This window comes from Phytobacter cepae (assembly GCF_054165735.1).
In genome coordinates this window covers 4,985,013-5,042,683 of the sequence record NZ_CM135107.1, presented here as the reverse complement: position 1 = coordinate 5,042,683, position 57,671 = coordinate 4,985,013, and the positions used below count along the sequence as shown (strand labels likewise).

The 57,671-nt window shown below is 54.4% G+C and carries 52 protein-coding genes and 1 riboswitch (2 of these 53 cut by a window edge); of the genes, 23 read left to right on the top strand and 29 right to left on the bottom strand.

Annotation, left to right across the window (positions count from 1 at the left end; genetic code table 11):
* Positions 1-322, top strand: the 3' portion of a protein-coding gene (gene sodA, locus ACUY4Q_RS23625) for a superoxide dismutase [Mn] (RefSeq protein ID WP_458045036.1). Its footprint begins 299 nt before the window's first position; the window shows 322 of its 621 coding nt (coding positions 300-621); the start codon falls outside the window, past its left edge; it ends in the stop codon at positions 320-322.
* A 264-nt stretch (positions 323-586) separates the two neighbouring features.
* Entirely contained in the window at positions 587-1,570 is a 984-nt protein-coding gene (kdgT, locus tag ACUY4Q_RS23620) for a 2-keto-3-deoxygluconate transporter (protein WP_458045035.1), read from the top strand.
* A 45-nt stretch (positions 1,571-1,615) separates the two neighbouring features.
* Here the strand turns inward: kdgT and ACUY4Q_RS23615 are convergent, their stop codons facing one another.
* A complete protein-coding gene (locus ACUY4Q_RS23615) occupies positions 1,616-2,512 on the bottom strand; it encodes a dihydrodipicolinate synthase family protein (protein ID WP_458045034.1) in 897 nt (298 codons plus the stop codon).
* Positions 2,513-2,670: 158 nt separating this feature from the next.
* Between ACUY4Q_RS23615 and yiiM the strand changes: the two genes are divergently transcribed.
* Positions 2,671-3,345, top strand: coding sequence for a 6-hydroxyaminopurine reductase (gene yiiM, locus ACUY4Q_RS23610; RefSeq protein ID WP_458045033.1), 675 nt, complete (start codon positions 2,671-2,673; stop codon positions 3,343-3,345).
* A 40-nt stretch (positions 3,346-3,385) separates the two neighbouring features.
* Here yiiM and cpxA read toward each other — a convergent pair whose 3' ends face one another.
* Together cpxA and cpxR are read right to left on the bottom strand one after the other, a co-directional pair.
* Positions 3,386-4,759, bottom strand: coding sequence for an envelope stress sensor histidine kinase CpxA (gene cpxA / locus ACUY4Q_RS23605; protein WP_458045032.1), 1,374 nt, complete (start codon positions 4,757-4,759; stop codon positions 3,386-3,388).
* Positions 4,756-5,454 carry an envelope stress response regulator transcription factor CpxR gene (gene cpxR / locus ACUY4Q_RS23600; RefSeq protein WP_458045031.1) on the bottom strand — a complete coding sequence of 233 codons (699 nt, stop codon included), beginning with the start codon at positions 5,452-5,454 and terminating at the stop codon, positions 4,756-4,758. Before cpxR ends, cpxA begins: the two co-directional genes overlap by 4 nt.
* Positions 5,455-5,604: 150 nt before the next feature.
* On the opposite strand from cpxR, the gene cpxP reads away from it, so the two are divergent.
* The 6 genes from cpxP (at position 5,605) to ACUY4Q_RS23570 (ending at position 11,683) form a co-directional block, all read left to right on the top strand.
* Entirely contained in the window at positions 5,605-6,108 is a 504-nt protein-coding gene (gene cpxP, locus ACUY4Q_RS23595) for a cell-envelope stress modulator CpxP (RefSeq protein WP_458047431.1), read from the top strand.
* Positions 6,109-6,255: 147 nt separating this feature from the next.
* Positions 6,256-7,140: a CDF family cation-efflux transporter FieF gene (fieF, locus tag ACUY4Q_RS23590; RefSeq protein ID WP_458045030.1), complete on the top strand. Its 885-nt coding sequence runs from the start codon at positions 6,256-6,258 to the stop codon at positions 7,138-7,140.
* Between the two features lie 203 nt (positions 7,141-7,343).
* Positions 7,344-8,306, top strand: a complete 963-nt coding sequence (pfkA, locus tag ACUY4Q_RS23585) for a 6-phosphofructokinase (protein WP_437432245.1) — start codon at positions 7,344-7,346, stop codon at positions 8,304-8,306.
* A 147-nt stretch (positions 8,307-8,453) separates the two neighbouring features.
* A complete protein-coding gene (locus ACUY4Q_RS23580) occupies positions 8,454-9,443 on the top strand; it encodes a sulfate ABC transporter substrate-binding protein (protein ID WP_458045029.1) in 990 nt (329 codons plus the stop codon).
* Positions 9,444-9,549: 106 nt separating this feature from the next.
* A complete protein-coding gene (cdh, locus tag ACUY4Q_RS23575) occupies positions 9,550-10,305 on the top strand; it encodes a CDP-diacylglycerol diphosphatase (protein ID WP_458045028.1) in 756 nt (251 codons plus the stop codon).
* Between the two features lie 73 nt (positions 10,306-10,378).
* The gene (locus ACUY4Q_RS23570) at positions 10,379-11,683 is read left to right on the top strand and encodes an SLC13 family permease (protein ID WP_458045027.1); all 1,305 of its coding nucleotides are present in this window, start codon (positions 10,379-10,381) and stop codon (positions 11,681-11,683) included.
* An 81-nt stretch (positions 11,684-11,764) separates the two neighbouring features.
* Here ACUY4Q_RS23570 and tpiA read toward each other — a convergent pair whose 3' ends face one another.
* Positions 11,765-12,529: a triose-phosphate isomerase gene (tpiA, locus tag ACUY4Q_RS23565; protein ID WP_458045026.1), complete on the bottom strand. Its 765-nt coding sequence runs from the start codon at positions 12,527-12,529 to the stop codon at positions 11,765-11,767.
* 107 nt (positions 12,530-12,636) lie between these two features.
* Complete coding sequence (locus ACUY4Q_RS23560; protein ID WP_458045025.1) at positions 12,637-13,224, bottom strand: DUF1454 family protein; 588 nt, start codon at positions 13,222-13,224, stop codon at positions 12,637-12,639.
* A 113-nt stretch (positions 13,225-13,337) separates the two neighbouring features.
* Here ACUY4Q_RS23560 and ACUY4Q_RS23555 point away from each other — a divergent pair, with 113 nt between their 5' ends.
* A complete protein-coding gene (locus tag ACUY4Q_RS23555) occupies positions 13,338-13,757 on the top strand; it encodes a DUF805 domain-containing protein (RefSeq protein ID WP_458045024.1) in 420 nt (139 codons plus the stop codon).
* Here the strand turns inward: ACUY4Q_RS23555 and fpr are convergent, their stop codons facing one another.
* The 4 genes from fpr to ACUY4Q_RS23535 all read right to left on the bottom strand — a co-directional run bounded on the left by fpr (position 13,758) and on the right by ACUY4Q_RS23535 (position 18,217).
* Entirely contained in the window at positions 13,758-14,504 is a 747-nt protein-coding gene (gene fpr / locus ACUY4Q_RS23550) for a ferredoxin--NADP(+) reductase (RefSeq protein WP_458045023.1), read from the bottom strand.
* A gap of 154 nt (positions 14,505-14,658) precedes the next feature.
* Positions 14,659-15,669, bottom strand: coding sequence for a class II fructose-bisphosphatase (glpX, locus tag ACUY4Q_RS23545; RefSeq protein WP_458045022.1), 1,011 nt, complete (start codon positions 15,667-15,669; stop codon positions 14,659-14,661).
* Between the two features lie 172 nt (positions 15,670-15,841).
* Positions 15,842-17,350 carry a glycerol kinase GlpK gene (glpK, locus tag ACUY4Q_RS23540; protein ID WP_458045021.1) on the bottom strand — a complete coding sequence of 503 codons (1,509 nt, stop codon included), beginning with the start codon at positions 17,348-17,350 and terminating at the stop codon, positions 15,842-15,844.
* A 21-nt stretch (positions 17,351-17,371) separates the two neighbouring features.
* A complete protein-coding gene (locus ACUY4Q_RS23535; protein WP_458045020.1) occupies positions 17,372-18,217 on the bottom strand; it encodes an MIP/aquaporin family protein in 846 nt (281 codons plus the stop codon).
* Positions 18,218-18,666: 449 nt separating this feature from the next.
* Between ACUY4Q_RS23535 and zapB the strand changes: the two genes are divergently transcribed.
* Entirely contained in the window at positions 18,667-18,912 is a 246-nt protein-coding gene (zapB, locus tag ACUY4Q_RS23530; protein WP_121497563.1) for a septal ring assembly protein ZapB, read from the top strand.
* Positions 18,913-19,074: 162 nt separating this feature from the next.
* Here the strand turns inward: zapB and rraA are convergent, their stop codons facing one another.
* The 7 genes from rraA to priA form a co-directional block, all read right to left on the bottom strand.
* Positions 19,075-19,560, bottom strand: coding sequence for a ribonuclease E activity regulator RraA (gene rraA, locus ACUY4Q_RS23525; RefSeq protein WP_043866238.1), 486 nt, complete (start codon positions 19,558-19,560; stop codon positions 19,075-19,077).
* A 92-nt stretch (positions 19,561-19,652) separates the two neighbouring features.
* Complete coding sequence (menA, locus tag ACUY4Q_RS23520; protein ID WP_458045019.1) at positions 19,653-20,582, bottom strand: 1,4-dihydroxy-2-naphthoate polyprenyltransferase; 930 nt, start codon at positions 20,580-20,582, stop codon at positions 19,653-19,655.
* A 69-nt stretch (positions 20,583-20,651) separates the two neighbouring features.
* Positions 20,652-21,986 carry an ATP-dependent protease ATPase subunit HslU gene (gene hslU, locus ACUY4Q_RS23515; protein WP_458045018.1) on the bottom strand — a complete coding sequence of 445 codons (1,335 nt, stop codon included), beginning with the start codon at positions 21,984-21,986 and terminating at the stop codon, positions 20,652-20,654.
* A 9-nt stretch (positions 21,987-21,995) separates the two neighbouring features.
* Positions 21,996-22,526, bottom strand: coding sequence for an ATP-dependent protease subunit HslV (hslV, locus tag ACUY4Q_RS23510; protein ID WP_458045017.1), 531 nt, complete (start codon positions 22,524-22,526; stop codon positions 21,996-21,998).
* 90 nt (positions 22,527-22,616) lie between these two features.
* On the bottom strand, positions 22,617-23,588 hold the full coding sequence (gene ftsN, locus ACUY4Q_RS23505) for a cell division protein FtsN (protein ID WP_458045016.1): 972 nt from the start codon (positions 23,586-23,588) through the stop codon (positions 22,617-22,619).
* A 95-nt stretch (positions 23,589-23,683) separates the two neighbouring features.
* Positions 23,684-24,748, bottom strand: coding sequence for a DNA-binding transcriptional regulator CytR (cytR, locus tag ACUY4Q_RS23500; RefSeq protein ID WP_458045015.1), 1,065 nt, complete (start codon positions 24,746-24,748; stop codon positions 23,684-23,686).
* Positions 24,749-24,833: 85 nt separating this feature from the next.
* Positions 24,834-27,029, bottom strand: coding sequence for a primosomal protein N' (gene priA, locus ACUY4Q_RS23495; protein WP_458045014.1), 2,196 nt, complete (start codon positions 27,027-27,029; stop codon positions 24,834-24,836).
* Between the two features lie 249 nt (positions 27,030-27,278).
* Between priA and rpmE the strand changes: the two genes are divergently transcribed.
* Together rpmE and ACUY4Q_RS23485 are read left to right on the top strand one after the other, a co-directional pair.
* Entirely contained in the window at positions 27,279-27,491 is a 213-nt protein-coding gene (gene rpmE / locus ACUY4Q_RS23490) for a 50S ribosomal protein L31 (protein ID WP_437432262.1), read from the top strand.
* Positions 27,492-27,863: 372 nt separating this feature from the next.
* Positions 27,864-28,544 (top strand): oligogalacturonate-specific porin KdgM family protein, encoded by a 681-nt coding sequence (locus tag ACUY4Q_RS23485; protein WP_458045013.1) that lies wholly within the window; start codon positions 27,864-27,866, stop codon positions 28,542-28,544.
* 492 nt (positions 28,545-29,036) lie between these two features.
* On the opposite strand, the gene metJ is transcribed toward ACUY4Q_RS23485, so the two are convergent.
* Positions 29,037-29,354, bottom strand: a complete 318-nt coding sequence (gene metJ / locus ACUY4Q_RS23480; protein WP_437888660.1) for a met regulon transcriptional regulator MetJ — start codon at positions 29,352-29,354, stop codon at positions 29,037-29,039.
* Between the two features lie 278 nt (positions 29,355-29,632).
* Here metJ and metB point away from each other — a divergent pair, with 278 nt between their 5' ends.
* The 3 genes from metB (at position 29,633) to metF (ending at position 34,751) form a co-directional block, all read left to right on the top strand.
* On the top strand, positions 29,633-30,793 hold the full coding sequence (metB, locus tag ACUY4Q_RS23475; RefSeq protein ID WP_458045012.1) for a cystathionine gamma-synthase: 1,161 nt from the start codon (positions 29,633-29,635) through the stop codon (positions 30,791-30,793).
* Between the two features lie 2 nt (positions 30,794-30,795).
* A complete protein-coding gene (locus ACUY4Q_RS23470; protein WP_458045011.1) occupies positions 30,796-33,228 on the top strand; it encodes a bifunctional aspartate kinase/homoserine dehydrogenase II in 2,433 nt (810 codons plus the stop codon).
* Between the two features lie 632 nt (positions 33,229-33,860).
* The gene (metF, locus tag ACUY4Q_RS23465; RefSeq protein ID WP_458045010.1) at positions 33,861-34,751 is read left to right on the top strand and encodes a methylenetetrahydrofolate reductase; all 891 of its coding nucleotides are present in this window, start codon (positions 33,861-33,863) and stop codon (positions 34,749-34,751) included.
* 27 nt (positions 34,752-34,778) lie between these two features.
* On the opposite strand, the gene nagA is transcribed toward metF, so the two are convergent.
* From nagA to argE, 10 genes are all read right to left on the bottom strand, one after another.
* Complete coding sequence (nagA, locus tag ACUY4Q_RS23460; protein ID WP_458045009.1) at positions 34,779-35,924, bottom strand: N-acetylglucosamine-6-phosphate deacetylase; 1,146 nt, start codon at positions 35,922-35,924, stop codon at positions 34,779-34,781.
* Between the two features lie 3 nt (positions 35,925-35,927).
* Positions 35,928-36,671 (bottom strand): glucosamine-6-phosphate deaminase, encoded by a 744-nt coding sequence (locus tag ACUY4Q_RS23455; RefSeq protein WP_458045008.1) that lies wholly within the window; start codon positions 36,669-36,671, stop codon positions 35,928-35,930.
* A gap of 9 nt (positions 36,672-36,680) precedes the next feature.
* Positions 36,681-37,595: a glycyl-radical enzyme activating protein gene (locus ACUY4Q_RS23450; RefSeq protein WP_458045007.1), complete on the bottom strand. Its 915-nt coding sequence runs from the start codon at positions 37,593-37,595 to the stop codon at positions 36,681-36,683.
* A 26-nt stretch (positions 37,596-37,621) separates the two neighbouring features.
* Complete coding sequence (locus ACUY4Q_RS23445; protein ID WP_458045006.1) at positions 37,622-40,045, bottom strand: glycyl radical protein; 2,424 nt, start codon at positions 40,043-40,045, stop codon at positions 37,622-37,624.
* Positions 40,046-40,205: 160 nt separating this feature from the next.
* On the bottom strand, positions 40,206-40,955 hold the full coding sequence (locus ACUY4Q_RS23440; protein WP_458045005.1) for a DeoR/GlpR family DNA-binding transcription regulator: 750 nt from the start codon (positions 40,953-40,955) through the stop codon (positions 40,206-40,208).
* A 134-nt stretch (positions 40,956-41,089) separates the two neighbouring features.
* Positions 41,090-42,193: a bifunctional L-1,2-propanediol dehydrogenase/glycerol dehydrogenase gene (gene gldA, locus ACUY4Q_RS23435; RefSeq protein ID WP_458045004.1), complete on the bottom strand. Its 1,104-nt coding sequence runs from the start codon at positions 42,191-42,193 to the stop codon at positions 41,090-41,092.
* Positions 42,194-42,246: 53 nt separating this feature from the next.
* Positions 42,247-42,909 carry a fructose-6-phosphate aldolase gene (gene fsa, locus ACUY4Q_RS23430; protein ID WP_458045003.1) on the bottom strand — a complete coding sequence of 221 codons (663 nt, stop codon included), beginning with the start codon at positions 42,907-42,909 and terminating at the stop codon, positions 42,247-42,249.
* A 251-nt stretch (positions 42,910-43,160) separates the two neighbouring features.
* Entirely contained in the window at positions 43,161-44,015 is an 855-nt protein-coding gene (locus ACUY4Q_RS23425) for a helix-turn-helix transcriptional regulator (RefSeq protein WP_458045002.1), read from the bottom strand.
* A 95-nt stretch (positions 44,016-44,110) separates the two neighbouring features.
* Entirely contained in the window at positions 44,111-46,762 is a 2,652-nt protein-coding gene (gene ppc / locus ACUY4Q_RS23420; protein ID WP_458045001.1) for a phosphoenolpyruvate carboxylase, read from the bottom strand.
* A gap of 272 nt (positions 46,763-47,034) precedes the next feature.
* Positions 47,035-48,186, bottom strand: a complete 1,152-nt coding sequence (argE, locus tag ACUY4Q_RS23415; RefSeq protein ID WP_458045000.1) for an acetylornithine deacetylase — start codon at positions 48,184-48,186, stop codon at positions 47,035-47,037.
* A gap of 172 nt (positions 48,187-48,358) precedes the next feature.
* Here argE and argC point away from each other — a divergent pair, with 172 nt between their 5' ends.
* From argC to oxyR, 4 genes are all read left to right on the top strand, one after another.
* Positions 48,359-49,363, top strand: a complete 1,005-nt coding sequence (gene argC, locus ACUY4Q_RS23410; protein WP_458044999.1) for an N-acetyl-gamma-glutamyl-phosphate reductase — start codon at positions 48,359-48,361, stop codon at positions 49,361-49,363.
* Positions 49,364-49,381: 18 nt separating this feature from the next.
* A complete protein-coding gene (gene argB / locus ACUY4Q_RS23405; protein WP_458044998.1) occupies positions 49,382-50,155 on the top strand; it encodes an acetylglutamate kinase in 774 nt (257 codons plus the stop codon).
* A gap of 86 nt (positions 50,156-50,241) precedes the next feature.
* Entirely contained in the window at positions 50,242-51,615 is a 1,374-nt protein-coding gene (gene argH, locus ACUY4Q_RS23400) for an argininosuccinate lyase (protein ID WP_458044997.1), read from the top strand.
* Between the two features lie 287 nt (positions 51,616-51,902).
* Complete coding sequence (oxyR, locus tag ACUY4Q_RS23395; protein ID WP_458044996.1) at positions 51,903-52,820, top strand: DNA-binding transcriptional regulator OxyR; 918 nt, start codon at positions 51,903-51,905, stop codon at positions 52,818-52,820.
* Here oxyR and sthA read toward each other — a convergent pair.
* Complete coding sequence (gene sthA / locus ACUY4Q_RS23390) at positions 52,803-54,203, bottom strand: Si-specific NAD(P)(+) transhydrogenase (RefSeq protein WP_458044995.1); 1,401 nt, start codon at positions 54,201-54,203, stop codon at positions 52,803-52,805. The two genes, oxyR and sthA, sit on opposite strands and share 18 nt — an antisense overlap.
* A gap of 196 nt (positions 54,204-54,399) precedes the next feature.
* Between sthA and fabR the strand changes: the two genes are divergently transcribed.
* Positions 54,400-55,038 (top strand): HTH-type transcriptional repressor FabR, encoded by a 639-nt coding sequence (fabR, locus tag ACUY4Q_RS23385; protein WP_458044994.1) that lies wholly within the window; start codon positions 54,400-54,402, stop codon positions 55,036-55,038.
* A 10-nt stretch (positions 55,039-55,048) separates the two neighbouring features.
* On the top strand, positions 55,049-55,402 hold the full coding sequence (locus ACUY4Q_RS23380; protein ID WP_458044993.1) for a YijD family membrane protein: 354 nt from the start codon (positions 55,049-55,051) through the stop codon (positions 55,400-55,402).
* A gap of 39 nt (positions 55,403-55,441) precedes the next feature.
* Here the strand turns inward: ACUY4Q_RS23380 and trmA are convergent, their stop codons facing one another.
* Positions 55,442-56,542: a tRNA (uridine(54)-C5)-methyltransferase TrmA gene (trmA, locus tag ACUY4Q_RS23375; RefSeq protein WP_458044992.1), complete on the bottom strand. Its 1,101-nt coding sequence runs from the start codon at positions 56,540-56,542 to the stop codon at positions 55,442-55,444.
* 118 nt (positions 56,543-56,660) lie between these two features.
* A riboswitch (cobalamin riboswitch) is annotated at positions 56,661-56,966 on the top strand.
* Positions 56,967-57,032: 66 nt separating this feature from the next.
* On the opposite strand from trmA, the gene btuB reads away from it, so the two are divergent.
* On the top strand, positions 57,033-57,671 hold the 5' end (the start) of the coding sequence (btuB, locus tag ACUY4Q_RS23370) for a TonB-dependent vitamin B12 receptor BtuB (protein ID WP_458044991.1). It continues 1,212 nt past the right edge of the window; 639 of the gene's 1,851 nt are visible here — the first part of the coding sequence; it begins with the start codon at positions 57,033-57,035; its stop codon lies off the right edge, out of view.

Here is a 57,671-nt window from a genome sequence, read left to right as displayed (position 1 = left end):
AGCCGCTATCGAGCGTGACTTCGGTTCCGTTGATAACTTCAAAGCTGAATTTGAAAAAGCAGCAGCAACCCGCTTCGGTTCTGGCTGGGCGTGGCTGGTGCTGAAAGGCGACAAACTGGCTGTGGTTTCTACCGCTAACCAGGATTCCCCGCTGATGGGTGAAGCGATTTCTGGCGCGTCTGGCTTCCCGATCGTGGGCCTGGACGTGTGGGAACACGCTTACTACCTGAAATTCCAGAACCGCCGCCCGGACTACATCAAAGAGTTCTGGAACGTGGTGAACTGGGACGAAGCAGCAGCACGTTTCGCTGCTAAGAAGTAATGTTTCGTTAAATTTCCCGTGGTAACGCGGGAGATTTCAGCCCTCACTGATGCTGTCAGTGGGGGCTTTTTTATGGCTGCAACTCAGCGTCAAGATGTAAAGAAACGCTGATCTGATAAAAATGAAATATAGTTTTGATTTTGCATGTGAGATCACTTTTCTGAGTGTGACGACGTTCTAGCATTTCGCTATCAGCGCTGGAAACGCTCCTGAAAATGGGCGAGATGGCGCACAAAAAATCACTGATGTATTACAGGTGGCGATATGCAAATCAAACGTGCAATTGAAAAAATCCCGGGTGGGATGATGCTGGTTCCTCTGTTTCTGGGGGCGCTGTGCCATACCTTCTCACCGGGTGCCGGGAAGTATTTTGGTTCCTTCACCAATGGCATGATTACCGGTACCGTGCCCATTCTGGCGGTGTGGTTTTTCTGCATGGGCGCCTCCATTAAGCTCAGCGCGACGGGTACGGTATTGCGCAAGTCCGGTACCCTGGTGGTGACGAAAATCGCCGTGGCCTGGGTGGTTGCAGCGGTGACCTCACGTTTGATTCCCGCTCACGGTGTGGAGGCGGGCTTCTTTGCCGGGCTGTCGACGCTGGCGCTGGTGGCCTCGATGGACATGACCAACGGCGGGCTGTATGCCTCCATCATGCAGCAGTACGGCACCAAAGAAGAGGCCGGGGCGTTTGTGCTGATGTCTCTCGAATCGGGTCCGCTGATGACAATGGTTATCCTTGGCACGGCAGGAATTGCTTCGTTTGAACCGCATGTGTTTGTCGGTGCGGTGCTGCCCTTCCTGATTGGCTTTGGGCTGGGTAACCTCGACCCCGAATTACGGGAATTTTTTACCCGCGCGGTGCAGACGCTGATCCCCTTCTTTGCCTTTGCGCTCGGCAACACCATTGATTTAAGCGTTATCGCCCAGACCGGCCTGCTCGGTATTCTGCTTGGGCTGGCGGTGATTGTGATAACCGGTATTCCATTGATTATTGCTGACAAGCTGATCGGTGGCGGGGACGGAACCGCAGGGCTTGCTGCCTCAAGCTCTGCCGGTGCGGCGGTCGCAACGCCGGTGCTGATTGCTGAGATGGTGCCAGAGTTTAAAGCGATGGCACCGGCCGCGACCGCATTGGTGGCCACATCGGTTATTGTGACCTCCATTCTGGTGCCGATCCTGACCTCTGTCTGGTCACGTAAAGTGAAAGGGGATGCGGCAGAAGCCGAGTTGCGCGGTGCGGTGAAATAGCGTGGATCTTTAAAAGAGAAACCGGCCTGGCAGGCCGGTTTTTTGTTAGTGGCGTATACCAAAAATCTCATCAACCTGCGCACACTCGGCTTGCGTTAACTCACCGCCAAAATTACGCGAAGTGGCGCCGCAATAGTTAAATTTCCGCGAAACTACCGTTTTGATGGTGGTGACAAAATCCTCGCCAATCGTGTAAATCGACATGAACTTGCCTATTTCACGTTGGGCGTCATGCAAGGCCGCCAAATCGTTTTGTTTCCACGCCTCACGCGCGTTGACGAACAGCTCTGGCATCACATTATTTAATCCAGAGATGACTCCCGCGCCGCCTGCCAGCAGGTTTGGAATAAAATACTCGTCATAACCCGAAAGCACCGCGAAATCCTCACGGATTTTTTCAGTCGCCAGAATGATATTACGGGTATGCGACTGGCAATCGACCGTGTCTTTGATACCCGCAAAGTTCGGGAATTCTGCTGCCAGCGTTGCCACCAGTTCTGGCGTTAGATCGCAGCCAGTGCGTGCCGGGAAGTTATAGGCGAACCATTTGCCGCTCAACCGTTGCCCCAGGTGACGGAAATAACTTAACAACTGTGCCGGCGATTGTCCGTAGTAATAGGGCGGCAGCACCATCACAGCTTGATAGCCGGTGTGGAAGGCTTCATTTGCCATCCGCTCTACATCATTCATGCAGGTCGAGGAGACGTTCGCGACCAGGGTGCCGGCAGTCATGCCGCGTGCTTCACGAATCAGCATCAGGCGCTCGTCAAGCGTGAAAGAGGCAAACTCCCCGATGCTCCCCATCAGCAAGACCACATCAATTCTGGCATCGGTCAGGCGTGCAATATGCTGCCTCAGTCCGTTCAGATCGACTTTACCGTCGGGCGTCATGGGGGTAATGGACGGGCACCAGACGCCGAAAAATTCATTTTCAGTCTTCACGTCACTGTCTCCTTGAATGTGAAATAGCGTTTCAGTTATTCAATTAAGAGATAGCACGTCCCGGCGGAGGGCACGCGAACCGGTGTCTCATTTCTGCACGATTTTGCAGTAAAAAGTGTGGTGTAATACCCGAACAATTCTAGCGGCTGGGGGAAAAGATGCGGCATCCGGTTAATGTTTATACAGGGAAAATAAAGGATTATGTGGGCGGTAAGCCCAGTGCTATCGCTAAACTCCAGGTCGACGGGGAGTTAACCTTAACGGATCGTGGTCTGGTGGGGGATGAACAGGCGGAAAAGGTGATTCATGGCGGGCCGGACAGAGCGCTTTGCCATTATCCGCGAGAGCATTATGCTTTCTGGCGTCAAACGTTCCCTGACGACGAGGCGCTCTATTACGCCCCCGCCTTCGGTGAAAATCTGTCGACGGAAGGGCTGACGGAACGGAATGTTTTTATCGGTGATATTTTTCGCTGGGGAGAGGCCCTGATTCAGGTGACGCAGCCGCGATCGCCCTGCTATAAACTCAACTTTCACTTTAACGTCAGCGACATGGCGTCGCAAATGCAGGCCAGTGGGCGCGTAGGCTGGCTGTATCGGGTGATTGCGGGTGGAAAGGTGCCAGCTGACTCACCGCTGGAGCTGGTGTCTCGTACCAGCGATGTCAGCGTTCAGGACGCCGCGGCTATTGCCTGGCATATGCCGTTCGATGACGACCAGTACCGTCATTTGCTCTCTGCGGCCGGTCTCTCAGCAAGCTGGGCCAGAACGATGCAGAAGCGTCGTTTAAGTGGGGTTATCGAGGATAATTCGCGAAGATTGTGGGGAAAATAAACCCGACGTCCCTCTCCTTGCAGAGAGGGAAATCGGATCTTTATGCGCGTTTGTACAGCGGCAGCCAAATCGTTAAACGTAATCCCCCCAGCGGGCTGTCGTCGGCTTTCACCCAACCACGGTGCTGCTGAATGGCAGTTTCTACGATAGCCAGCCCCAGTCCCGTGCCCCCTGATTCGCGATCGCGCGCCTCGTCGGTACGGTAGAAAGGACGGAAAATCTGCTCTCTGTCTTCCGGGCTGACGCCAGGGCCATCGTCATCCACGTTGATGGTGATGCCCTCTTTGTCGACCGAGAAGTTCACTTCAATTTTGGTGTGTGAATAGCGCAGGGCGTTACGCACGATATTCTCCAGCGCACTTTCCAGCGCGTTGGGGTTACCGTACAGCGGCCACGGGCCTGGCGGGAAGTTCACCGTCAGCGTTTTGCCCACCTGCTCGGCTTCAAATGCGGCGTTATCCAGTACCTCATTCCACAGATGGTTCGCCTTCACGGTTTCGCTCACCAGCGCGGCTTTCTGCTGATTGCGCGACATCACCAAAAGATCGTTGATCATACTGTCGAGTCGCTGCGCTTCCGTTTCAATACGTTCCAGCTCTTTACTCTCACCACTGCGGCGACGCAGAAGGGCGGTACCCAACTGTAAGCGCGTGAGCGGTGTACGTAGCTCATGAGAGATGTCAGAAAGCAGACGCTGCTGTGACGTCATCATTCGCTCCAGCGCGGTGACCATCTGGTTAAAGCTGGCCCCGGCAGCAATGAACTCCTGTGGCCCGGCTTCCAGCTCCGGCCGCTGTCGTAAATTGCCTTGTGCCACTTCATCCGCCGCATTTTTCAACTTACGCGCTGGCCTTGCGAGGCTCCACGCCAGCCAGAGCAACAGCGGTGAGCTGATGAGCATGGTAACGATAAGCAGCAACAGCGGGCGGTCAAACAACAGGTTAATAAAGTCAGACTGAGAGTTGCTGGCAGGGCGGATAAGATAGAGCTGGTAATTATCTTCCCCGTCCCGGACGGAGAAGGGCCCTACCATCTCCACCCGACCATACTTTTTCTTTTGTGGGTGATCAGAGTTATCCGCCTGACCAATAAAATTGCGGATAATCTGCATTTCATTGCGTTCTGCGCCAATGACGCGGCCTTCGCTGGTGACCAGCAGCAGGCGTTGCCCCGGCGGAGCCCATTTATCGATAGCGCGGAATAATCTGCGCCACCACATCAGGTCATTAGGGGGATCGTTGACCAGTTCCGCCTCGACGTGCTGCTCAATCATCACGCCCTGACGCTGCTCGCTGTCGAGCAATTCCGTCATCTGGCGTGAATCCAGTTTTGGCACCATCAGGACCAGCATTAACACTAACGCCAGCGTCAGCCAGAAAATGGCGAAGATGCGGGCGGTCAAACTTCCTATCATGTAGCGGATACCATCAAATAGCCGCGGCCACGCAAGGTTTTAAACCACGGGTGACCGTCTTTGCGGTCCGGCAGTTTGCGGCGCAGGTTAGAGATATGCATGTCGATGGCGCGGTCAAACGGCGTCAGACGTTTACCCAGCACTTCCTGGCTTAAATGTTCGCGCGAGACAACTTGTCCCAGATGCTGTGCGAGCAGATAAAGCAGGGTGAATTCAGTGCCGGTGAGTTCAAGCGACTGACCATCGAAACTGGCTTCCTGGCGGCCTGGGTTGAGGCTAAGGCCATCCACTTCCAGCGTCGGTGAGCCGTTGTCGGTGTTCTGTTGCTGTTCGCTCCAGTGCGAGCGGCGCAAAATGGCGCGGATACGCGCGACCAGTTCGCGATCGTTAAACGGTTTCGGCAAATAGTCGTCCGCGCCCAGCTCAAGGCCGAGTACGCGATCCAGCTCGCTGCCGCGTGCCGTCAACATAATGACGGGTGTCTGGTGTGTCTGGCGTAGCTCTTTAAGGGTGTCGATACCATTTTTCTTCGGCATCATGACGTCGAGCAAAAGCAAATCGATGCTGTCATCAAGGAGGTTGAGCGCCTGCTCCCCATCATGGGCAACCTGCACATTAAAACCTTCCATGTCGAGCAGCTCTTTTAACAGGGATGTAAGCTCTCGGTCATCATCTACTAAAAGAATCTTATTCATTGTTTAAATACCTCCGAGGCAGAAATTACGTCATCAAGAGTCGCTAATCCATGACTTTACGTTGTTTTACACCCCCTGACGCATGTTTGCAGCCTGAATCGTAGACTGATTCTCGTTGATTCGCGACACATAAGATTTTGGGAGCAAATGATGCGCATTGTTACCGCTGCCGTCATGGCCTCAACACTGGCGCTCAGTACGGTTGGCCAGGCTGCTGAAGTCGTAACAGGCGATAACTGGCACCCGACTGATGGCATCGCGCAGCGTAACGGTCAGAACCATATGTTTGACGGCATAAATTTAACCGAGCATCAGCGTCAACAGTTGCGCGATTTGATGCAGCAGGCACGGCACGACCAGCCCCCTGTTAATGTTAGCGAAGTGGAGGCAATGCACCGCCTTATCACCGCAGAAAATTTTGATGAAACCGCCGTGCGGAATCAGGCAGAAAAAATGGCGCAGGAACAGATAGCGCGTCAGGTTGAGATGGCGAAAGTCCGCAACCAGATGTATCACCTGCTAACGCCTGAGCAGCAAGCGGTTTTGAACCAGAAGCATCAACAACGGATGACCCAACTGCGCGAAGTCGCGCAAATGCAGCAAGGTTCGCCGTTGAAGTTCTTCAGTAGCAGTAGTACCCAGCGTTCCCAGTAATGAACCCTGTTTTCCTTGCCATAGACACCATCCCTGTCTTCCCCCACATGATGTGGGGGTTTTTTTTGCCCCAAATTCAGACCCTTGATTTTCCGCCTGTGAAGTCGCCTTTCGTTATACTACCCACTGCACACAGTGGGAGCCTCTATGAATGAATCTTATGGGCGTCTGGTCAGCCGCGCTGCCATCGCAGCCACGATCATGGCGTCGTCATTATTGGTGATTAAAATCTTTGCGTGGTGGTACACCGGATCGGTAAGTATTCTGGCGGCGCTGGTGGATTCGCTGGTGGATATTGCCGCCTCGCTAACCAATCTGTTGGTGGTGCGTTATTCACTGCAACCGGCAGATGATGAACATACCTTTGGTCATGGAAAAGCGGAATCGCTCGCCGCGCTGGCGCAAAGTATGTTTATCTCCGGTTCAGCACTGTTCCTGTTTTTGACCGGCATTCAGCATCTGGCTAACCCGGAACCGATGTTCTCACCCGGTATAGGGATGATCGTCACGCTGATTGCTTTAGTCAGCACTGTGATCCTTGTCACCTTTCAGCGTTGGGTAGTGAGAAAAACCCAGAGTCAGGCGGTAAGGGCAGATATGCTTCATTATCAATCTGATGTTATGATGAACGGTGCAATTTTGGTCGCTTTGTGGCTGTCGTGGTATGGCTGGCATAGGGCGGATGCCCTGTTTGCTTTGGGCATCGGTTGTTATATTTTATACAGCGCATTACGTATGGGATATGACGCCGTTCAGTCTTTGCTGGATCGGGCGTTACCGGATGAAGAACGGCAGGATATTTTCAATATCGTCACCACCTGGCCGGGCGTCAGTGGTGCCCACGATCTTCGTACCAGGCAGTCCGGTCCTACACGGTTCATTCAAATCCATCTGGAGATGGAAGATAACCTTCCGCTGGTTCAGGCGCATATCGTCGCCGAACAGGTGGAACAGGCAATCCTGCAGCGTTTTCCCGGGTCAGATGTCATTATTCATCAGGATCCCTGCTCGGTAGTACCTCAAGGACGATAAGCGCGTTGCTGCTGTCGTATTTCGATGCAAAAAAAGAGAGTCAGACCCGCATTTCGTGTATAAATTACCGCCATATGGTCTGACCTGAATCAATTCAGCAAAAAGCGATTGATATAAAATTTGCATCATAATCGTTTGCCCCTCTGGGGCGTCATTTTGGCCAACAGAACATTATTTTTGCATTCCTAAGTTCAGAGGTAGTCATGATTAAAAAAATCGGTGTGTTGACAAGTGGCGGTGATGCGCCGGGCATGAACGCAGCAATTCGTGGCGTGGTCCGTGCAGCATTAACTGAAGGTCTGGAAGTCGCGGGTATTTATGATGGTTATCTCGGCCTGTATGAAGACCGTATGATTCAACTGGATCGCTATAGCGTGTCAGACATGATTAACCGTGGCGGCACCTTCCTCGGCTCTGCGCGTTTCCCGGAATTCCGCGAAGAGCACGTTCGCGCCGTGGCTATCGAGAACATGAAGAAACGGGGTATTGATGCGCTGGTCGTTATCGGCGGTGACGGCTCCTATATGGGTGCTAAGCGCCTGACTGAAATGGGCTTCCCGTGCATCGGCTTGCCTGGCACCATCGACAACGACGTAGCGGGTACTGACTACACTATCGGTTACTTCACCGCACTGCACACCGTGGTGGAAGCCATTGACCGCCTGCGTGACACCTCTTCCTCTCACCAGCGCATCTCCATCGTTGAAGTGATGGGCCGTTACTGTGGTGACCTGACCCTGGCCGCAGCCATTGCGGGTGGTTGTGAATTTATCGTACTGCCGGAAGTCGAATTCAGCCGCGAAGATCTGGTGGCTGAGATCAAAGCCGGCATCGCTAAAGGTAAGAAACACGCTATCGTTGCCATCACCGAGCACATCTGCGATATCGATGAGCTGGCGAAATACATCGAAACCGAAACTGAGCGCGAAACCCGTGCGACCGTGTTGGGCCACATTCAGCGCGGCGGCTCCCCGGTGCCATACGATCGTATCCTTGCTTCCCGCATGGGTGCTTACGCCATAGAACTGCTGCTGCAGGGCCACGGTGGTCGTTGCGTCGGTATTCAGAACGAGAAAATGGTTCACCACGACATCATCGATGCTATCGAGAACATGAAGCGTCCGTTCAAAGGTGACTGGCTGGACTGCGCTAAAAAGCTCTACTGATCCCCTTAAACGCCCTCCTTTTCGAGGGCGTTTATTTGCCTGTCGATATTCCCCAAAGTTATAGTCAATCTTTTTTTATTCTTTAATGATTGAATCGCTTTCTGGCAGGCTGAGCACATCAAAATACATAACCTGAGAGAGTGGGCGATGAATAAATGGGGCGTGGGGTTAACTTTGCTGCTGGCATCCGGCAGCGTTCTGGCAAAAGACATTCAATTACTGAACGTGTCATATGATCCAACGCGTGAGTTGTACGAACAGTACAACAAAGCGTTCAGTGCCCACTGGAAACAGGAAACGGGCGACACCGTTACCATTCGCCAGTCGCATGGCGGTTCCGGCAAACAGGCAACGTCCGTTATCAACGGCCTGGATGCCGATGTTGTAACCCTGGCGCTGGCCTACGACGTTGATGCGATTGCCGAACGCGGCAGTATCGATAAAAACTGGATCAAACGTCTGCCGGATAACTCCGCACCTTACACCTCGACGATCGTCTTCCTGGTGCGCAAAGGCAACCCGAAACAGATTCATGACTGGAATGACTTAATCAAACCGGGCGTGTCCGTCATTACCCCGAACCCGAAAAGCTCCGGTGGTGCGCGCTGGAACTACCTGGCTGCATGGGGTTATGCCCTGCATCAGAACGGCGGCGATCAGGCGAAAGCTCAGGAGTTCGTGAAGGCGCTGTATAAAAACGTTGAAGTGCTGGATTCGGGCGCCCGTGGCGCAACCAACACCTTCGTGGAACGTGGCATCGGCGACGTGCTGATTGCCTGGGAGAACGAAGCCCTGCTGGCGACGAACGAGCTCGGCAAAGATAAGTTCGAAATCGTGACGCCAAGCGAATCCATCCTCGCAGAGCCGACCGTCGCTGTTGTCGACAAAGTGGTCGCGAAGAAAGGCACGCAGCAGGTGGCCGAAGCGTACCTGAAGTATCTCTATACCCCAGAAGGGCAGGAGATTGCGGCGAAGAACTTCTACCGTCCGCGTGACAAAGATGTGGCAGCGAAATACGCCAACGAATTCCCGAAACTGAAGCTGTTCACCATTGACGATGTCTTTGGCGGCTGGACGAAAGCGCAGAAAGAGCACTTCTCCAACGGCGGCAAGTTCGACGAAATCAGCAAGCGCTAATCCCCAGGCGGCCCTTAACGGGGCCGTTTTTGTTTTTCCCCTCCGTACATCTTTTTCCCGTTTGACTGCGCTATGCTTCATGTTCTTCCAGAATTGAGGACGTCCGATGAAGATTGTGCTCCGAACCGCTATCGTCCTGATGATGCTAATATTGCTGGCTGCAGCATGGGGGGCGTACTGGTGGAACAGCAGCGATCGGGACCAGCTCCGCGAAAGAGTGCTAGGACAATGCGTCCCACATCAGCGCGATAACCAGCAGCCTGAACCCTGTGAGCAGGTCAATCTTGGCGCCGGTTACGTCCTGCTTAAAGATCGCAACGGCCCGCTGCAATACCTGTTGATGCCAACTTACCGTATCAACGGCATTGAGAGCCCCCTGTTGCTGAAACCGCACACCCCCAACTTTTTCTGGCAGGCCTGGCAATCGCGCAGGGTAATGGATAAAACGCGCGGCAGTCCGGTGCCGGATAACGTGATTTCTCTTACCATTAACTCGCGCACCGGCCGCACGCAGAATCACTTTCACCTTCATCTCTCGTGCCTGCGCAGTGATGTTCGTATTCAGCTCAACAATGAAGCCGCCAACATCAGCAGCCGTTGGCTGGCCCTGCCTGGGGGGCTGCGCGGGCATCACTATCTGGCACGACGAGTCACCGAAGCTGAACTGGTGCAGCGCAGCCCGTTCCTGATGCTGGCAGAAGAGGTACCGGATGCCCGTAACCATATGGGGCGCTATTCGATGGCCATGTTGCAGCAGGCGGATGGCTCGTTTGTCCTGCTGGCAACGCAGCGGGATCTGTTGACGTTTAACCGCGCATTTGCTGAGGAAATCCAGGATCATCAATGCGATATCCTGCAATAACCCCACCAGATTTGGCGTTTACCAGGCAAGCCTGCCGCCGTAGACTTGTCGAAATTTTCTACAGGAGACAGGTATGTCGCTCTGGTTTACTCACCCTCTGTTCCTTCCCTCGGTGATTGTTGGCATTACGATTCTGCTCTGGGCGACCTCGCTGCTACCGGAGTTTATTACCGCGCTACTATTTTTCACCGCCGCGATGATTGCCAAAATTGCGCCACCGGAGGTGATTTTCGGCGGTTTCGCGTCGTCTGCTTTTTGGCTGGTCTTCAGCGGCTTTGTGCTGGGTGTGGCGATTCGCAAAACGGGGCTGGCTGACAGGGCGGCACGGGCACTGTCGGCGAAACTCACGGACTCATGGCTGCTCATGGTCGCAAGCGTGGTGCTGCTCAGCTACGCGCTGGCTTTTGTGATGCCCTCCAACATGGGACGTATTGCGTTGCTGATGCCGATTGTGGCGGCGATGGCGGCACGGGCGGGCATTGCAGAGGGCACGCGCGGCTGGTACGGGCTGGCGCTGGCGGTGGGGTTTGGCACCTTCCAGCTCTCGGCAACCATCCTGCCTGCGAACGTCCCTAACCTGGTAATGAGCGGGGCGGCGGAAGGGTCCTATGGTATCCATCTGAACTACGTCCCCTATCTGCTGCTGCACACACCGGTACTGGGAATACTCAAAGGCCTGATCCTGATTGGCCTGATTTGCTGGCTCTTCCCGGGCAAGCCGCATGCCGCGAAAGAGATGCCACCCTCAGAGCCGATGAGCAGGGCAGAGAAGCGCCTGGCGTGGTTACTGGCCGTGGTTCTGACTATGTGGGTAACAGAGAGCGTACACGGCATTGGCCCGGCCTGGACGGGGCTGGTGGCCGCCTGCATTACGCTCCTGCCGCGCGTGGGTTTTATTAACGGCGAAGAGTTTTCCAGTGGCGTGAATATTCGTACCTGCATCTATGTGGCCGGTATTCTTGGACTGGCGATTACGGTAACCCAGACGGGGATCGGTGCGGCAGTGGGCAACGCCTTGCTGCATGTGATGCCGCTGGATCCTGATAAGCCCTTTACCAGCTTCCTTGCGCTGACAGGTATCACCACGGCACTGAATTTCATCATGACCGCTAACGGCGTACCGGCACTCTTCACCACGCTGGCGCAAAGCTTCTCGGATGCGACAGGGTTCCCGCTGCTTTCGGTGATTATGATTCAGGTATTGGGGTATTCCACGCCGCTGTTGCCGTATCAGGCGTCACCGATCGTGGTGGCGATGGCATTAGGCAAAGTGCCTGCCCGGGCGGGGATGTTGTTGTGTATCGCGCTGGCGGTGGCAACTTATCTGGTACTGCTGCCGCTGGATTATGCGTGGTTTAGTCTCTTGGGACGGCTGTAAAAAAGCCCGGTGGCGCTGGCGCTTACCGGGCCTGGAGAACCGTAGGGCGGGTTAGCGAAGCGCCACCCGCCGCAAAGGCAATTACGCTTTTGCCGCTTCTGCTGCTTTAACGATGACCGCAAAAGCGTCAGCTTTCAGGGATGCACCGCCAACCAGCGCGCCATCGATGTCCGGCTGGGTGAAGAGTTCAGCCGCGTTGGATGCGTTAACAGAACCGCCGTACTGAATGATCACTTGCTCAGCCACTTTCGCGTCAGCTTTAGCAATGTGGTCACGGATGAATTTGTGAACGGCCTGAGCCTGAGCCGGGGTGGCAGATTTGCCGGTACCGATAGCCCATACTGGTTCGTAAGCGATAACCGCGCCTTCGAAGGCCGCTGCGCCCTGCGTTTTCAGGACAGCGTCAATCTGACGTGCACAGACTTCTTCCGTTTTGCCTGCTTCGTTTTCTGCTTCGGTTTCACCGATGCACAGAACCGGGATCAGACCTTGCTCTTTCAGCACGGCGAATTTCTTCGCGATGAACTCGTCAGATTCTTTGTGGTAAGTACGACGCTCGGAATGGCCAATGATGATGTATTTCGCGCCGATATCTTTCAGCATTTCAGCGGAGGTTTCACCGGTGAATGCGCCAGACAGGTTAACGTCTACGTTCTGCGCGCCCAGCACAATGTGGCTGCCGTCAGCGGCATGTTTCGCCAGGTCCAGGTAGATATCCGGCGGAGCAATGGCCACGCCACAACCGGTTACGCCAGCCAGCTCTTTACGCAGGTTAGCAACCAGTTCGTTTACCATGTGGCGGCTGCCGTTCAGTTTCCAGTTACCCATCACCAAAGGATGTCGCATTTTTACTCTCCACGCACGAAGCGAATTAAGGAATATAGCTACCCTTCAGGGCAGCGTGGTCTGTGAAACAGTATAGAGATTCGTCCCTGCAAAGGCTTTGCTTTTTGTCATTTATTGTCGCCTTCGGGGGCTTCAGATAGGGTCAGCTTAATCGGTTCAACAGCGAAGGTCAGCCCCTTTTCGCCGTCATCTGCCACCACATAGCGAATAGCGCCTTCGGTTTCGGCATACCAAAGTTTATTTTTACCGTTATTCAGCAACTTTTGCAGTTTCTGCAGGCTTTGTGCTTTGGAAAGCCCCGGTGAAAACTCGCGGATCACCGCCGCCATATACTCCTGGGCCTTAGCGCGTGAGGCCTTTTGCTCCGGCCCTCTGACGGTCAGCCAGGTTATCTGCATCGACTTTATTTTCAACGTGCCACGCTCCAGCGCGGTCGACGCATAAAGATTGTCGTTAATTTTGGTGGCGGCACGGGTGAGGCGCGCGGTGTCGGCACCCGAATCAATGGCGCGGAATTCGTTGAGGGCAAGCGTAGGATTATCCTCGTTGAACTTCTCTCTGAACTGGCTAATAGATTGTTCGAAGGTCGGTGCGCCAGGCAACAAATAGGGTGCTGTCGCCGCAGATGGCGCATCTTCTGCAAATGCCGACGGGGCTAAAATGAATGCCGCCAGCAGGGGCCACCAGGTTTTCATCAACATCATCCTCTTATCACGTTGCTCACGATTAAAACGATAACGGGCGGGCTTGTCAAAAAGTCGCGTCGCCAGGGTAAACTAGCCGGCAGTACGATAATAAGGAACCTTACATGGGCATACAGCAGTGGTTATTCTCAATTAAAGGGCGCATTGGCCGCCGTGATTTTTGGGTGTGGATGGTCATTTGGGTGGTGGCCATGGCTGCCCTCTTTTATGCGGTTGATTTCAATCTGCTTGCCAGCCAGACCGCCGCATTTATGTTGGTCTGCCTGTTATGGCCGACGGCCTGCGTCATTGTGAAACGCCTGCACGATCGCGGTAAATCGGGCCCATGGGCGCTGCTGTTTATTCTCGCGTGGATGCTGCTGGCCGGGAACTGGGACATGCTGAATGGGACGTTGCAGTGGGCCGTCGGGCGCTTTGCTCCGGCGCTGATTATGGTCGGCATGCTTATCGACCTGGGCGCGTTTGTAGGCACCCAGGGCGAAAATAAATTCGGCAAAGACACGCTGGACGTGAAATACCGCTGATTACCAGTAATGTTCTGCGGTCATATGGCCTGGCCGACGGCGTAAATGTTTGGTCATCTGCCGGGTCTCTTTCAACAACTGCTGGGTATCACGCACCATCTGTGGGTTGCCGCACAGCATCACATGGCTGGTATCGGTGGTCATCGGCAGCCCCACCGCCTCCTCCAACGCCCCGCTGTCAATCAACGCGGGTACGCGCCCGGTCAATGAACCCGAAACACTCTCCCGACTCACTACCGTCTGAATACGCAGTTTGCCTTCGTAGCGTTGCTGAAGCTCCAGCATCAGCGGCAGGTAGCTTAGATCGGCGGCGTAACGCACCGCATGGACCAGCACCAGATTGGTGAAGCGATCAAGCCCTTTGCCCTCCTGCAAAATCGACAGGTAGGGACCAATCGCCGTCCCGGTCGCCAGCATCCACAGCGTAGTGCAGTCGGGCACTTCGTCGAGGACAAAGAACCCGGCGGCTTCGCTGACAATCTGGATATCATCCCCCGGCTGCAGTGCGGCGAGACGCGGGCTGAGCTTTCCTTCCGGTACGGTGACAAGATAGAACTCGAGATCAGGATTTCCCGGCGCATTCACATGCGAGTAGGCTCGCTGTACCCGCTCCCCGTCGATTTCGAGTCCGAGCTTGGCGAACTGTCCGGCGGTGAAAGGAAGAATGGGGGCATGAACGGTCAGGCTGAACAACGCGTCGGTCCAGAACTCGACTTTAACGACTTTTCCTGTAACCCAGTCGGCCATGATTTTCTCCTGTTCAGAATCATTGCCTTATCTTCGTCGTGAATGGAGAGGATTTCCACCCCGCAAGCGTCGGAAAGCTCTCCCTGATAAATATCTCCGTCATACTACAAGTTGCAGGTGCCCAGGCTGCAGCTCGCAGTATGAGGGTTTAAACTTACAGAATATGGGTCTGCACGTCCGGGTCTTTGCGATCCAGATAGTGAATGGACTGAATACGACGAATGGTGCGCGATTTGCCGCGAATCAGCAGGGTTTCGGTGGTGGCAATGTTGCCTTTACGACTGATGCCATCCAGTAAATCCCCTTTCGTGATCCCGGTTGCCGAGAAAATGACGTTGTCGCTACGCGCCATGTCATCCAGACGCAACACAACCCCGGCTTCGATACCCATCGCCTGGCAGCGCGCCAGCTCATTCTCACCGATGCGACGATTTTCTTCGCTGTTGCCTTTTACGTGATGGCGAGCCAGCAAGCGGCCCTGCATATCGCCGTCCAGCGCGCGAATAACCGCAGCTGAGACCACGCCTTCCGGTGCGCCGCCGATGCCATAGAGCACGTCGACTTCGCTGTCTGGCATGCAGGTCAGAATCGAGGCGGCAACGTCGCCGTCCGGGATCGCAAACACGCGTACGCCAAGTTTTTGCATTTCGGCGATAGTCGCATCGTGGCGCGGTTTTGCCAGAATAGTTACCGTCAGTTCAGTGAGAGGTTTGCCCAGTGCGGCAGCGACGTTACGCAGGTTATCCGCCAGCGGCAGATTGAGATCGATAGCCCCTTTTGCGCCCGGGCCGACAATCAGTTTTTCCATGTACATGTCCGGCGCATTCAGGAAGCAGCCTTGATCGCCCACCGCCAGCACCGCCAGAGCGTTAGCCTGACCCATTGCGGTCATGCGGGTGCCTTCAATCGGATCAACGGCGATATCAACCGCATCCCCTTTGCCGGTCCCGACCTTTTCACCGATATAGAGCATCGGGGCTTCGTCAATTTCGCCTTCGCCAATGACGATGGTGCCGTCGATGTTGACCTGATTTAGCATAATGCGCATGGCATGAACCGCTGCGCCGTCGGCGACGTTTTTGTCACCGCGACCCAGCCATTTGTAGCCAGCCAACGCAGCCGCTTCCGTCACGCGGGAAAATTCAATGGCAAGTTCTCGTCTCATTGCATACTCGTGAAGTCAAAGAAATTGCGCGAAGTTTAACACAGAGAGGGGAGGGATTATTGATGTGGGGGTGAGACTTTGCCCGATGGCGGCTTCGCCTTATCCGGCCTACGAAACGACAACCCGTAGGCCGGATAGGACGCTTTTGCGTCGCCATCCGGCAATGTAAGGATTACTCTTCGCGATCTTCCCATGCAAGGGCGCGTTTCACCGCTTTTTTCCAGCCGCTGTAACGCACGTTACGCTCGGTGGTTTCGATGCTCGGACGGAATTCACGTTCAATCACCGCTTTTTCCTGCAGCTCGTCCAGGTTCTGCCAGAAGCCGACGGCCAGACCAGCCAGATACGCAGCCCCCAGCGCCGTCACTTCACGCACTTCCGGACGCTCTACACGGGTACCCAGAATATCGGACTGGAACTGCATCAGGAAGTTGTTGGCGACCGCACCGCCGTCCACGCGCAGCGCATGCAGACGAATACCAGAGTCTGCCTGCATCGCTTCCAAAACATCACGCGTCTGGTAGGCAATAGACTCCAGCGTTGCGCGAATAATGTGGTTTGAATTTACGCCACGGGTCAGGCCAAAAATCGAGCCGCGGGCATACGGGTCCCAGTAGGGTGCGCCCAGACCGGTGAATGCGGGTACAACGTACACGCCGTTGGTGTCTTTCACCTTGGTCGCGAAGTATTCAGAGTCGAACGCATCGCTGATGAGTTTCATCTCGTCACGCAGCCACTGAATAGAGGCACCCGCCATGAACACGGCACCTTCCAGCGCATAGTTCACTTCACCGCTTGGGCCGCAGGCGATGGTGGTCAGCAGGCCATGCGTTGAGGTCACCGCTTTCTCGCCGGTATTCATCAACATAAAGCAGCCGGTGCCGTACGTGTTTTTCGCCATCCCCTCTTTCACGCACAGCTGGCCAAACAGCGCCGCCTGCTGATCGCCGGCGATGCCAGCGATAGGAATACGCGTGCCGCCTTTACCACCAATGTTGGTCTGGCCGTACACTTCTGAAGACTTACGAACCTGCGGCAGCATGGCGCGTGGGATATCCAGCGCGTCCAGCATTTTATCGTCCCAGTCCAGGTCGTGAATGTTGAACAGCATGGTACGGGAGGCGTTGGTGTAGTCGGTCACGTGTACGCGTCCCTGGGTCATTTTCCAGATAAGCCAGGTATCGACGGTACCAAACAGCAGTTCGCCACGTTTTGCACGTTCACGTGAACCTTCAACATGGTCGAGGATCCACTTCACTTTGGTACCGGAGAAATACGGGTCAACCACCAGGCCGGTGGCGCTACGCACGTACTCTTCGAGACCGTCACGCTTGAGCTGTTCGCAGATTTCTGCGGTACGGCGACACTGCCAGACGATGGCATTGTAAATCGGTTTGCCGGTCTCACGTTCCCAGACAATGGCCGTTTCACGCTGGTTGGTGATACCAATAGCCGCGATTTGGTCAGAGTTAATGTCAGCTTTTGCCAGGACTTCTACCAGGGTGGAGCTTTGGGTGGCCCAGATTTCCATTGGGTCATGCTCAACCCAGCCTGGCTTCGGATAAATTTGTTCGAATTCGCGCTGTGAAACGCTGATGATGTTGGCGTCATGGTCCATTACAACGGCGCGGGAGCTGGTAGTGCCCTGGTCGAGCGCAACGATATATTTTTTGTCAGTCATGATTTATGTCCCGTAGTCACATTACAGCGAAGCTTTTTGTTGAGCGGTAGGGGTGGAATCTTTCTCTTCCACGGCGCAAACATCACACGGCAAATGGCGGCCAATCAGTTTACGATAACCGAAGGCACCCAGCGCTGCGCCGACAATCGGCCCGAACAGCGGCACGAGGAAGTAAGGAATATCTTTACCACCGGTGAAGGCAACATTGCCCCAACCTGCCAGCCAGGCGAACGCTTTCGGCCCGATATCACGTGCCGGATTCATCGCAAACCCGGTCAGTGGGCCCATTGAGGCACCGATAACCGCGATCAGCAGGCCGATCAGCAACGGCGCGAGTGGACCGCGAGGAATACCGTTACCGTCGTCCCCCAGCGCCATAATGACGCCCATCAGAATAGCGGTTATGACCATTTCAACCGCGAAGGCCTGCACAAAATTGATATGCGGATTAGGATAAGTAGAGAAAATGCCCGCCAGATCAACACTTTCTACCGTGCCGCGGACAATATGGTGAGTCTGTTCGTAATCGAGGAAAAGATTGTAGTAAAGCCCGTAAACAAGCGCGGCTGCGCAGAACGCACCGGCAAATTGAGAAGCAATAAAAGGAACAACTTTGCGCCCGTCAAAACAGGCAAAGAGCCACAACGCGATCGTTACTGCCGGGTTAAGGTGTGCGCCGGAAACCCCTGCGGTCAGGTAGATGGCCATCGCCACGCCCAGACCCCAGATGATACTGATTTCCCACTGCCCGAAGGTGGCGCCCGCTACTTTGAGTGCCGCAACGCATCCCACACCGAAGAAAATCAACAACCCGGTTCCGAGGAATTCGGCGATGCACTGGCCTTTTAAGGTTGAGGTTTGACTCATAATCGGATCCTGCAAAGAGTTTAATGGTTATTGTTTGCATGGAGGTCGGGCTCCACGATGTCGTGTAGACATACTGTTAATTTATCGTTAACGCTCACAAACGAGAAATATCGAAATCAAAATGTGTGTACTGCGTCAATAAAATGAGCGTTTTCGCGCTATGAAGCGCGTTTCCGAATGACGGGTACGAACAGTGAAGTGTGAGCTGAATCATTTTTGTAACCCCTAATTTAACAATTAAGAGGTAGGGCCGCTACGGTACCAGGCATAGACTGAAAAGTGTTGCAAAGCTTGATCTGCGCGGCTTGCCGCTGGACAGGGGCGATAGGGCTTCATACAATCGGATACCAGGGCCGTGCGCTAAACAAAGGAAGGCGTCGCCGTTCACGGAACGAGGATTTACCCCAAGGGTAAAGTTATCCATCAACGCCTTGCAATTCAGGAGAGGTATGACGATGTCATTAGAAGTATTCGAGAAACTGGAAGCAAAAGTACAGCAGGCGATTGATACCATCACGTTGTTGCAGATGGAAATCGAAGAGCTGAAAGAAAAGAACAACAGCCTGAGCCAGGAAATTCATTCCGCTCAGCAGGGTCGCGAAGAGCTGGAACGTGAGAACAATCAGCTGAAAGACCAACAGCATGGCTGGCAGGAGCGCCTGCAGGCACTCTTAGGCCGCATGGAAGAAGTCTGATTACGCTTTATCTTTCGCGCCGTAGCGGCGTTGGCTGCATTCACACACCCCAGTCACATAGTGATCTATGCTCCTGGGGATGTGCTCATTTGCCGCCTTCATCTTGCGCGTAAAATACAGAGGGCACCCGAGGGTGCCCTTTTCATATAAAGCGAAAGCGAACTACTCGATATCCAGCGGATCTTCGGAAAGGATAATACCGGTGTTGTCAGCGTAGAGGTGGTCACCAGAAAAGAAGGTCACGCCGCCAAAATTGACGCGGACATCACTTTCACCAATCCCTTCCCCTGCTGCCCCTACCGGGATAGCGGCAATGGCCTGGATACCCAGATCCAACTCCTCAAGGTCATCGACCTGACGCACTGCGCCATAGACAACAATGCCTTCCCATTCGTTCTGCGTAGCGATGCGGGCCAGGTCCGCATCAATCAGGGCACGGCGAACAGAACCACCGCCATCGACCAGCAGGACACGACCACGGCCATTTTGTTCGAGCAGATCGTACAGCAACCCGTTATCCTCGAAACATTTCACCGTGATGATTTGACCGCCAAACGACGACCGTCCACCAAAATTGGAGAACAGCGGTTCCACGACGTTGACATCTTCCTGGTAGATGTCACAGAGCTCAGACGTATCGTATTTCATAGGCTTAACGTTCAGTTGCTGCGAGAATAGTCAGTATATCCCGCATCACGCATTGTTGGCAAAATCATCAATTGTTAATTGACCTTTGTCAGTTAAAAATGCACCTGACTCAGAATAATTCCAACCACAAACAACAGGTTAGTCAGTAAGGCCCCTTTTACGGTGCGTTCAAGCATCGGTGGCATGGCTTTCGGGCTCAGCTCGCGCATCACAAAGCGCGCCTGTTTGAATAACAACGGCGTGGCGAGCAGGAACAGCCATCCCCAGACGCTTTGTAATGAGAACAGATTAAACAGCGCGAGGCAGAGAAGGGCTCCCGCCAGCAGGCAGGCATGATAACGACGTGCATTGACCGGCCCTAAACGGACCACCAGCGTGATTTTACCGTTCTCTCTGTCACTCTCGATATCGCGCAGGTTATTGATATTGAGCACCGCAGTGGCCAGCAAACCGCAGGCGGTAGCAGGCAGGAAGATGGCCAGACTCAGCGTGTGTGCCTGGAGATACCAGCTTCCCATCACGCTCAGCCAGCCGAAGAAAATCAGTACGGAGACATCACCGAGGCCAATATAACCGTAGGGGCGTTTGCCAACGGTGTAGGTAATGGCGGCCACGATCGACAAACTACCCAGCGCCACAAACCCCAAAAAATCGGCCAGTGACTGGGTGGCTGTCAGCAAGAGCAAGAGACCGGAGATACAACTGAGCACAATGACGATGATGAGCGCGCGCTTCATCTGCTCAAGGGAAATCGCCCCTTTTTGCATGCCGCGCAGCGGGCCGATACGGTCCGGTTTGTCGCTGCCTTTGACGGCATCGCCATAATCATTCGCCAGGTTAGAGAGAATTTGCAGCAGCCCGGCGGTACTTAATGCGAGCACGGCGACCACTGGATCAAAGAAACCCTGCCACCAGGCGAGTGCCGTGCCTACCACAATGGCGGCAAAAGCCAGTGGTAATGTTTTTGGCCGCAGGCTTTCCAGCCAGGCCTGGGTACGGCTCAAAGGTTGTGTCTCAGTCATAGTCCCAGCCAATAATAAAAATGGGGGCATAAGCCCCCATCGAAAATGATGAAAACGGTGTGGCGGGGATTATAAGATAAAACGGCTCAGATCTTCATCTGCCACTAAAGCATCAAGATGCTTACCTACATAGTCTGCATCAATAGTAATACTTTCGCCGTTCAGGTCGCTCGCATCGTAGGAGATGTCTTCCATCAGACGCTCCAGCACGGTATGCAGACGACGCGCACCAATGTTTTCGGTGGTTTCGTTAACCTGCCACGCGGCCTGGGCGATACGCTTGATACCGTCGTCGGTAAACGCAATGTTCACGCCTTCTGTCGCCATCAGCGCTTTGTATTGTACGGTGACAGACGCGTTTGGCTCGGTCAGGATGCGTTCGAAATCTTCGGTAGTCAGGGCTTTCAGTTCAACGCGAATCGGCAGACGACCCTGCAGTTCCGGGATCAAATCTGACGGGCTGGCGACCTGGAACGCACCGGACGCAATAAACAGGATGTGGTCAGTCTTTACCATGCCGTGTTTGGTGGAGACGGTACACCCTTCAACCAGCGGCAGCAGGTCGCGCTGAACGCCTTCGCGGGAGACGTCCGGGCCGGAGGTGTTGCCACCACGCTTACAGATTTTGTCGATTTCGTCGATGAAGACGATACCGTGCTGTTCAACCGCATCGATAGCGTCCTGCTTCAGCTCTTCCGGGTTCACCAGCTTAGCGGCTTCTTCTTCAATCAGCAGTTTCATCGCGTCTTTGATTTTCAACTTACGCGGCTTCTGCTTCTGACCACCCAGGTTCTGGAACATCGACTGCAACTGGCTGGTCATCTCTTCCATGCCTGGAGGGGCCATGATTTCAACGCCCATCGGCGCGGCGGCGAGATCGATCTCAATCTCTTTGTCATCCAACTGGCCTTCGCGCAGCTTTTTGCGGAAGGACTGGCGTGCTGCGGACGGCTCAGCCGGTTGCTCTGACTGGCCCCAGTTGTTTTTGGCCGGTGGGATCAGTACATCCAGGATGCGCTCTTCAGCCATTTCTTCGGCGCGGTAGCGGTTTTTTTCAATCGCCTGCACGCGGACCATTTTAATCGCCGAATCGGTCAGATCGCGGATGATAGAGTCCACTTCTTTACCAACGTAGCCCACTTCAGTGAACTTGGTGGCTTCAACTTTGATGAAAGGCGCGTTTGCCAGCTTCGCCAGACGACGGGCAATTTCAGTTTTACCGACGCCGGTCGGGCCGATCATCAGAATGTTTTTCGGGGTGACTTCGTGACGCAGCTCTTCATCAAGCTGCATACGACGCCAGCGGTTACGCAGGGCAATAGCCACAGAACGCTTTGCCGCGTCCTGTCCGATGATATGTTTGTTCAGTTCGCTGACAATTTCGCGTGGGGTCATTTCAGACATGGGAGATCCTTACGCCTTGGAGTTCAATTCTTCGATGGTGTGGAAATGGTTGGTGTAGATACAGATATCACCGGCGATGTTTAATGCTTTCTCAGCAATATCGCGCGCACCCATTTCCGTGTTTTCCAGCAGTGCCCGGGCCGCTGCCTGCGCGTAAGGACCACCTGAACCAATGGCGATCAGGTCGTTCTCTGGCTGAATCACATCACCATTACCGGTGATGATCAGTGACGCGGTCTCATCCGCGACGGCCAGTAGCGCTTCAAGCTTGCGCAGCATGCGGTCGGTGCGCCAGTCTTTTGCCAGTTCCACGGCGGCTTTCACCAGATGACCCTGGTGCATTTCCAGTTTACGTTCAAAAAGCTCAAACAATGTGAACGCATCGGCGGTGCCGCCGGCGAAGCCCGCGATCACTTTGTCGTTATATAAACGACGGACCTTTTTCACATTGCCTTTCATAACGGTATTGCCCAGTGTGGCCTGGCCATCACCGGCGATAACGACCTGGCCGTTACGGCGTACGCTTACTATTGTTGTCACGAGCAGACCCCCTGGTTAGGAATACAGAACATAAGCCCCGTACAGGTACGGGGCTGAATGCAAGTATAGATGGGGGGGATTTTGGGGGTTTCAACCCCCGGAGGCGAGACGGATACAGTTTGTGTGACCGGCAATCTTCAGGCGACTAATGGTACCGTCGGCATTCTCTTTGCCTTTCACGGGCCCGATGACCACGCGATTCCAGCCGTTGCTGCTGGTGATGCGGGAGTCAAAACCTTCGAAAGCGAGCTGGGCCCGCACGGTTTCAGCCTGCTCTGCACCTTTGAACGAACCACACTGAACCATCCAGCGACGATCGTCTTTTTTCTCCGCAGTGGCCTTCGGCGCTTCGGTCTCATGCGTAATCGGCGCACTTTGCTGCGCTTTGGGTGCGGCTGCCGTCGTATGAGCCGGCGTTTGCAGGAGATCCTGATACGGCTGCTGACTACTGGTCGCCGGTTTCTGCGTTGGCGCCTGGCGCGGCGGCTGTTGTACCGGCGCATTTTGCGCCGTACGCGCTGGCTGCGTCCGCGGCTGCTCGTTCACCGAGTTTGCCCACTGCTGCTGTTGCTGAACCTGCTGCTGGGCTTGCCGTTGACGCTGCAACGTTTGCTGGCGCTGTTCCGCCGTCTGTTCATTCCACGGCACTTCGTTAAGCTGCGTTGGCTGCTGGCGCATATCGGCCTGCATCTGGGCAAGCAACTGGCGTTGTTCACCCGTCAGTTGGTCGGCATTCTGTACTTCACCTCCGGCGGAAGGTTCGGTTGGCGCACGCACACCCGGCTGACGGCTTTCGAGTTCTTTAATATAACGCCAGCGCTCTTCAGGTTTCGGCGGCAGGCCATTGCCTGCCACTTTCTGGCTCTGCAGCGTTTCGGATTCTTCTTTTTTGTGGTGAGTAATAAAGTACAGACCACCGATAAAGGCCACCACTACGGCTGCTGCAATCGCGACCATTGCTGGCGAGACAGCAGACGAACTGCGTTGCTTTTTCCTTGGGCTACTCTTTTTCTGCCGCGAAGGAGCCGACTGGCTGCGGCGTACATAATCTCGTTGTGCCACTATCGTTTCGCTGTATTTATTTCGTTTATCAGCCCGCCATGTTACTTAAGCGACGGGCTTTTGACCAGAAGAGGGATTCTGATAACCCATTTACGTTAGGTCAGCGCTTTTGTCGAGCCACGAATGATCAATTCGCAGTCCAGCAAGCGGGAACCACTACTGACATTATGTCCTTGCAGCTGATCCAGCAAGAGCAACATCGCTTCGCGCCCAATATCAAAGCGAGGCTGGGAGACGGTCGTTAGCGGTGGGTCGCAGAATTCTGCCAGGGAAATGTTATCAAAACCAATAATCGATAGATCGCTCGGGACCTGAAGACCACGGCGTTTGGCATGAGAAAGCGCACCGAGCGCCATGATGTCGCTATGGCAGAACACCGCAGTGGGCGGTTTCGGTAATGCCATCAGTTGCTCCAGGGCATGGCTGCCGGCGGCAAAGGTAAAATCACCGCGCGCAATATAATGAGGGTCAACGGTCAGCCCTGAGCGACGCAATGCCTGCACATACCCCTGCAGACGGTAGTGACAGAGCGGCATCTCTTCCGGCCCGGCAATACAGCCAATCAGCTGATGGCCCTGCTCACGCAGATAATTGACGGCGTTAAAAGCAGCGGTCAGGTTGTCGATATGCACGGTTGGTAGTTCGAGTTCAGGAGCGAACTCATTCGCCATCACCATCGGCGGCAGGTTGCGTTGCTCTTCTATGCTGGCATCGAAAGGCAGACGGGACCCCAGCAACAGCATGCCGTCGATCTGCTTGGTGATGATCAAATCAATAAAGGTTTTTTCCTGCTGATTCTGGTGAGCGCAGTCGCCAATCAGCACCAGGTAGCCATTTTCTGCGGCGGTGACTTCAATGCCGCGAATAATCTCGCTAAAAAAGGGATCGCAAATATCAGGCACAATCACCAGGATGGTGCGGGATTCATTACGTTTTACATTTCGCCCCATTGACTGCGGCAGGTAGCCCACTTCCATTGCCGCCTGCTCCACCCGATTACGCGTGGCCTGCGACACTTTGTCTGGATTCATTAATGCACGCGATACCGTTGCGGTCGACACGTTCGCTTTCAGGGCAACATCTTTCATGGTCGCTGCTGCAACCGGATTCCTGGTCTTCACCTTCTTCTCCTCGCCTGCGCGGGGCACGCGCAGAGACATTTTTATCAGATAGTTAACCAGACCGGTTACAGTATTTTCATCAAAAGTGTGATGAAAGTTAAATTTTTAGACCCGCCTCGCAACCTTAGCTCTCAGCCGGGTCCACATCCAGAGTCCACTTCACTTTGCGCGCTTCGGGCAGGGTATTGATGAGCGCCAGCGTGCCGCTGATAACCTGTTGCAAGCGAACGCGGGAAGGGTGCTGAAGTAAAAGCTGCCAGCGCCAGCGCCCGGCGCGTTTTGCAGCCAAAGCCGGGACCGGCCCTAACACCCATAGTTGCTGGTCAGCCAGCGGACTGGCCTGCAATAAATTCTTCAACTGTTGCAGGAAAAGCGGCGCCTGCTGATTGTTGTGATCTTCGGCGCGGATAATCACATGGCTGGTCCAGGGCGGTAGCTGCAGGGTCTGACGTTCAGCCAGAGCTTGCTCAGCGAAGGTGTCATAACCTTTATATAGAAGCGTTTGCAACAAAGGGTGCTCCGGGTGATGGGTTTGCAAAACCACCTCACCCTGTTTCCCGGCCCGGCCTGCACGCCCGGATACCTGAGTATATAACTGCGCGAAACGCTCGGCGGCGCGAAAATCCGCGGAGAACAGCGCTCCATCCACATCCAGTAACGCGACCAGTGTGACGTCAGGGAAATGGTGACCTTTAGCCAGCATTTGGGTGCCAATTAAAATACGTGCGCCCCCGCGATGAACATCCGCAAGGTGTTGCTCGAGTGCGCCCTTACGGCTGGTGGTATCACGATCCACTCGCGAGAGTGGTACATCGGGGAAGAGGGGCGTAAGTGCCTGCTCAAGTTGCTCGGTGCCCAGGCCGACAGGCACCAGATGGGTTGACCCGCATGAGGGGCACTGGCGTGGCACCTGGCGCTGGCTGTCGCAATGGTGGCAACGTAACTGGTGCTGAGACTGATGCAGCGTGTAGTAGTGATCGCAGCGTGGACATTCGGCAATCCAGCCACAGTCATGGCAGAGCAGGGCGGGAGCAAATCCACGGCGGTTGAGGAACAGGATGACCTGATTACCCGCCTGCAAATGTTGGCGCATGCGGTTAATCAGCGCTGGGGCTAACCCTGCCTGCAGCGCCTGGCCTTTTAAATCCAGCACATGCTGCGCGGCCGGACGCGCGCCACCTGCCCGGCGCGTCAGGCGCAGCATGTGATATTTCCTCGCCCGTACATTGTGCAGCGTTTCCAGTGCCGGGGTCGCCGAGCCTAAAATAATCGGGATCTGTTCGCTGTGGGCACGGTAGACCGCTAAATCACGCGCGTGGTAACGCCAGCCTTCCTGCTGCTTATAAGAGCTGTCATGCTCTTCATCAATCACGATAACACCCAGGTTCTTAAAGGGCGTGAACAGCGCCGAACGCGTACCTATTACTATCGCCGCTTCGCCGTTTTTCGCTTTCAGCCAGGCGGATAAACGCTCACTGTCGTTAAGGCCGGAATGCAATACCTCGACGGGAGCGGCAAACCGCTCGCGAAAGCGGGCAATGGTTTGTGGCGTCAGGCCGATTTCCGGCACCATAACCAGTGCCTGCTTACCCTGAGCCAGGGTATTTTCCAGCACGCTCAGGTAAACCTCGGTCTTGCCAGAGCCGGTAACACCGGCCAACAGCCAGGCGGAGAATCTGTCGTCTGCACTGCGGATCGCGCCCACGGCGGTGGCCTGCTCGGTATTCAACCGCAAGCGCTCGCCAGAGACGGAAAAATGAGTTCGCCAGTCCTGCCAGGCAGGTTCTTCGCTATTAAGCTCCGCCAGTCCTTTTGTACGCAGTGATTGCAGTGCGGCTTCGGTGAAATCCAGCTCTGCGACCTGATGACGCCAGATGCGCCCCTGGCGCAGGGCCGCCAGCGCTTGCTGCTGTTTGGGTGAGCGTTTGAGCGTATTAATGTCGACAGCCTGGCCCTGTTCGGTGGCAAACCAGAACCACTGCACGGCCGCGCTGGCCGGTTTCCCCTGCCGTAAAAGAATGGGCAGGGCATTGGAGAGCACGTCGCCAATCGGGTGGTGATAATAGTCAGCCGCCCACAGCAAGAGTCGCCAGAGCGATCCGGCGATCACCGGTTCGCTATCGAGGACCTCAGTGACCTCTTTTAGCTCATTGACAGGCAGCTCGCTCTGTTCGCTGACCGCGACCACTACCCCTATGCGCTCTTGTTTACCAAAAGGCACGCGTACGCGACAGCCTGCACTGGCGACCATGCTCTCAGGCAGGCGGTAGTCGAAAGTGCGAGGTAACGGTACGGGTAGCGCAACGTGGGCGACGGGCATTTCAGGATCCTGACTTGAAAACTGGCGGGATAGTATACACATTGTTAACGGTGGGGCGCGGATCAGTTTGCATACGCTGGTTAATTTCTGTATGATTCGCCGCCTTTGGTGCGTATTCGCGCAGCCAAAATATTATTGCCCGAGAATTTTGCGCCCCTACGGCGTGAAAGGCGACGGGAAATTATTAACATCGCGTGGTGTCTGGCGTTAGGGCTGGAAGAGCGACGCGGCCTTAAACTGAGGTTTCCCATGAAAAAAGGTATTCACCCAAATTACACCGAAATTACTGCTAACTGCTCTTGCGGTAATTCCATCAAAATCCGCTCCACCGTAGGTCACGACCTGAACCTCGACGTGTGCGGCCAGTGCCACCCGTTCTACACTGGCAAACAGCGTGATGTCGCTACCGGTGGCCGTGTTGACCGCTTCAACAAGCGTTTCAGCATCCCAGGCAGCAAGTAAGTTGCCCGATGAAAAAAGCGCCGCAAGGCGCTTTTTTTATGCCTGATTTCTGCCCGGCACACCCTCGCATCACACACTGATTGTCGTTTTCCTCTCCTGTTGCAGCGTCATCTCTGTTGATTTGGCACGCCGTTTCTTTTTTTAAGACCTATTGTTTCAGTTGGTGATGTCGCGCTTATCAACCTTTGCTTTTTTGCCATGAATGATAAACCCTGGCAAAATCTAAAAGGTTTGTACATTTACACTAAAATACAATTCTTCGCGTTGTGACACTTTTTTAAATCTGTAGCGTTGAATTTCACTTGTTATGCTGCCCTGGAAATTATCAGCTACATATTTTCTTTTATTGAATGACGTCAAAGAGGAATTTACATGAAGCTGAAATACGCACTGTTACTGCTGCCAGTAATAGCAGGGACTGCCCACGCCGGTTATGTAGATTATCGTCATGAGTATTATGATGATGGTCGTAACTATGACCGTGTTTATATATCCCAACGCTTTGCAAGTGGTTTTGGTGTCGCTGTAGAGGGTATTTCTCGTTCTGATGACGCGCAAGCCAAAAAGCCGCTAAATAACATGGAGTCAAACGGGGTCGAGTACACCGCCAGCTATCAGGCGACGTGGAATAACCTCATATGGCAGCCGGGTGTCGCCGTGGAAACCGGTGATAACATTGCGATTTATAAACCTTATATTCGTGTGCAGTACAACATCAACGAAAGCTGGTGGACTGCGTTCCGCTACCGTTATGAATACGCTCGTCGCAATGCGCAGGGCCGCGATGACAGACATTTAAGTCGCCCGGAAGCCTGGATTGGTTATAACACCGGGAACTGGATGTTTGAGTTAAATGGTTTTTATAAGTTTGCAGAAAATGAAAATATTTATAATAACACCAAGACGGATTATGAATATAACTTCCGCGTGGCCTATAAATATGGTTCCTGGGTGCCCTTTGCTGAAGTGGGTAACGTCGCCTCTGGTTATAATACCGCGACTACAGATGATCGCCAGACGCGTTATCGTATCGGCCTGGGTTACAACTTCTAATCCCCTCCTGTTCTGTGTCTAAAGAAAACGACGGCATATTTTTTGTCGTCGTCTTTCATCGCAATTTTAAGCTGAATATCGACTTTTCCAGATGCTGGATATAAATATGTCTGCGCACAAAACAGATCCGCGGGATTATCGGTCCTACACCTTCGGGAATTTTCCGCAGACAGGTGTGACAGCTTTTATTCGCCTGTAAACGGGCAACGCTCAGCGCGTAGCGTCAGCAGTGTAGCTGATTATTTGAGCTTATTTTTTGTGATGCATGTCACAAAATTCTTGCTGATTGTCTTCATCAGGCCTATGCTTTTCACAGCGAAAACGTCCATCAAACAACGCGTGAAAGGCGATAACCATGTTGAATGCAATCAAAAATGTCGTTGTGTCTTACTTCATTTCTCTGTCTGAAGTTCACCCTGAAGTGACACGCTTCTGATTCAGACACTGCACAACGCATAAAAAAGGCAGAAGATATCTTCTGCCTTTTTCATATCAGTATTCCCACGTATCGGGGTCGATACCCAGCTCACGCATGATCACTTTCGCTTCTTCCGGGATTTCATCACTGCGCTCTTTGCGCAGATCTTCATCGTTAGGCAGAGGCTGGCCGGTAAACGCATGCAGGAATGCTTCACACAGCAGTTCGCTGTTGGTGGCATGACGCAGGTTGTTGACCTGCCGACGCGTACGTTCATCGGTGAGGATTTTTAACACCTTCAGAGGAATGGAAACCGTAATTTTTTTTACTTGTTCACTCTTCTTACCGTGCTCAGCGTAGGGGCTGATATATTCGCCGGTCCATTCAGCCATGAGATACCTTTAATCCTCTCAGTCATTAATAGAAGGTCTGAACCTGGGTTACGCGCAGTGCCCGGACCATAATCTCGCGTAGTTTACCGTAGAGTCACTATCGTGACACGGTGTATCGCGCGACGTCGCTTCACTAAAGCATATAATTTTAACGGCTATTGCGCATTTGCTCAATCTATACGCAAAGAAGTTTAGATGTCCAGATGTATTGACGTCCATTAATCGAGTGTTTACTCTGTGACCTGACTTTTCATCCATTAAGCCAGGAAGCCTTCACCATGACGCGTAAACAGGCCACCATTGCAGTGCGTAGCGGATTGAACGATGACGAGCAGTACGGCTGCGTTGTCCCGCCTATTCATCTCTCCAGCACCTATAACTTCACCGGATTTAATGAACCGCGCGCGCATGACTATTCGCGCCGTGGCAACCCAACGCGTGATGTGACCCAACGCGCACTGGCGGAACTGGAAGGTGGCGCAGGTGCGGTGCTGACCAATACCGGCATGTCGGCTATTCACCTGGTGACCACCGTGTTCCTGAAGCCTGGCGATCTGCTGGTTGCGCCACACGACTGCTATGGTGGCAGCTACCGCCTGTTTGATAGCCTGGCGAAACGCGGGTGCTATAAGGTTTTGTTTATCGATCAGAACGATGAGCAGGCGCTAAAAGCTGCGCTGGCGCAAAAACCGAAGCTGGTACTGGTGGAAAGTCCGAGTAACCCATTGTTGCGCGTCGTGGATATTGCGAAAATCTGCCAACTGGCGCGCGAAGCCGGGGCGGTAAGCGTCGTCGATAACACCTTCCTGAGCCCGGCGCTGCAAAACCCACTGGCATTGGGTGCCGATTTGGTATTGCATTCCTGTACTAAATACCTGAACGGTCACTCCGACGTGGTTGCCGGCGTCGTGATTGCAAAAGAGCCGGAGACTGTCACGGAACTGGCATGGTGGGCGAATAATATCGGCGTCACCGCAAGCGCCTTCGACAGCTATTTATTGCTGCGCGGCCTGCGTACACTCTCCCCACGTATGGAAGTGGCGCAGCGCAACGCCCAGGCGATAGTCGATTTTCTGAAAACACAGCCGCTGGTGAAAAAACTGTATCACCCGTCGCTGCCGGATAATCAGGGGCATGAGATTGCCGCGCGTCAGCAAAAGGGCTTCGGGGCAATGTTGAGTTTTGAACTGGATGGCGATGAGCAAACACTGCGTCGCTTCTTAAGCGGGCTGTCATTATTTACGCTGGCAGAATCATTAGGTGGGGTTGAAAGTTTAATCTCCCACGCTGCCACCATGACACACGCGGGCATGGCGCCGGAAGCACGTGCCGCCGCCGGCATTTCTGAGACGCTGCTGCGTATCTCAACCGGCATTGAAGATGGTGAAGATTTGATTGCCGATCTGGAAAATGGCTTCCGGATCGCAGCTGAGGGATAAACATGAGTGTGAATGCGCAGGCAGGGGCGAAGGTACGTCAGCTGCACAAATTTGGTGGAAGTAGTCTGGCTGACGTGAAATGTTACCTGCGTGTCGCAGGGATCATGAGCGAGTACTCGCAACCTGATGACATGATGGTCGTCTCGGCGGCGGGGAGCACCACCAACCAGCTGATCAGTTGGCTTAAATTAAGCCAGACCGATCGCCTCTCTGCGCATCAGGTTCAACAATCACTGCGGCGTTATCAGAGTGAATTGATCGCAGGTCTGTTGCCCGCAGAGGTGGCGGACGGCCTGACCAGCGATTTCATTCATGACCTCGAACGCCTTGCGGGTCTGCTGGACGGCGGGATCACCGATGCGGTTTATGCTGAAGTTGTGGGTCACGGTGAAATCTGGTCGGCCCGCTTGATGTCAGCCGTGCTGAATCAGCAGGGACTGGAAGCCACCTGGCTTGATGCGCGTGAGTTTCTGCGCGCTGAACGTGCCGCTCAGCCGCAGGTGAATGAAGGGGCGTCCTGGCCACTGCTGCAACAGCTTCTGGCACAGCATCCGGGAAAACGCATCGTGGTGACGGGCTTTATCAGCCGCAACGACGCGGGTGAAACCGTACTGTTGGGGCGCAACGGCTCCGACTATTCTGCGACTCAGGTGGGGGCGTTAGGCGGTGTGTCTCGCGTGACTATCTGGAGCGATGTGGCTGGGGTGTACAGCGCCGATCCACGTAAGGTGAAGGATGCCTGTCTGCTGCCGTTACTGCGCCTGGATGAAGCCAGTGAGCTGGCCCGTCTCGCCGCACCCGTGCTGCATGCCCGCACGTTGCAGCCGGTTTCGGGCAGTAACATCGATCTGCAACTGCGTTGTAGCTACAACCCGGAGCAGGGTTCCACTCGTATCGAGCGTGTGCTGGCCTCCGGCACGGGCGCGCGTATTGTCACCAGCCATGACGATGTCTGCCTGATTGAGTTTCAGGTGCCTGCCGGGCACGATTTCAAACTGGCGCAAAAAGATGTCGATCTGATTCTGAAACGCAGCCAGGTGCGGCCGCTGGCGACAGGGGTGCATGCTGACCGCAACCTGTTGCAGCTTTGCTACACCTCTGAAGTGGTGGAGAGCGTCTTTAAACTGTTGGATGAAGCGGGATTGCCCGGTGAACTGCGCCTGCGTCAGGGGCTGGCGCTGGTCGCGCTGGTGGGAGCGGGCGTTTGCCGTAACCCGCTGCATAGTCACCGTTTCTGGCAGCAGTTAAAAGGCCAGCCGGTCGAATTTATCTCCCAGTCCGACGAGGGTATCAGCCTGGTGGCGGTGCTGCGTGTCGGGCCAACGGAAAGCCTGATTCAGGGGCTCCACCAGTCGCTGTTCCGTGCGGAAAAACGGATTGGTCTGGTGCTGTTTGGCAAAGGCAACATCGGCTCACGCTGGCTGGAGCTGTTTGCTCGCGAGCAAAGTGCGCTCTCTGCACGTACCGGGTTTGAATTTGTTCTGGCCGGCGTGGTGGACAGCCGCCGCAGCCTGCTGAACTATGAAGGGCTGGACGCCAGCCGGGCGCTGGCCTTCTTTAATGATGAAGCCGTTGAGCAAGACGAAGAGTCGCTGTTCCTGTGGATGCGTGCACACCCTTATGATGACCTGGTGGTGCTGGATGTCACCGCCAGCGAGCAGCTTGCTGACCAGTATCTGGATTTCGCCAGTCACGGTTTTCACGTTATCAGTGCTAACAAACTGGCCGGGGCGAGCGACAGCAATAAATACCGCCAGATCCATGACGCCTTTGAAAAAACCGGGCGTCGCTGGCTCTATAACGCCACCGTCGGCGCGGGGCTGCCGGTCAATCACACCGTACGCGATCTTATCGACAGCGGTGACAGCATTCTGGCGATCAGCGGGATTTTCTCTGGCACGCTCTCCTGGCTGTTCCTGCAATTTGACGGTACCGTCCCGTTCACCGACCTGGTGGATCAGGCCTGGCAGCAGGGGCTGACTGAGCCGGACCCACGCGTTGACCTTTCCGGTAAAGACGTGATGCGTAAGCTGGTGATCCTCGCCCGTGAAGCGGGTTATGACATCGAGCCGGATCAGGTGCGTGTGGAGTCGCTGGTGCCAGCGCATTGCGAAGAGGGTTCCGTGGATCACTTCTTCGAAAACGGCGATGAACTGAATGAACAGATGCTACAGCGTCTGGAAGCGGCGCGTGAAATGGGCCTGGTGCTGCGCTACGTGGCGCGTTTTGACGCCAATGGTAAAGCACGCGTTGGCGTGGAAGCGGTACGTGAAGAGCATCCGCTGGCGGCACTGCTGCCTTGCGACAACGTGTTTGCCATCGAAAGTCGCTGGTATCGTGACAACCCGCTGGTGATCCGGGGCCCCGGTGCCGGGCGCGATGTGACCGCCGGGGCGATTCAATCGGATATCAATCGTCTGGCGCAACTGCTGTAGCCCGTATGTTTTCTCCCTCTCCGTATGGGGGATCTCCAGAAAGATGACGTTTTACAGCGATAACGCAGCGCAATGAGAACACAACAGTTAAAGCGATGACTGGGTCCGGCTGAAAATCGGCGAAGCGTATCCGCAAGGCCGGGGCGACGCGCAGGGATGCGCGGCGAGGGCGACTTTACAGGGAGGTTACCTTCGCCCGTCCCCGATAAGCCTGAAGGAGAAGCTGAGTGGACCGCGCCAGCGGCGATTTTCCTGGCCGGGAGCCCGGGTCGCCAGGGTGGTGGCGGTGAACCACCCTGGCACGTTCACGGGTTCTGGCGCTACAGAAAAGCAAGGAACATAAGGTGAACGGAATGACCCTCAGCGCCGCATGTTTCCCCTCACCCTGGCCCTCTGCCCCAAGAGGAGAGGGGACCGATCGTGCTCGCATTTTTTGTGGGGAGCCTTCAGCACTAAATACTTCCCCCCCTCCCATCCTGAACCTTTTTCATCTTCGCTGAGCATTCCTCACACATAATAGTGATTTTCCGGTTGACGCCCGTCGGCTTTTCCGTCATTTTTACATCCAGACGTCTAAACGGATAGATGTTTGTAGCGCAATAAATAACAACACGCGATTGATGAGGTAAGGTATGAGCTTTTTTCACGCCAACCAGCGAGAAGCCCTGAATCAGAGCCTGGCTGAAGTGCACGGACAGATAAATGTTTCCTTTGAATTTTTTCCGCCGCGCACCAGTGAAATGGAACAGACTCTCTGGAGCTCCATCGATCGTTTGAGCAGCCTTAAGCCGAAGTTTGTCTCCGTGACTTACGGTGCGAACTCCGGCGAGCGCGACCGCACCCACAGCATTATCAAAGGCATTAAAGACCGTACCGGTCTTGAAGCCGTGCCGCATCTGACCTGTATCGACGCCTCCCGTGATGAGTTGCGTGCTATCGCCAAAGACTACTGGGATAACGGCATTCGCCATATCGTAGCGCTGCGCGGTGATTTACCGCCGGGCAGCGGTAAGCCGGATATGTATGCTGCGGACCTGGTCACCTTACTGAAAGAGGTGGCGGATTTTGATATCTCCGTTGCGGCCTACCCGGAAGTGCACCCGGAAGCGAAAAGCGCGCAGGCGGACCTGTTGAACCTGAAGCGCAAAGTGGATGCCGGGGCTAACCGTGCGATTACCCAATTCTTCTTCGATGTGGAAAGCTATTTACGCTTCCGTGACCGCTGCGTGACGGCGGGCATCGATGTAGAGATCATTCCGGGCATTCTGCCGGTCTCTAACTTCAAACAGGCGAAGAAATTTGCTGACATGACCAACGTGCGCATTCCGGCATGGATGTCGCAAATGTTCGCCGGGCTGGATGACGATGCAGAAACCCGCAAGTTAGTGGGGGCGAGCATCGCCATGGACATGGTGAAAATTCTCAGTCGTGAAGGGGTAAAAGATTTCCACTTCTATACGCTGAACCGTGCGGAAATGAGCTACGCCATTTGCCACACCCTGGGCGTACGCCCGGCGCTCTGATTTTGCCCTTCAGGCCGGGTGTTCGCGTCACCCGGCCACGCTAAACGCTACCTTTCCTGCGCAAAAGGTGGTGTGCACATCATAATTATCTTCCAGCACCACAATATCGGCATCGTATCCGCGCTGTAGTTTTCCTTTATGTCCATCAACGCCGAGCAGCCGTGCCGGATTGAGCGTGCAGGATTTTAGCGCTGCGCCAAAAGGCACCATTGCCCCTTCCACCATATTGTATAAACCGCGGTTAAGATGCAGCGTACTGCCGACCAGCACGCCATTTTCCCGTCGTGTTGCGCCATCTTCACCCAGGATCATCGGCTCGCCGCCAAACATATAGCGGCCGGGCGGGCAGCCTTTCGCCTTCATCGAGTCGCTGATCATGATGACATCATCGTCATTTTTCACCCGATAGAGATGAGAAGCCGACACCAGGCTGACGAAGATGCCGTCGGCAATCACTTCGCCGTACAGCCCGTCCAGACGAAAAGCGGCCCCGAGAAGCCCCGGTTCACGATTCACATACTTTGCCATACCGTTGTAGACATGAGTAACGTTCTTCGCGCCATTGGCGACGGCTTCCAGCGCCTGCTCAAACGAGGCGTTTGAGTGCCCCATATTGACGGCTATTCCTTTTTGCGCGCAGTAGCGGGTCAGGGCAAGACCTGCATCTTCTTCCGGTGCGAGAGTGATCGCGATAATGCGATTATGCGCCGCTTTCTCGAAGGCTTCGAACCCGGCAATACTTGCCGGGCGAATCTGTTTTTCCGGCTGAGCGCCGCGATATTGCTGGCACAGGAACGGGCCTTCAAGATGAATGCCGAGGATCTCCGCGCCGCGGTAATCCTCATCCATCACCCGTGAGATATTACCAAGTGCGGCAAGCAGCGTGGCATCTTCGTCCGTCACCGTGGTGGGGCAGAATGCGGTCACACCTTCAGCAGGCAGATTCGCAGCCCAGCGGCGCAGACCTTGCGGGTCGTTTTCATTGGTATCGTAATCCCATCCGCCGTGAGCGTGGCTGTCAATCAGGCCGGGGATGATCCGCCGCTTGCCAAAATCATAGGTCGCGTTGTCTGCCAGGCCCAGGGCGATGTGGCTAATACGGCCCTCCTCAACGGCAATGTGCGCCGGGTAAAAACCGCCGAACAACCAGACTCGTTCACTTTGGATAACCATATCTCACCTCAGAGAAGGAATAAGTGATGCCGCTTCCTGGTCGCAAATGATGGTTACGTCAGAGTGAAGCAACAGGAAGGAGGCGGGGAACAACGGGTCGACGCGCTTGCAATCAAAGAGCTGTTTCATGACCTGCGCTTTCGATAAGCTGTTGGCAATCAGTACGATTTCTTTGCTTTTGAGGATGGTCCCCATGCCGAGGGTAATGGCCTGGCGTGGCACCTCTTCACGATGGGTAAAGAAGCGGGCGTTGGCTTCAATGGTCTCTTCATTGAGATCGATAATATGACACACCGGGCTATGAGTGGCATGGGGTTCGTTAAAACCAATATGCCCGTCATGACCGATACCGAGCACGGTCAGATCAAAATCACCGTGATCGACAATGGCCTGTTCATAGCGGGCGCACTCGGTGAGAAGGTCATCTGCCAGCACGTCAGGTACAAAGCGGTTTTCCACCGGCAGGTTGGCATGCTGATAAAAATAGTGGTCGAGGAACCAGTAATAACTCTGGGGATCCTCTTTTTTCAACGGAATGTACTCATCAATGTTGAATGAATAAGCCTGGGAGAAATCAACCTTTTTCTGCTGCGCCATGCGGCTCATTTCCTGCAGCATGCCGATGGGGGTGCCGCCCGTGGGCAGCGCCATCACCAGCTCGGGCTTGCGTTCCAGCGCTTTCGCCACACGCCAGGCAGCCAGCGCGCTCATGGCGTCATAGTTTTCAGTGACAGTGAAATTCAGCATCTGTTTTCCTTAGCCGCCGAGGGTGGCTGTCAGGCCGATCTCTTCGGCGTACTGTTTTGTCTGGTCAATGATCTCCGGTACCAGGGGGGGAAGATCGTTGAGTAGGTAAGGCATATCGAGCTTGTGATATTTGCCGATACCGTAAATGTGGTACGCGAGGATATCCACTTGCAGCACGGCGCTGCCAAGGCTGTGGATAAAATCGAGGCGTTTACGGATATCGTCTGGTCGATCGTTTTGCGTGGGCACGATCACCATACGCGCAAGAATAGGTTTTCCCATCGCGGCGATCGCTTTGGCGTTTTCCAGGATCAGGCGGTTATCGACACCGGTGCAGGCGAGGTGGATTTCGGGATCGAAGGCTTTAATGTCGTAAGAAACCAGGTCGACCGCGTCTACGAGCGGCAGTAGTTTCTCCCGGCGAATATTGCCAGCGGTGTCGAGACATACATGCACGCCCTCGGCTTTGAGCAACTGCACCGTTTCATGGACAAATTCCGCCTGTAACGCGGGTTCACCGCCAGAGAAGGTGACGCCGCCGCCGCTGGTGTCGTAAAAGGCTTTGTCGCGCAACAGCAGATCGGCAAGCTCACGGGAGGTCATCTCTCTGCCAGCTTTTTCGTAGGCGTCGTAAGGGCAGACGTCCACCATCTCGATCAGGTTGCTGCACTGCTTACGGTCAATGTTTACCCCCTCGCCGGGTTCGGCGAGAGTGATGGAGTTATTGACCGCCGCCTGTACGCAGGAACCGCACTGGCGGCAGCGCTCTTTGAACCAGAAGACGTTGAAACCAGGCCTGAGCGTCTCCGGATTCGCGCACCACAAACAGCGAAGATTGCACTGCTGCATAAAAACCGTCGTTCGCAGCCCCGGGCCGTCTTTGGTGGAGTAGCGTTGAATGCGGGAAATCAGGCCAGTTTTCATATTATCTCCATATATACCCTGGCTGTTTACCAGGCCAGTTCTGTACGGGCAATAATCGCGTCCTGCGCTTCCGGCATCAGCGTCGAGAACAGCGCGCAATAACCGGCGACGCGGACCATCAGGTTCGGATAATCTTCCGGGTGCGCTTTGGCGGCGCGCAGGATATTCGAGTCGATGATGTTGAACTGGTTGTGGAAGATGTTCTTCTCGCGGCTGGCTTCCATGAAGTTGGTGAATTTCTCCAGGTTGTCGTCGCCTTCCAGCGCGCTCGGGGTGAACTTCATATTCAGCAGCTGACCGCCGGCGATTTTCTGATTCGGCAGCTTGGCCACGGAGTTGATCACCGCCGTTGGGCCTTCTTTGTCTGCGCCAAGGCACGGTGATGCGCCTTCGTTCAGCGGCAGGGTCGCCAGACGACCGTCCGGGGTTGCGCCGACGTCAAAACCGTTTGGCACATAAGAGGTGATGTTGGAGGTGGACATGGTGTATCCACAGCCCTTCGGACCTTTGCCATAACGGTCAGTTTTGTACTTCGGCAGCAGTTTCAGATAGGACTCGAACACGTCGGCGACGATATGGTCGACATAGTCGATATCGTTACCGAACTTCGGCGCGTTGCGGCACAGTTTGCGTACGCGGGCGCCTTCGATGCCGTCGAAATTGCTGTCCATGGCATCGCGCAGCTGTTTCAGCGTCAGCACCTTGTCATCAAAGACCAGCTTTTTCACCGCGGCCAGGCTATCGCCAACCACTGAAGGCCCGATATTGGAGGAGCTGACGAAGTCATACTCGGCGCCGCCGTTTTTCAGGGTTTTGCCGCGTTCCAGCGAGCAGTTAATCGTGGCTGAAGCAAAGGCATCGGCATCGTGATATTTCAGCGCGCGGTCGCAGACCAGGTCGCAGTCCACCGCCAGGTCGGAGTAGAACTCCAGCAGTTGGTTCCACGCGGCCCAGACTTCGTCATAAGATGCATAATTGATCTCACGACCTTCTTTACCGTTCACTTTCACCAGCTGTACGCCAGTTGCTGGATCGCAGCCGTTGTTCATCACCAGCTCAAGGATTTTGCCGAAGTTAACGTAGGTCATACCGGTAGCGCGGTGTCCCCAGCGGCCCGGGATCGCGGTTTCCACGCAGCCCATTGAGGCATATTCGCGCGCCACTTCTTCCGTCAGGCCGAGGGTCATCATCGCCGGGATAACCACTTCGTCACAGAAGATGGACGGCATACCGAAACCTTTGCGGATAAGCTTCGCGGAGTCCTGCATCAGCGAGTGCGGAGTGTCTTTGGAGAAGCGCACGCTCAGGTTTGGCTCCGGCAGGCCGGTCAACGCCATCGCTTCCAGAGACAGATAGGAAAGGTCGTTGGTACCGTCGGTGCCGTCCGGCTTCATACCGCCAACCATCAGGTTAGAGTAGAGCGGGTAGCCGCCGCTGTACTGGGTGTGGCCCCACGGGCGAACTTTGTTCAGGCTGTTGGTCATGATGAAGAAGTGGGTCAGGATCTCCAGCGCCTTCTCTTTGCTGATTTTGCCGGAGTTGATATCCGCTTCGTAGAACGGCCAGACGTACTGGTCGAAACGGCCGAAGGAGAAGGAGTGACCGTTACTTTCGATCATCATTAACAGGTGAGTCAGATAGACGGTTTCGACGGCTTCGTAGAAATTCTGTGCTTTGCCTTCCATCAGGTGGGCGAACATGTCGCTCATCGCCAGCAGCTCATCGCGGCGTTTAGCGTCTGCGGTTTTCCCAGCTTCCTCTTTCGCCAGTAGCGAGAAACGTTTGCAGTAATTCAGCGCGGCATCCATGGTGATGATGACGGCCTGATAGAAATCGGTCTGTTCTTCGGTCAGGTCTTTGTCTTCCGCCAGATGCTGTTTGGCGATATCGCGCATCCCGCCGTAGCCCACTTCCAGGACAAAGTCATGGTTAGGGATAATGTGCCCGTCGCCAGACATGCTGATGCCGCCGCGGTGCAAGACCCCCTGTTTTTCTGCCAGGCGGTTAATTTGCGGCAGGTTAGCCAGCACTTCGTCCTGATGGGTTTTGCCCTGCCAGTAATCCTGCAATACACGCAGACGCGCTTTGGTCTCTTCGCTCACCTGGAAGCTATCGCCGGAGCGTTTATCAAACTCGTCCAGTTCATCGATAACCCAGTTAAATGAGAACTCCGGGAAGACGGGGGCGGCAAAATTGGCGCTCGCCTGGTTACCAACGATCAGCATGTCCGGTTCGATATAGATGGTCATTTTTTCCAGAATATCGGCCATCGCAAGCGCCCGGCGAATCACAATGGATTTACCTTCGGAGCGTTTGAAGGATTCGGTGATGATCTCGGCGCGCTCCGGGCAAAGGGTTGCCACGCGATGAAACATCTGATCCTGTTTTTTGGCGATACGATCAAAATCGCAATCGTTGTTGGTGGGTTTGAAGCTAAGCAATCCGTTCATAAATTCCCTCACTGGTGAAGTGGTTTTTATGTATTTCATGCCTGGGGTGTGTTTTTGTCAATCAAAAAGTGATCTATTTTGTTCCTTTTGTCACAAATAAATCTAAATAGAACATAAAAGAGCACTAAAAAACACAAGCGCCCGTTCAGGGCGCAGGAGGTTATTCGGCGCTGTCGGCCAGGATAAGTTCAGCAGAGTGGCTGGCGAGAAGGGATAAAACGTCGGCTGAAATGCCGCTTTGGCTAATCACTACATCAAAGTCGCCAAGTTGCCCGTGGGCTGCCAGGAAGGTTTGACCGAATTTACTTTTGTCGGCCAACAGAATTTTCTGCCGCCCGGCACGCGCCAGCGCACGCTTCACATGGGCATCAGTCATTTTCGGGACGGTCAGTTCACCTTGTTCGTTGATACCCTGGGTGCTCAGAAAGACTTTATCGGCATGCAGGGTACTGAAGAATTCGGCGGTGCTGAAAGAGACCATTCCCTGCGTATCGTCCTCGTACTCGCCAGGCGCGACAATCAGCTTGATGTTGCTGCGCCCCTTGAGCAGGTTAACGACCGGCACAGAGTTTGTTATCACCATGATTTTCTTGTCGAAAATACATTGCGCGAAGGCCAGTGCCGTTGTGCCGCAGTCAATAATGATCGTATCGCCATCTTCCACTAAATCAGCCGCTTTTTGCCCGATCAGGTGCTTATCATCAACCATTTGTATGGATTTGAGCTGAAAGCTGGGTTCTACGCTGGCGCCGCTGGTGAGATAAGCGCCGCCGTAGCTGGTTTTCACAATGCCCTGCTTTTCGAAGAAGGAGAGGTCGCGGCGAATGGTCATTTTGGTGACGCCAAACTTCTCCGCCAGCTCGTTAACCACAACCTTTTTTTCCTGTTGCAGAATGGCATAGATGCTCATTCTTCTGTCTGATGATTGCATGAGGAGGATTCACAAAGGGAAAAACGCACTATAAAGCACATACATTGTCGTGACAATATGGCTTAAAAGGAACATAAAGAAACACTCCCGGGGATGCCGGGAGTGTGAAAGGGTTATTCCCAGTCTGCAAGGAAGCGCTGACCGTACTGGTCGGCGACCAGCAGCGCGGCGTACACCTGATCTGCTGTCGCGCCACCCGGCATATTGTGGATGGTTTCCCCTTCGGCGCAGGCCGCTTCTGCCACGATGCGCATTTTGGCCGGGATATCGTCAGTGATATCCAGCTGTGCCAGGGTGATCGGCAAACCAACGGTGTGACAGAGTGCGGCAACGGTTTCAATCTCTTCCGCTGACGCATTTTCCAGTATCAGCTGGGTGAGTGTGCCAAAGGCGACTTTTTCACCATGGTAATAGTGGTGTGCATCCGGAATAGCCGTCAGGCCATTGTGGATAGCATGTGCTGCTGCCAGGCCACCGCTTTCAAAGCCGACGCCGCTCAGAAAGGTATTTGCCTCTACAACCCGCTCCAGCGCGGGAGTGACCACATGCTGCTCGGCGGCCAGCATTGCTTTCTCGCCTTCGGCGATCAGCGTGTTATAGCAAAGCTCTGCCAGTGCTAATGCTGCCTGAGTGCACTGGCCACCGGCCATCGTAGTGGCACCGCTGCGGGAACAGGCGCGGGCTTCAAACCAGGTTGCCAGCGCATCGCCAATCCCCGCCGCCAGTAAACGTGCCGGCGCCCCTGCCACAATTTTGGTGTCGACAATCACACGGTCCGGGTTATTGGGCAGCATCAAATAGCGATCAAACTCGCCATCATCGGTGTAGATGACCGACAGCGCGCTGCAGGGGGCATCCGTGGAGGCAATAGTCGGGGCGATCGCCACCGGAACGCCCATAAAATGGGCCAGCGCTTTCGCGGTATCCAGCGTCTTACCGCCGCCAATACCGAGCACGGCGCCACACTGTGCGCTTTCTGCTATCGCGCGCAGCCGATCGATTTCATTTTGCGAACATTCGCCCCCGAAAGGCACCACTTCACAGGCGAGATCGGCATCCGCCAGACTTTTTTGCAGCGCTTCCTGAGCGAAACCTAAAACAAATTTGTCTCCCACAACCAGCCAACGTGCTGCCAGTGGTTTGAGGTATTCACCGAGACGGGTGATAACATCTGCACCCTGAATATATTTGCCTGGGGATTGAATAATGCGGTCCATACATGTCCTCCATTCTGGCTCTTCAGGCCGCGGGTTGCGGCCTTTTCGCCGGGTTACAGGTTGAGATTGCCAAATGCGTTGTTCCAGTCCTGTTCAAATTTTTCTACTGCTGACTCTACCGCGGGGGTATTGAGCATTTGTTGCGCTACGTCTAAAGGAAGGGTGATCGCTTCACAACCTGCCAGCAGGCAGTCCAGCGCCTGGCGAGGCGTTTTGAAGCTGGCAGCCAGCACTTTGCTTTCCGGTGCATGCAGTTCCAGCAGGCTTTGTAGCTCCTGAACCATGCGGATGCCATCTCCGCCCTGGGCATCGACGCGGTTTACGTAAGGGGCAACGTATTTTGCTCCGGCCAGCGCAGCCAGCAGCCCCTGGGAGGCGCTGTATACCGCAGTGCCCAGAGTAGGGATGCCTTCTTTTTTCAACAGCTTGATAGCGGCCAGACCTTCAAAGGTCACCGGGATTTTTACCACGATACCGGGTACGGCGTTGCTCAGACGTTTGGCTTCTTCAACCATGCCCTGCGCGTCGCGGCTCATGGTCTGGGCGAACAAAATACCTTCCGGGCCGACCGCTTTTTGCAGGCGCGGTAACACATCCCAAATGGACGCTTTACCCGCAGCGATGATGCTCGGGTTGGTGGTAACGCCGGCCAGCGGGTAGATACGCGCCAGGCGTTCAACTTCGTTCACATTGGCGGTGTCCAGATACAGTTCCATGATGCTTCCTCTTAATTTCCCCGAATAATTTCTGCCTACAGGATACGAGGGGAATGAGAGGGGACGCTACGCGACATTTCTGCCAAAAACTGGACAAATGTAATGTCCGAATCAAAGCATGATCTGCATCACGTTTAGGTGCCATAAAGTCATTAAGCGGCTGATAACGTGAGATTTAACAAGTGGTAAGAAGTGTGGATATTACAAAAATCCAGAAAATAGCATTTTTACACGCACGCCTTAACGGCGAGCTACTGCGGTTGTTTCTCGGTTAACTGACTATGGTACTGCCGACGATACTCTGACGGCGAACGCTCCGTATTCTTGCGAAACAGGCGACAAAAATAGTTACTGTCGACGAACCCACAGGTGTACGCGACTTCTTTCACCTTCAGGTCATAACCCTTGAGCAGCGCTTTGGCGTGTTCGAGGCGCGTGTGATTAAGGTACTCGTTAAAGCCAATGGAACCGGTTTTCTGAAACAGATGGGAGAGGTAGTTAGGGGAGATGTAGAAAGACTGCGCCACAGATTCCCGCGTCAGCGGCATGGCGTAATGTTCGTCGATATAGTCGCGAATGGCTTCGAAAAGTGCCCGACTTTTGGATGCGGTTTGGATCTGACTGCCGAGCAAATCCTGACAGTGGCTCAGCAGACTGGCGACAATTAAGCGGGCGGTTTGCTGCTCTTTAGGCTGCATCTGTATTTCGTGCAGCGTTTGCAACAGGAAGGAACCGATACGCGGCCCCCGGCGGGCAACATGCTGTTTCGTCAGATTATACAGTTCTTCGCCATCCCAGCGCGTCACGCTGAACCCCAACTGTTGCTTGCCGAACAGAATACTTAATGTGGTGGCGGGCGTTGACCACTGCGGGAAGTTCCAGCCGCCAGCGGGCACGTATAAAACATCATGTTCCACCATGAATGATGTCTCACCGGCGAGCCCCCCATCATCCAGCTTTCCTTCCAGCAGAATTTCCAGACGAGGAAAATCTACCTGAAAAGCCTGAGAGGGCGCGGGTCCTGTTGCACCGATAAAGTAAATCTGGCGCAACGGGGCCGGGCCGTTGATCAGGCGAGAGAGAAGGTGGCTGACATCGTAATTCATGGTTTTTTATCCTCGCTCGCGAACCGCATAACCTTAACGGGCAGCATAAAAAAAGGCCACACCCGGTGTGGCCTTTTTGCTCAACGCTGTGAAGATTAGCCGGTATTACGCATACCCGCTGCCACACCGGCGATGGTGACCATCAACGCCTGCTCAACGCGGCGATCCGGCTCTTTCCCTTCCTCTTCCGCTTTACGCGAACGATGCAGCAACTCAGCCTGCAGGACGTTTAGCGGGTCGGTATAGATGTTACGCAACTGAATGGACTCGGCAATCCATGGCAAATCGGCCATCAGATGGGAGTCGTTAGCGATGGCCAGCACCACGTTGATGTCTGCTTCGAGCAGCTTACGTAACTCTGAGCCCAGCGCCCACAGTTCCGGGGAAACCAGACGCTGATCGTAGTACTCAGCCAGCCACAGGTCGGCTTTGGAGAAGACCATCTCCAGCATACCCAGACGAGTGGAGAAGAACGGCCAGTCACGGCACATGGCTTCCAGTTCGCTCTGTTTACCATCTTCCACTACTTTTTGCAGCGCGGCACCCGCACCCAGCCAGGCCGGAAGCATCAGACGGTTCTGCGTCCAGGCGAAGATCCACGGAATGGCACGCAGAGACTCTACGCCACCGGTTGGGCGACGTTTCGCCGGGCGGGAACCGAGCGGCAACTTGCCCAGTTCCTGCTCTGGTGTGGCAGAGCGGAAGTACGGCACGAAGTCTTTGTTTTCACGCACGTAGCCACGATACATATCGCAGGAGATATCCGACAGCTCGTCCATAATATGACGCCAGTCATCTTTCGGCTCCGGCGGTGGTAACAGGTTCGCTTCCAGAATGGCGCTGGTATAAAGCGTCAGGCTGCTGATGGTGACTTCCGGCAGGCCGTATTTAAAGCGAATCATCTCGCCCTGTTCGGTCACGCGCAGGCCACCTTTCAGGCTTCCCGGCGGTTGAGAGAGCAGCGCAGCATGTGCTGGTGCGCCGCCACGGCCAATGGAGCCGCCGCGACCATGGAACAGCGTAAGTTCAATGCCCGCTTTTTCGCAGGTTTTGATCAATGCATCCTGCGCCTGATACTGCGCCCAGGACGCTGCCATCACGCCCGCATCTTTTGCGGAGTCGGAATAGCCAATCATCACCATCTGTTTGCCCTGGATAAAGCCACGATACCAGTCGATGTTCAGTAACTGGGTCATAACATCATCCGCGTTGTTCAGGTCGTCGAGCGTCTCGAACAGCGGTGCGACAGGCAGCGCAAAACCAATGCCTGCTTCTTTCAGCAGGAGATGTACTGCCAGAACGTCGGAGGGGGTTTTCGCCATTGAAATGACGTAAGCGGCCACGGAACCACGCGGTGCTTCAACGATAACTTTGCAGGTATCGAGCACTTCGCGGGTCTCTTCGCTCGGCTCCCACTGGCGAGGCAGCAGAGGACGTTTGGAGTTCAGTTCGCGAATGAGGAAAGCTTGTTTGTCGGCTTCGGACCAGCTCTCATAATCGCCGATACCGAGGTAACGGGTCAGTTCCCCCAGCGCTTCAGTGTGACGGGTGCTCTCCTGACGGACATCGATACGCACCAGCGGCACGCCGAAACACTTCACGCGACGCAGCGTATCGAGCAGTTCGCCATTGGCGATGATGCCCATGCCGCAGGCCTGCAAAGATTTGTAGCAGGCGTAGAGCGGTTCCCACAGCTGCTCATTTTGGGTTAGCAGCCCAGCCGGTTTCGGCAGTTTCTGCCCTTTCAGGCGCGCTTCCAGCCAGGTTTGGGTCGCCATCAGCTGGCTACGCAGTTTTTTCATCAGATAGCGATACGGTTCCTGCGCCCCTTCGGCACCGGCCAGATCGCGAAGTTCATCCGTACACTCGACCATCGAAAGCTCAGAAATCAGTACCTGAATATCTTTAAGGAACAGGTCGGTGGCTTTCCAGCGACTCAGCAACAGAACGTGGCGGGTGATATCGGATGTAACGTTTGGGTTGCCATCACGGTCACCCCCCATCCAGGAGGTAAAGCGGACGGGCACAAAATCAACCGGGAGTTTGTAACCGAGGTTCTCTTCGAGCTGTTCATTCAGCTCACGAAGATAGCTTGGCACCCCTTCCCACAGGCTGTTTTCCACCACGGCAAAGCCCCATTTGGCTTCATCGACCGGGCTTGGACGGTGCTTACGGATTTCATCGGTATGCCATGACTGAGCAATCAGTTGGCGCAGACGGCGCATCAGCTGATGACGCTCGTAATCAACGATGTCTTTGTTGTCCAGCTGCTTTAAGCAGGTGTTAACTTCCACCATTTTGTGGATAAGCGTGCGGCGGGTGATCTCAGTCGGGTGGGCGGTCAGTACCAGCTCCAGCGACAACGACTCCACTGCCTTCTTGATGGTCGCTTCATTGAGATCGGGTTGGTCTTTCAGTTTACGCAGAGTACGAGCAATCACTTCCGGGTTGTTTGCGGCTTCGCCTTTTGGCGAAATGCTGTGGTATTGCTCAGCGGTATTGGCAAGATTCAGAAACTGGCTGAAGGCACGCGCCACCGGCAGCAGTTCATCATTGGACAGGTTTTGCAGCGTGTTGAGCAACTCCTGACGATTGACCTCGTTACCAGCACGTGAAGATTTGGACAGCTTACGGATAGTTTCGACCCTTTCAAGGATGTTCTCTCCTAGCGCATCCTTGATGGTATCCCCCAGCAGCTTGCCGAGCATACTGACATTACTACGCAAAGCGGAATATTGTTCGTTCATGTTAACCCAGACACCCCATCTCATTTTATTTTGTTATATCCACCGTCCTGCAACGTGAAACGGATAGATATCAGACACCGCCTTTTATAAAGCCACGTAAAACCCACGGCGTCAATTGCGGCGAAATCGGTTCAGCAAACGAATAAAAGGCGTGAATTTATGAAATTTAATTCGCTTTGCCGCTGATAAGTATTGCTTATGGAATTGTGAATAACGTCACGACGTTTCCTCCCCATCCCGAAGGTGACATAGCGGTATGGGGAGGGCGTTGATCAGTGCCAGCAGAAGTGATGCACGACCTGCGTGATCAATTCACGGGTAGGTTTAATAAAGCGTGTCTCAAGATATTCATCAGGCTGATGGGCCTGATTAATTGAACCTGGACCTAACACCAGGGTGGGGCACAGGGTCTGGATGAACGGCGCTTCGGTGCAGTAGTTCACCACCTCCGTCTCTACACCCAGCAGTTTTTCCACCACTTCGACCAGTTGATGGTCCGGCGGGCATTCGTAGCCTGGAATCGGTGGATGCAGTTCAGACACGGTCAGGCGGCCCGGCCAGCGGCTGCTCACCGGCTCTAATGCTTCTTCAAGCAGACCGTTCAGATCGTTTAGCGTCATACCCGGCAGTGGGCGAATATCCATGTGCAACTCGCAGCAGGCACAAATGCGGTTGGAGGCGTCGCCGCCGTTAATGCTGCCCAGGTTCAGCGTGGGATACGGCACGGTGAAGGCGTCATAGTGATAACGCGCTTTCAGGCTGTCTCGCAGCTGGAGAATATGACCGATGGCATCATGCATCAGTTCGATGGCGTTGACCCCACGCGCAGGGTCGCTGGAATGACCGGATTGCCCCAGGATGCGAATCGCGCTTGAGATGTGACCTTTGTGGGCGCGCACCGGCTGCAGGGAGGTCGGCTCACCGATAATGGCGCAATCCGGCCGCAGTTGCGTGTTTTCGGCAAAGTAACGTGCCCCTGCCATGCTGGTCTCTTCATCGGCCGTTGCCAGCACGTAAAGTGGTTTTTTCAGTTTCGTCACATCAACATCACGCAGCGCATCCAGGATGAAGGCGAAAAAGCCTTTCATGTCGGCGGTACCGAGACCGTAGAGCTTGTTGTCGTGTTCGGTGAGGGTGAAGGGATCGCGCGTCCAGCGGCCGTCATCAAACGGCACGGTATCGGTATGACCGGTTAATAACAGGCCACCAGCCCCCTCGCCAATGCTGGCCAGTAGATTAAACTTGTTACGCGTGCCGGGAACGGGTTGCACTTCCACCTTGAACCCAAGATCGCCAAACCATCCTGCCAGCAGATTGATTAAAGAAGCATTGCTTTGATCAAGAGCTTCTTCCGTTGCGCTGATGGACGGAGTGCCAATCAGGGCGCGGTAAATCTCGATAAATGGTGGCAAATTCATTTTCATTGTTGACATACCTGAGTTCGTGATAGTATCAATATTCATGCATTAATAGTGAATAAAAATACATTAATGTTGAGCGTAAAGGAACCCATTCGGCGCCTTTACAGAGCGACGTGGGACTGATGCCAAATCACTCCCTGGCAAACTTGACGCACTAAGAAGGTAGACTGCCCCGATGTTGAACACGTTAATTGTGGGTGCCAGCGGCTACGCCGGCGCAGAGCTAGTGACCTATGTAAATCGCCATCCTCATATGAACATAACCGCTTTGACGGTTTCAGCGCAAAGCAATGATGCAGGAAAATTAATCTCCGATTTACATCCGCAGTTGAAAGGTATTGTCGATCTGCCGTTGCAGCCCATGTCCGACATCAGCGAGTTCGTTGAGGGCGTGGATGTGGTATTTCTGGCCACCGCACATGAAGTGAGTCATGACCTGGCGCCGCAGTTTCTTGCCGCTGGCTGCGTGGTGTTTGATCTCTCTGGTGCGTTCCGCGTTAACGATCCCGCATTTTATGAAAAATTCTACGGCTTCACTCACCAGCATCCTGACCTGCTCGCGCAGGCGGTGTACGGGCTGGCGGAGTGGAGCACTGATGCGCTGAAAGAGGCGAATCTCATCGCGGTGCCGGGGTGCTACCCAACGGCGGCGCAGCTCTCCCTTAAACCGCTGATTGATGCGGGCGTGCTGGATCTCAACCAGTGGCCGGTCATTAATGCGACCAGCGGTGTGAGCGGTGCAGGGCGTAAAGCCGCGATTTCCAACAGTTTCTGCGAAGTTAGTCTGCAGCCGTATGGCGTGTTCAATCACCGTCATCATCCTGAAATTACGACTCACCTGGGCGCACCGGTGATTTTCACCCCGCATCTGGGTAACTTCCCGCGTGGCATTCTGGAAACCATCACCTGCCGTCTGAAGCCTGGCGTGATGCACGCGGAAATTGCCGCGCTTTTCCAGCAAGCCTATGGCGACAAACCGCTGGTGCGGCTGTATGACAAAGGCGTTCCGGCATTGAAAAATGTGGTGGGTCTGCCGTTCTGTGATATTGGTTTTGCGGTGCAGGATGAACACCTGATTGTGGTCGCCACAGAAGATAACCTCTTGAAAGGGGCGGCTGCTCAGGCCATGCAATGTGCAAATATTCGTTTCGGCTATGCTGAAACCCAGTCTCTAATCTAATTAAGTGCAGGCGTGAAGATGAACCCATTAATTATTAAACTCGGTGGCGTACTGCTGGATAGTGAAGAAGCGCTGGAGCGTCTGTTCACCGCGCTGGTGAATTACCGTGAATCGCACGACCGCCCGCTGGTGATTGTGCACGGCGGTGGCTGCGTGGTGGATGAGCTCATGAAAAAGCTTAATCTGCCGGTCACTAAGAAAAACGGCCTGCGTGTGACGCCTGCCGATCAAATCGACATTATTACTGGCGCGCTGGCGGGCACGGCCAATAAAACCCTGCTGGCCTGGGCGAAAAAACACAAAATTGCCTCCGTTGGCCTGTTCCTCGGCGATGGTGATAGCGTGCAAGTCACCCAGTTGGATCAAGAGCTGGGCCATGTCGGTCAGGCCCTGCCGGGCTCACCGAAGCTGGTGAACGCTTTGCTGGACGGGGGCTTCCTGCCCGTTATCAGCTCCATTGGTGTGACTGACGATGGCCGCCTGATGAACGTCAATGCTGACCAGGCGGCGACGGCACTGGCGGCAACACTGGGGGCGGATCTGATTCTGCTCTCCGACGTGAGCGGCATTCTGGATGGCAAGGGCCAACGTATTGCTGAAATGACCGCAGCGAAAGCGGAGCAGCTTATTGAGCAGGGGATTATCACCGACGGCATGATTGTGAAGGTGAACGCCGCACTGGATGCCGCGCGCGCCCTGAACCGTCCGGTGGATATCGCCTCCTGGCGCCACGCAGAGCAACTGCCTGCGCTGTTTAACGGTACGCCGATCGGCACGCGTATTCTCGCGTAAGCACAAACAACAGAATCTTAAGGCCGGACAGGCGCAGCGCCATCCGGCATAAATATCAGAACGAAACGAATTTAAGGAAGCATGTTATGGCACTTTGGGGCGGGCGTTTTACTCAGGCAGCGGATCAACGGTTCAAACAGTTCAATGACTCTTTGCGCTTTGACTATCGCCTGGCGGAGCAGGATATCGTTGGCTCTGTGGCCTGGTCCAAAGCACTGGTCACCGTGGGGGTGTTAACGCCGGAAGAGCAAACTCAGCTGGAAGGGGCACTCAACGTCCTGCTGGAAGAGGTTCAGGCGAATCCGCAGCAGATCCTCGAAAGTGATGCCGAAGATATTCATAGCTGGGTTGAAGGCAAGCTGATCGACAAAGTGGGTCAGTTGGGTAAAAAGCTGCACACCGGGCGTAGCCGTAACGATCAGGTGGCGACCGATCTTAAGCTGTGGTGCAAAGATACGGTAACAGAGCTGCTGGCCGCATGCCGTCAGCTTCAAAGCGCGCTGGTAGAAACCGCAGAAAATAACCAGGACGCGGTAATGCCGGGTTATACCCATTTGCAACGTGCCCAGCCGATAACCTTTGCGCACTGGTGCCTGGCCTATGTAGAGATGCTGGCGCGTGACGAAAGCCGTTTGCAGGATACGCTGAAACGTCTGGACGTCAGCCCGCTGGGCTGCGGTGCGCTGGCAGGTACCGCCTATGAAATCGATCGTGAGCAGCTGGCTGGTTGGCTTGGCTTTGCATCCGCAACCCGCAACAGCCTGGACACCGTCTCTGACCGTGATCATGTGCTGGAACTGCTCTCGGATGCGTCTATTAGCATGGTCCACCTCTCTCGTTTCGCCGAAGACCTGATCTTCTTTAATACCGGTGAAGCAGGATTTGTGGAGCTGTCCGACCGTGTTACCTCAGGCTCTTCCCTGATGCCTCAGAAAAAAAACCCGGATGCGCTGGAGCTGATCCGCGGGAAATGTGGGCGCGTACAAGGGGCGTTGACCGGCATGATGATGACCCTGAAAGGTCTGCCGCTGGCCTACAACAAAGATATGCAGGAAGACAAAGAAGGGTTGTTCGATGCGCTCGACACCTGGCTCGACTGTTTGCATATGGCGGCACTGGTGCTGGATGGCATTCAGGTGAAGCGTCCACGTTGTCAGGAAGCCGCGCAACAGGGCTATGCTAACGCGACAGAGCTGGCGGATTACCTGGTGGCCAAAGGCGTTCCGTTCCGTGAAGCACACCATATTGTGGGCGAAGCGGTGGTTGAAGCTATTCGCCAGGGCAAACCGTTGGAAGATCTGGCGCTGGCAGATTTGCAGAAATTCAGTGCGGTTATCGCGGATGATGTCTATCCGATCCTGTCGCTGCAATCCTGCCTCGATAAGCGCGCCGCAAAAGGCGGTGTATCTCCACAACAGGTCTCACAGGCGATTGCGGATGCAAAAGGGCGTTTAGTGTAATTATCAGTCGCCTGATGCCCTCACTCCGGCCCTTTGCTCACAGGCAGAGGGAGCAAAACAGCCTGACCTTGCGTTGGGCTTTTTTACGCAAAAAAAAGCGGACACACAGGTCCGCAAAATGTTCACGTTGGCTTTAGTTATTCAGAGAGATAGAGGCAGTGGCATCAAGGGTAATGGTGACCGCTTCGTTTCTGGAGTTAATTATTGTACAGAAGGCTTGATAGGGATAATCGTTCATTGCTATTCTATCTATCGCCATGAACTATCGTGGCGACGGAGGATGAATAATGAATATTCGTGATCTTGAATATCTGGTGGCGTTAGCAGAACACCGCCATTTTCGCCGTGCAGCGGATTCCTGCCATGTCAGCCAGCCAACCCTGAGCGGGCAAATACGTAAACTGGAAGACGAGCTTGGCGTGATGCTTTTAGAGCGCACCAGCCGCAAAGTCCTGTTTACACAGGCCGGTCTGTTGCTGGTTGATCAGGCACGCACTGTGTTGCGTGAGGTCAAAGTGCTCAAGGAGATGGCAAGCCAGCAGGGGGAAGCGATGTCCGGCCCACTGCATATTGGTCTAATCCCCACCGTTGGACCTTACCTGCTGCCGCAAATTATTCCTTTGCTGCATCAGACGTTCCCGAAGCTGGAAATGTATTTGCACGAAGCGCAAACCCATCAATTACTGGCGCAGCTGGACAGCGGCAAACTCGATTGTGCCATTCTCGCGCTGGTGAAAGAAAGTGAAGCCTTTATTGAAGTACCGCTGTTTGATGAGCCAATGATGCTGGCAATTTATGCCGATCATCCATGGGCGAATCGTGACCGCGTACCGATGGCCGACCTGGCAGGTGAGAAATTGCTTATGCTGGAAGATGGGCACTGCCTGCGCGATCAGGCAATGGGCTTCTGCTTTGAAGCGGGTGCTGAAGAAGACACCCATTTCCGGGCAACCAGCCTTGAGACGCTGCGCAACATGGTGGCGGCAGGAAGCGGTATTACTTTGCTGCCTGCACTGTCCGTTCCGCGCGAACGTGAGCGTGATGGGGTGATTTATCTGCCCTGTATCAAGCCAGAACCCCGGCGTACCGTTGGGTTGGTTTATCGCCCGGGTTCCCCGCTGCGTAGCCGTTATGAACAGCTGGCAGAGGCCATCCGCAGTACGATGGATGGCCATTTCGACAGCGCGTTAAAACAGGCGGTTTAAACCGTTTAACGCGGCTACCCGATAGGCTTCCGCCATGGTCGGGTAGTTAAAGGTGGTGTTAACAAAGTACTCGATCGTGTTACCGCCGCCTTTCTGCTCCATTATCGCCTGGCCAATGTGAATGATTTCGGCCGCGCGCTCGCCAAAGCAATGAATACCTAGAATTTCTTTGGTTTCACGATGGAACAAGATTTTCAGCGTGCCCACACTCATCCCGACGATTTGCGCCCGCGCCAGGTGCTTAAATTGCGCCCGACCCACTTCATAAGGCACTTTCATCGCCGTCAATTGCTGCTCGGTTTTGCCCACCGAACTGATTTCAGGAATGGTGTAGATCCCGGTCGGAATATCTTCAATCAGATGCGCGGTGGCTTCCCCTTTCATCATCGCCTGGGCGGCGATCCGGCCCTGGTCATAGGCTGCAGAGGCCAGGCTCGGGTAACCAATGACGTCTCCCACTGCATAAACATGCTGCAGCGCGGTCTGGTACATGCTGTTGACCTTTAACTGCCCACGTCCGTCAGCATCCAGCCCGATGTTTTCCAACTGCAGACTGTCGGTGTTGCCGGTGCGTCCGTTGGCGTAGAGGAGGCAATCTGCTTTCACTTTCTTACCGGATTTCAGGTGCATAATCACACCGTCGTCCATGCCTTCTATACGCTCATACTCTTCGTTATGGCGAATCACCACACCGCTGTTCCAGAAGTGATAGGAAAGGGAGTCCGACATCTCCTGATCGAGGAAGGCCAGCAGGCGATCGCGGGTGTTGATCAGATCCACTTTGACGTTCATTCCTCTGAAGATCGATGCATATTCGCAGCCGATCACCCCCGCGCCATAGATGATCACATGGCGAGGTTCATGATGCATATTCAGAATGGAGTCGCTGTCGTAAATGCGCGGATGCGCAAAATCGGTATCGGTCGGGTGGTAAGGGCGTGAACCGCAGGCAATGACGAATTTTTCCGCCGTTAAGGTTTCAATCGAACCGTCCGGGCACTCCATGGCCAGCGTATGCGGGTCAACAAAATGCGCATTACCCTGCAGGATTTCACAGCGGTTACGCTCGTAAAAGCCCTGACGCATTTGCGTTTGCTGGTTAATCACGCTGTCTGCGTGATTCAGGATGTCGGCAAATGAGGAGCGAAGAATTCGGGTGTGGTCACTGTAAAGAGGGTTTTGATTGAATTCGATAATACGGCTGACAGCATGGCGAAGCGCTTTAGAAGGGATAGTTCCCCAGTGGGTACATCCGCCGCCCACATTATGATAGCGCTCAATGACCGCTACCCGGGCACCCTGTTTAACCAGTCCCATAGCAGCACCTTCACCGCCTGGGCCTGAGCCTATAACTATTGCGTCGTAATCGTAGGAATGTGGCATGGTAAGGCTTACCTGTTCTTATACATAAAAGCAACATAATAGTAACATCAACGGCAGGATAACCCAATTATCGTTGTGCTTTTTTCGTGCGGGAAAGCAGAAAGACCTCGTAAACAATCATTCACAATCCAGTACAATCCGATTAGTTTTATTCTCTGGTATAGTGCCAGCAGGTCTGCGGAAGGATTCAAGCATCGTGATGGGCGTAAGAGCGCAACAAAAAGAGAGAACCCGGCGTTCGCTGGTTGAAGCAGCATTCAGTCAACTGAGTGCCGAGCGTAGTTTCGCCAGTCTGAGCCTGCGCGAGGTGGCGCGTGAAGCGGGTATAGCCCCTACGTCCTTTTATCGTCATTTCCGCGATGTGGATGAACTTGGCCTGACGATGGTTGATGAGAGCGGTTTGATGCTGCGCCAACTGATGCGTCAGGCGCGTCAGCGTATTGCGAAAGGTGGCAGTGTTATCCGCACGTCAGTCTCAACGTTCATGGAATTTATCGGCAATAACCCTAATGCTTTCCAGTTGTTGCTGCGAGAGCGCTCCGGTACATCTGCGGCGTTTCGTGCGGCAGTAGCGCGTGAAATCCAGCATTTTATTGCGGAACTTGCCGACTATCTTGAACTCGAAAACCATATGCCGCGAGCGTTCACCGAAGCGCAGGCTGAGGCGATGGTGACGATTGTATTCAGTGCTGGTGCCGAGGCGCTGGATGTGGGCATTGAACAACGCAGGCAATTAGAAGAGCGACTGGTCTTACAGCTGAGGATGATTTCCAAAGGCGCGTATTACTGGTATCGCCGCGAACAAGAAAAAATGGCGCATCAACCCGATGAGTGAAGGATGAGTAATGAAACAGACAGGTCAAGATAAAGGTACGTTGCTGCTGGCGTTGATCGCTGGCTTATCGATTAATGGCACCTTTGCAGCGATTTTCAGCTCCATCGTGCCTTTCTCCGTATTCCCTATTATTTCACTGGTGCTGACGGTTTACTGTCTGCATCAGCGTTATCAAAATCGCACCATGCCGGTGGGCTTGCCCGGCCTTGCCGCCGCCTGTTTTATTCTCGGCGTGCTGCTTTACAGTACCGTGGTTCGTGCGGAATATCCGGACATTGGCTCCAACTTCTTCCCGGCGGTGCTGTCGGTGATTCTGGTGTTCTGGATCGGTTTCCGCATGCGTAACCGCAATCAGGGGCTATAGGCCGGATAAGGCATTTATGCCGCCATCCGGCAACCAGTATTACTTCGCTGTTAACAGAACCCCGCACTCCATATGGTGCGTATAGGGGAACTGATCGAACAGGGCCAGACGTTCAATGTTGTGCGTCTGGCTTAGCGTTTCAAGATTCTTACACAACGTTTCCGGGTTGCAGGAAATATATAAAATCCGGGGATAAGCCTGCACCATCTTCTCGGTTTCGCTGTCCAGTCCACTGCGTGGCGGATCGACGAAAATCGTCTCACACTGGTAGCTCTGCAAATCAATGCCCTGCAAGCGGTTAAATTCACGAACACCGTTCATGGCCTGAGTGAACTCTTCTGCCGACATACGGATAATCTGTACATTATCGATATGGTTTGCCGCAATGTTGTATTGCGCGGCGGCGACCGACGGCTTGGCAATTTCTGTCGCCAGAACGCGGTCGAAGTTACGGGCGAGTGCCAGCGAGAAGTTGCCATTACCGCAGTAGAGCTCCAGAAGATCCCCTGTTGACCCTTTTGTTGCACCCAGCGCCCACTCCAGCATCTGCACGTTCATGGCCGCATTGGGCTGTGTGAAGCTGTTTTCCACCTGACGGTAAATCATCTCTTTGCCGCCGACAGGCAGACGCTCGTCAATAAAGTCCTGGTCCAGCTCGATTTTGGTTTTGGTGGCACGGCCAATCAGATGCACATTCAGGTTTTGCGCACGCAGCGCATCACGCAGGCGGCTCGCCTCTTCACGCCATTCATCATCCAGTTTTTTATGGTAGAGCAAGGAAACAATCGCCTGATTACTCATGGTGGTCAGGTAATCAATCTGGAAGAGCTTGTGGCGAAGCGTTTTGTTCTCGCGCAGGTTCTCCATCAGCACGTTCATCAACTGATTAATCAGCTCGCTCGCGGCCGGAAAGCTGTCGACGCGGATGCGGCTTTTGGTCTGCTGATCGAAAATAATGTGGTAGAGGTCGTCGCCATCATGCCAGATGCGGAACTCGGCGCGCATACGATAGTGACTGACCGGCGAGCGGAACACCTCCGGTACGGGCGCGGAGAAGGGCGTCATCATCGACTGCAGACGCACGACTTTCTCGGCCAGTTGCGCTTCGTACTGTTCTGTTGGCAGGTGTTCGGGTGTCATCGTATTTCCTGAATGATTAAGAATAACGCGGGGATTGTAGGGATTGCTCAGGGGATGTCCAGCTTCAGATGTTTTTTCGATTCGTCTCATAGCAGTCTGGACATCTATATGTTTCTGAATGTAGCATCCCTGTTCCGGTCCTGTGAGTTAAAAGGGAATCCAGTGTGAATCTGGGGCTGACGCGCAGCGGTAAGGAAGGGTGGGATGATAGCGAAAGCAGACACTGCTTATACCCTAAATAATTCGAGTTGCAGGCAGGCGGCAACGCAGCGAGTCCCCAGGAGCTTACTGAAGTAAGTGACTGGGATGAGCGAGAAAAGCCAACGCACATGCAACTTGAAGTATGACGGGTAGATATAAAGTGGGAAGTCATCATCTTGTAGTACCCCCAAGCCCGAAGACCTACCGGAGTTACGTCGCATTTGGTGCCATCGTCGCGAGCTACTGAGGGTACCTGCGGCATCCTTCTTATTATGTGGATGCTCACACAATGATTAAAAAAGCTTCGCTGCTGACGGCTCTCTCCGTCACGGCATTTTCTGGCTGGGCGCAGGACAGCAACCCAGACACTCTGGTAGTGACAGCAAATCGTTTTCAACAGCCTGCTAAAACGGTACTGGCACCCACGGAAGTCGTTACCCGTGAAGATATCGATCGCTGGCAGTCCCGTTCGTTAGTGGATGTGCTTCGCCGACTTCCTGGCGTTGATATTGCGCAAAACGGCGGCCTGGGTCAGACCGCTTCCGTTTATGTGCGTGGCACAGAAGCGAAACACCTTCTGCTGCTGATTGATGGCGTGCCGGTCGCGCGCTCGGGTATTTCTAACGATCCTGAGCTCAACCAAATTCCCCTCTCTTTAGTACAACGCGTTGAATACATCCGTGGCCCACGCTCGACCGTTTACGGTTCCGGCGCAATCGGCGGTGTGGTTAACGTCATCACCCAGACCGGTAGCGAGCAATCGCAGATTAACGCCAGTGTCGGTTCGAAAGGCTACCAGACGTTGGATGGCACGGTCCGCCAACGTTTTGGCGACACTGTCGCCACTGCTGCAGGTTCTTACACCAGTACACGTGGGTTTAACGTTCAGCCTGACTCGTCATGGGATCATGATGCCGACCGTGACGGT

What these genes read in the sequence shown, in the direction of transcription:
- metF (WP_458045010.1), top strand. Translation starts at nt 33,861, where the DNA reads ATGAGCTTTTTTCACGCCAACCAGCGAGAAGCCCTGAATCAGAGCCTG.
- argC (WP_458044999.1), top strand. Translation starts at nt 48,359, where the DNA reads ATGTTGAACACGTTAATTGTGGGTGCCAGCGGCTACGCCGGCGCAGAG.
- ACUY4Q_RS23450 (WP_458045007.1), bottom strand. Translation starts at nt 37,595, where the DNA reads ATGAAAACTGGCCTGATTTCCCGCATTCAACGCTACTCCACCAAAGAC.
- rraA (WP_043866238.1), bottom strand. Translation starts at nt 19,560, where the DNA reads ATGAAATACGATACGTCTGAGCTCTGTGACATCTACCAGGAAGATGTC.
- ACUY4Q_RS23580 (WP_458045029.1), top strand. Translation starts at nt 8,454, where the DNA reads ATGAATAAATGGGGCGTGGGGTTAACTTTGCTGCTGGCATCCGGCAGC.
- ACUY4Q_RS23425 (WP_458045002.1), bottom strand. Translation starts at nt 44,015, where the DNA reads ATGAATTACGATGTCAGCCACCTTCTCTCTCGCCTGATCAACGGCCCG.
- cytR (WP_458045015.1), bottom strand. Translation starts at nt 24,748, where the DNA reads ATGTCTCTGCGCGTGCCCCGCGCAGGCGAGGAGAAGAAGGTGAAGACC.
- argE (WP_458045000.1), bottom strand. Translation starts at nt 48,186, where the DNA reads ATGAAAATGAATTTGCCACCATTTATCGAGATTTACCGCGCCCTGATT.
- cdh (WP_458045028.1), top strand. Translation starts at nt 9,550, where the DNA reads ATGAAGATTGTGCTCCGAACCGCTATCGTCCTGATGATGCTAATATTG.
- cpxA (WP_458045032.1), bottom strand. Translation starts at nt 4,759, where the DNA reads ATGATAGGAAGTTTGACCGCCCGCATCTTCGCCATTTTCTGGCTGACG.
- cpxR (WP_458045031.1), bottom strand. Translation starts at nt 5,454, where the DNA reads ATGAATAAGATTCTTTTAGTAGATGATGACCGAGAGCTTACATCCCTG.
- oxyR (WP_458044996.1), top strand. Translation starts at nt 51,903, where the DNA reads ATGAATATTCGTGATCTTGAATATCTGGTGGCGTTAGCAGAACACCGC.
- metJ (WP_437888660.1), bottom strand. Translation starts at nt 29,354, where the DNA reads ATGGCTGAATGGACCGGCGAATATATCAGCCCCTACGCTGAGCACGGT.
- argB (WP_458044998.1), top strand. Translation starts at nt 49,382, where the DNA reads ATGAACCCATTAATTATTAAACTCGGTGGCGTACTGCTGGATAGTGAA.
- argH (WP_458044997.1), top strand. Translation starts at nt 50,242, where the DNA reads ATGGCACTTTGGGGCGGGCGTTTTACTCAGGCAGCGGATCAACGGTTC.
- zapB (WP_121497563.1), top strand. Translation starts at nt 18,667, where the DNA reads ATGACGATGTCATTAGAAGTATTCGAGAAACTGGAAGCAAAAGTACAG.
- ACUY4Q_RS23560 (WP_458045025.1), bottom strand. Translation starts at nt 13,224, where the DNA reads ATGAAAACCTGGTGGCCCCTGCTGGCGGCATTCATTTTAGCCCCGTCG.
- fpr (WP_458045023.1), bottom strand. Translation starts at nt 14,504, where the DNA reads ATGGCCGACTGGGTTACAGGAAAAGTCGTTAAAGTCGAGTTCTGGACC.
- ACUY4Q_RS23445 (WP_458045006.1), bottom strand. Translation starts at nt 40,045, where the DNA reads ATGAACGGATTGCTTAGCTTCAAACCCACCAACAACGATTGCGATTTT.
- ACUY4Q_RS23455 (WP_458045008.1), bottom strand. Translation starts at nt 36,671, where the DNA reads ATGCTGAATTTCACTGTCACTGAAAACTATGACGCCATGAGCGCGCTG.
- ACUY4Q_RS23485 (WP_458045013.1), top strand. Translation starts at nt 27,864, where the DNA reads ATGAAGCTGAAATACGCACTGTTACTGCTGCCAGTAATAGCAGGGACT.
- ACUY4Q_RS23380 (WP_458044993.1), top strand. Translation starts at nt 55,049, where the DNA reads ATGAAACAGACAGGTCAAGATAAAGGTACGTTGCTGCTGGCGTTGATC.
- hslU (WP_458045018.1), bottom strand. Translation starts at nt 21,986, where the DNA reads ATGTCTGAAATGACCCCACGCGAAATTGTCAGCGAACTGAACAAACAT.
- ACUY4Q_RS23440 (WP_458045005.1), bottom strand. Translation starts at nt 40,955, where the DNA reads ATGAGCATCTATGCCATTCTGCAACAGGAAAAAAAGGTTGTGGTTAAC.
- ACUY4Q_RS23555 (WP_458045024.1), top strand. Translation starts at nt 13,338, where the DNA reads ATGGGCATACAGCAGTGGTTATTCTCAATTAAAGGGCGCATTGGCCGC.
- pfkA (WP_437432245.1), top strand. Translation starts at nt 7,344, where the DNA reads ATGATTAAAAAAATCGGTGTGTTGACAAGTGGCGGTGATGCGCCGGGC.
- ACUY4Q_RS23570 (WP_458045027.1), top strand. Translation starts at nt 10,379, where the DNA reads ATGTCGCTCTGGTTTACTCACCCTCTGTTCCTTCCCTCGGTGATTGTT.
- ACUY4Q_RS23535 (WP_458045020.1), bottom strand. Translation starts at nt 18,217, where the DNA reads ATGAGTCAAACCTCAACCTTAAAAGGCCAGTGCATCGCCGAATTCCTC.
- glpX (WP_458045022.1), bottom strand. Translation starts at nt 15,669, where the DNA reads ATGAGACGAGAACTTGCCATTGAATTTTCCCGCGTGACGGAAGCGGCT.
- gldA (WP_458045004.1), bottom strand. Translation starts at nt 42,193, where the DNA reads ATGGACCGCATTATTCAATCCCCAGGCAAATATATTCAGGGTGCAGAT.
- tpiA (WP_458045026.1), bottom strand. Translation starts at nt 12,529, where the DNA reads ATGCGACATCCTTTGGTGATGGGTAACTGGAAACTGAACGGCAGCCGC.
- nagA (WP_458045009.1), bottom strand. Translation starts at nt 35,924, where the DNA reads ATGGTTATCCAAAGTGAACGAGTCTGGTTGTTCGGCGGTTTTTACCCG.
- menA (WP_458045019.1), bottom strand. Translation starts at nt 20,582, where the DNA reads ATGACTGAGACACAACCTTTGAGCCGTACCCAGGCCTGGCTGGAAAGC.
- ACUY4Q_RS23470 (WP_458045011.1), top strand. Translation starts at nt 30,796, where the DNA reads ATGAGTGTGAATGCGCAGGCAGGGGCGAAGGTACGTCAGCTGCACAAA.
- cpxP (WP_458047431.1), top strand. Translation starts at nt 5,605, where the DNA reads ATGCGCATTGTTACCGCTGCCGTCATGGCCTCAACACTGGCGCTCAGT.
- metB (WP_458045012.1), top strand. Translation starts at nt 29,633, where the DNA reads ATGACGCGTAAACAGGCCACCATTGCAGTGCGTAGCGGATTGAACGAT.
- ppc (WP_458045001.1), bottom strand. Translation starts at nt 46,762, where the DNA reads ATGAACGAACAATATTCCGCTTTGCGTAGTAATGTCAGTATGCTCGGC.
- fsa (WP_458045003.1), bottom strand. Translation starts at nt 42,909, where the DNA reads ATGGAACTGTATCTGGACACCGCCAATGTGAACGAAGTTGAACGCCTG.
- priA (WP_458045014.1), bottom strand. Translation starts at nt 27,029, where the DNA reads ATGCCCGTCGCCCACGTTGCGCTACCCGTACCGTTACCTCGCACTTTC.
- sthA (WP_458044995.1), bottom strand. Translation starts at nt 54,203, where the DNA reads ATGCCACATTCCTACGATTACGACGCAATAGTTATAGGCTCAGGCCCA.
- glpK (WP_458045021.1), bottom strand. Translation starts at nt 17,350, where the DNA reads ATGACTGACAAAAAATATATCGTTGCGCTCGACCAGGGCACTACCAGC.
- yiiM (WP_458045033.1), top strand. Translation starts at nt 2,671, where the DNA reads ATGCGGCATCCGGTTAATGTTTATACAGGGAAAATAAAGGATTATGTG.
- kdgT (WP_458045035.1), top strand. Translation starts at nt 587, where the DNA reads ATGCAAATCAAACGTGCAATTGAAAAAATCCCGGGTGGGATGATGCTG.
- trmA (WP_458044992.1), bottom strand. Translation starts at nt 56,542, where the DNA reads ATGACACCCGAACACCTGCCAACAGAACAGTACGAAGCGCAACTGGCC.
- rpmE (WP_437432262.1), top strand. Translation starts at nt 27,279, where the DNA reads ATGAAAAAAGGTATTCACCCAAATTACACCGAAATTACTGCTAACTGC.
- fieF (WP_458045030.1), top strand. Translation starts at nt 6,256, where the DNA reads ATGAATGAATCTTATGGGCGTCTGGTCAGCCGCGCTGCCATCGCAGCC.